Raw genomic sequence first — 57671 nt, forward strand, 5'->3', positions numbered from 1 at the left:
CGGGCTTTCCTCCGGGCTTCCCTTCGGTCTTGCGTTTCCGACTCTATCAGACCGTTTTCCGATCCGATTTCCTCGGTGCTTTCCAGGTTCCCGCTCTCGCGATTCCCTTTCCGGCGTTTCCGACTCTATCAGATCCTTTCGGCGTCTGATTCCCGGTCAGCGGGTGTTGTCTTCGCGGCTGTTGGGCCGTTCCGACGTCTCAAACCTTAGCGGATCCGCTCCCCGATGCCCAATCGGGCCTTAGCGGCTCGACCGGACAGCACGGAGACCCGAAATCGAATTGAATTCGGGCACGTCGAAATCAACCCGACCGGGAGATCGTACTGATGGTGTGAGTGCCGCTTTATGCGGCGGATGTGCTGTCGAAGAACCGTTACGGCTCGGCGGCAACCCGAAGAACTTTACGGATCGGGCAGGGCGGCGTCAAGTACCCCCTGTCAAGATTTTTTTCCGACCCCGTGACCTGCGTCAGTCCAGGTCGGTGAGCCGGCCGCCTGCGTCGGGCTGGGCATGCTCGACGCGGCGCAGCAGCCTGGTGAGGACCTCCCCGAGCACACCGCGCTCGGCGGAGGTGAGGTCCTGGAGCAGCTCCTCCTCGAAGACGGAGGCGAGGCGCATGGCCTCCAGCCACTTCTCACGTCCCTCGGGGGTCAGCTCGACGATCACCCGGACACGGTTGGACTCGTCCCGCTCCCGGGTGACCAGACCCTCGGCGACCATCCGGTCGATGCGGTGGGTCATCGCGGCCGGGGTGAGACCGAGCCGCTTGGCCAGCTCGCTGGGGCCCAGACGGTAGGGGGCGCCGGAGAGGACGAGGGCCTTGAGGACCTCCCACTCGGCGTTGCTGATGCCGAGGGCCGCCGTCTGACGGCCGTAGGCGACGTTCATCCGGCGGTTGAGCCGGGACAGCGCCGAGACGACCTTCTCGACCTGGGGGTCGAGGTCCTGGAACTCGCGCTGGTAGGCGGCGATCTGCTCGTCGAGTGTCGGCTCGCCGGCGCCGGTGGTCTCGGCCATGCCCGCAGTATCGCACGAACTAGCTTGGCGTTGAAGTCCTTCATGATGTAGTCTTTAGCTTCGAACTTTAGCTTCTAAGTCTTCAGGCCTCAGCAGTCCGGGGACTTCACGACCTGAGAGAGGTGAACGTGACCAGGGCGATGGGCGCAGCGATGCGCCGGATCCACGTGGGCAACGCACTCAGCGCGTTCGGGCTCGGCTTCACCGTCCCCTACCTGTACGTCTACGTGGCGCAGGTGCGGGGGCTGGGAGCCATGACGGCGGGTCTCGTGCTCGCTGTCTTCGCCGTGGCCGCGCTGATCGTGCTGCCGTTCGCCGGCCGGGCGATCGTGCGGCGAGGCCCCCTGCCGGTCCTTCTCACCGCCTTGGTCATGGCCGCGATAGGTGCGCTGAGCCTCGGTCTGGTGGGACAGGCGGCGACGGTGCTGGCCGCGGCCGCGCTGCTCGGGGCCGGACAGGCCGTGATGCAGCCTGCGCTGGCGACGATGATCGTGGACTGCTCGTCGGCGGAGACCAGGTCACGGGCGTTCGCGATGCAGTTCTTCCTGCAGAACCTGGGGCTTGGTGTCGGTGGCCTCATCGGCGGCCACCTGGTCGACACGACCCGCGTCTCCTCGTTCACGCTCCTGTTCGCGATCGAGGCCGCGATGTTCCTGCTGCTGGCCGTGGTGATGGCGACGGTACGGATGCCGCGCGCCCCGCGGATCGCGCACGCTCCGGCCTCGTCCGCCAGGAGCGGCCGGCAGCAGTTGCTCGGGAACCGGGCGATGGTGCAGCTGTGCGTACTGGGTTTCGTGCTGTTCTTCGCCTGCTACGGGCAGTTCGAGTCCGGGCTGAGCGCGTACGGCGTGGAGGCGGCGGGGATCTCGACGTCCGCGCTGGGGACCGCCCTGGCGGCGAACACACTGACGATCGTCGTCGCCCAGTTCGCCGTGCTCAGGTTCGTGGAGCGCCGGCGGCGGTCCCGGGTGATCGCGGGGGTCGGTCTGATCTGGGCCGTCGCCTGGGTCACGGCGGGCTACGCCGGACTGGGACACGGCAGCCAGGAGATGGCGACGGCCGCGTTCGTGTCGACCTACGCGCTGTTCGGGCTGGGCGAGGCGATGCTGTCGCCGACGGTGGCCCCGCTGGTGGCGGACCTGGCTCCGGCCGGCCAGGCAGGACAGTACAACTCGGCGTTCGCCCTGGTGAAGCAGCTCGCGCTGGCGGTGGGCCCGGCGGTGGGCGGCCCCCTGGCGGCGTCACTGCCCGCCCCGTACGTCGTGACGTTCCTGCTGTTCTCGCTGGGGATCAGCGTGCTGGCGATACGGCTCGGGCGGCGGCTGACCCCCGCCCAGGACCAGCCGTGGCTCGCCTCGAAGAGCGTGGTCGTGGCACGGGGTGGTGCTGCGGCGGAGTCCGTGTCCGCTTAGGGGCTGGACCGGGGGTCGCCTGCCGGCCCTGGCAGGGGGCCGGCGTGAGTGGAGCACCCCGCAGGGGCGCTGGGGGCATCCCCAGGCCGGAGGCTGGGGATGCGCGGCCAGCGCCCACTCACCCGCGGACGAAGCTCGGCCCTCTCACCCCTTCGGCAGGACGAACTCGCACCACACCGCCTTGCCGCCCCCGGGGGTTCTTCTCGACCCCCACCCCGAGGCGATCGTCGCCACGATCGCGATGCCCCGGCCCGACTCGTCACCCGGTTCCGCGCGTCTGCGGCGCGGCAGGTGGTCGTCGCCGTCGGTCACCTCGATGATCAGGCGGCGGTCGGTGCGCCGGAGCCGCAGCCGCATGGGCGGGGTGCCGTGCTGGAGGGAGTTGGCGACCAGCTCGCTCGTGGCGAGGACGCCCAGGTCGTGGAGTTCGACCGGGAAGCGCCAGCTGGTGAGCACACCGGAGGCGAACGCACGCGCGCGTGGCGCCGCCTCGACGCCGCCGAGGAGTTCCAGGGCCGCGTTGCGGAACAGTTCGCCGTCGGGTCCGGTACGGGCCGGGTGCTGGAGGACCAGGACGGCGACATCGTCGTCGTGGTCGGCCGTGACGCCGGCCGAGCGGACCAGGCGGTCGCAGATGACCTGCGGGCTTCCGGTGGCTCCTGCCAGCGCGCGTTCGAGCGCGGCGATGCCCTCGTCCAGGTCCTCGTCACGGCGTTCCACCAGGCCGTCCGTGTAGAGGACGGCCGTGGAGCCGGGGCCCAGCGGTACCGAACCCGACGTGTGGATCCAGCCGCCCGTGCCCAGCGGCGGGCCGGTCGGCTCGTCGGTGCGGAGCACGCTGCCGGTCTCGTCGCGGACCAGGATCGGCAGATGGCCGGCCGACGCGTAGACCAGCCGGCCCTCGTTCGGGTCGTGGATGGCGTAGGCGCAGGTGGCGATCTGGTTGGCGTCGATCTCGGTGGCGAGGCCGTCGAGGAGCTGGAGTACCTCGTGCGGGGGGAGGTCCAGACGGGCGTAGGCGCGGACCGCCGTACGGAGCTGGCCCATGACGGCCGCCGCCCGCACGCCCCGGCCCATCACGTCGCCGATGACGAGGGCGGTGCGGCCGCCACCGAGGGTGATGACGTCGTACCAGTCGCCGCCGACCGCGGCCTCGGTGCCGCCGGGCTGGTAGGTCGCGGCGATGCGCAGGTCGTCCGGCTGTTCGAGTTCCTGCGGGAGAAGGCTGCGCTGGAGCGTCACGGCCGTCTCGCGCTGGCGGCGCTCGCTGGCGCGCAGCCGCTCGGCCGCCTCCGCGTGGTCGGTGACGTCGGTGGCGAAGAGCAGGACGCCGCCGTCGTGGTCGCTGTTCTCGGCGACCGGGGTGCAGGTGAATGTGTAGGTGCGGCCGTCGAGTGCCTTGCGTGACTTCAGGGTGCGTGGCCTGCCGCTGCGCAGAACCTGGTCGAGGAGCGGGAGGAGACCGAGCTCGGCGAGTTCGGGCAGGGCCTCGCGGGCGGGGGCGCCAGGGACGCGTACACCGAACGCCGTCGTGTAGGCGTCGTTGACGTAGGCGATGCGGTGGTCGGGGCCATGGACGAGGGCGACCAGGGCCGGGACGCGGTCCAGTACGTCACGGGCGGGCAGTTCGTCGACGGCGGGCACACAGGGCGGATCGTCGGTCAGTTGTTCGACGCGGGCTGCGGGTACGGAGCCATCCCCCCGTCGGTCCGGGGGGACCGCGTGCTCGGTCCGCGCTGCGGCGCGGCGCTGCGTTCCGGGGAGCCGGGCGCTCCAGCGCGTGAAGTTCACGAATCCTTGCCTCGTGTCGTCGTCTCCGGCCTGCTGCGTGAGCGGCCGGGGTCCGGGGGAGATCCCCCGGTGCAGTTCTGGGGAGAAGCCTTGTGCTCGGTCGGGGGGGCAGTCTGGCAGGGTGGCCGTCGGCGGCGACATCCGTCAGACGCCGGGGCGGGCCGTGGAGTTCCTCGGTTCCGTCAGGACGACCCGTTCGAGTCGTCGGAGGGACTGTGAGGAGGCTTTCCACCGGCCGCGAGTTCGAACTCCGCTCGGGGGTGTTCGAGTGATCCGAGCGAGACGATCTCCCGTTTGAAGAGTCCGGAGAGGATCCATTCGGCGAGCACACGGGCCTTGCGGTTGAAGGTGGGCACCCTGCTCAGGTGATAGACGCGGTGCATGAACCAGGCAGGGTAGCCCTTCAGCTTGCGCTCGTAGACCTGGGCGACGCCCTTGTGCAGTCCGAGGGAGGCGACGGAGCCGACGTAGGCGTGGGCGTAGGTGTCGAGGGGTTCGCCGCGCAGGGCGTGCGCGATGTTGTCGCCGAGGACCCTGGCCTGGCGGACCGCGTGCTGAGCGTTGGGGGCGGTCTCGGTGCCGGGTTCGGCGGCGGTGACGTCGGGAACGGCGGCGGCGTCGCCCGCGGCCCACGCGTGGTCGACGCCGTCGATCGTCAGCTCGGCGGTGCATTTCAGCCGCCCGCGCGCGGTGAGCGGCAGGTCGGTGGCGGCGAGCACGGGGTGCGGTTCGGCGCCGGCCGTCCACACGAGCGTGCGGGTCGGGAAGCGCTGGCCGTCGCTGAGCACGGCGATACGGTCGGCGCAGGATTCCAGGCGGGTGCCCAGCAGCACCTGGATGTTGCGGCGGCGCAGCTCGGTGACGGTGTAGCGGCCCAGCTCGTGACCGACCTCGGGGAGGATCCGGTCGGTGGCCTCCACGAGGATCCATCTCAGGTCCTCGGGCTGGACGTTGTGGTAGTACCGGGTGGCGTAGCGGGCCATGTCCTCCAGTTCACCGAGGGCCTCCACGCCCGCGTAGCCGCCGCCGACGAAGACGAAGGTGAGGGCCGCGTCGCGGATCGCGGGGTCACGGGTGGAGGAGGCGATGTCCAGCTGCTCGATGACGTGGTTGCGCAGGCCGATGGCCTCCTCGACGGTCTTGAAGCCGATGCCGTGTTCGGCGAGACCGGGGACGGGCAGCGTGCGCGCGACCGAGCCGGGGGCGAGGACCAGTTCGTCGTATGTGAGGAAAGTGGCGCCTTTTCGCTCCTCGGCGGCGGCGAGGGTGGTGACTTCGGCGGTGCGCTTGGCGTGCTCGATGGACGTCACCTCGCCGATGACGACATGGCACCGGCCCAGAACGCTGCGCAGGGGTACGACTACATGACGAGGGGAAATCGAACCCGCGGCCGCTTCGGGAAGGAACGGCTGGTACGTCATGTAGGGGTCGGGGCTGACGACAGTGATGTCGACCTCGTCCCGCCTGAGCTCCGCCTTCAGCTTCCGCTGGAGCCGCAGGGCCGTGTACATCCCGACGTAGCCACCGCCGACAACGAGAATGCGCGCACGTTCCTTCACCATCCCATGACGCACCCGTGACTGTTGTTTGTCCACAGCCCCGGCAATTTGTGTGACCGGCGGTCTGCCGCGGGGCGCTTCCGGCGCGCGGTCGGGACCGGACGAAAGGGGCCAGGTCAGCGGCGGCGGGCGAGGGGGTGCGAAGGCAGCGAATCGGGAGGTATGCGACCCGTACTCCGATCGGGGGGCGCTCCGTGCGGAACGTGCCCCTTCTGAATTGACAGCCTCTCAACTATGTTCGTGTGTCGACGGGGTGTAGGGGATGTGGCCGAACGGTCCGCGACAGGCGGGTCCGCCCGGCCGCCGGCCGATGGATCGGCGACAGTTCCACTCGCTCCGGCCTTCACAGTGCGGGGAGCGTCTCCGGGGGGAGACGTCATTAACCGGGGGAACACAGATGCATATTCAGGACACGCATTGGGCATCGGCTTCCGCGCTCGCGACGGGCGGCGGAACGGTGAGCGCGGCGACGGGCAACGGACGCGGCGACGGGCCGCGCACGACCCCGCTGCGGGTGGACGCACAGCGCAATCTGGAACACGTGCTGCGTGCGGCACGGGAGGTCTTCGGCGAGCTGGGCTACGGCGCGCCGATGGAGGACGTGGCACGGCGGGCGCGGGTCGGGGTCGGCACGGTGTACCGGCGCTTCCCCAGCAAGGACGTGCTGGTCCGGCGGATAGCCGAGGAGGAGACCTCCCGGCTGACCGACCAGGCGCGCGCCGCGCTCGGGCAGGAGGACGAACCGTGGTCGGCGCTCTCGCGCTTCCTGCGGACGTCGGTGGCATCGGGGGCGGGGCGGTTGCTGCCACCGCAGGTGCTGCGCGTCGGGGTGCCGGACGAGGTCGGCGCCTCCGGGGCCGGGGCCGAGGAGGTCCGGGTGCCGCAGCAGCGGACTCAGCCGGGCGTCGGCGAGTTGCGGCTGGTGCCGGAGGAGCGGGAGCCGGTGGCCGACGAGGACGCGGGAGCGGCCGCGCTGCTCGAAGTCGTCGGGCGGCTGGTGGAGCGGGCCCGCGCGGCGGGTGAGTTGCGGCCCGACGTCTCGGTGTCGGACGTGCTGCTGGTGATCGCCACGGCGGCGCCCTCGCTGCCGGACCCGGCGCAGCAGGCGGCCGCTTCGTCGCGGCTGCTGGACATCCTGCTGGAGGGACTGCGGTCCCGCCCCTGACGGTTTCCTGGCCGTGCCCTGTCGCTCGACCGGGCGGCGCAGCAGCATGTGCCGTCGAGCCCGCGCCCCTTGCCAGGGCGCGGGCTCGCGGCCGTTGACGCCTCCCCCTGCGGGTGAGCGCCGGTGCACGGCGCTGACCGGTGCGCTCGGACGAGTGGCAGGTCCGTCGCGCAGGGGCCTGAACAAAAGCCAGTGTGGCAGTCTGAGCCGGTGATTCGGTCGGGGTCGGGCAGGGGCATCGGGGGCGTTGCGCGATGAGCGTTGACGGGCGGGACGAGTACGCCGATGAGTCCGCGGGTGAGGAACTGGCCTCGCCACAGGTGCCCGGTCAGGGCGGGCGGGCCGCCGTACCGCCCGCCGGCGAACCGCCGGAAGGGCACGTTCCGGCGCAGCGGAGCGGGAGCGTGCTGCCCCCTCTCCGGGAACTGCCGCCCGCCGACGCCGAGTTGATCGAGCGGATGCGGAGCGGCGACGACGCGGCGTACGAGGAGCTGTACCGGCGGCACGCGAAGGCGGTACGGCGCTATGCGCGGACCTGCTGCCGGGACGGGCACACCGCCGACGACCTGACCGCCGAGGTGTTCGCCCGGATGCTGCAGGCCGTGCGCGGCGGGTCCGGGCCCGAGTACGCCGTGCGCGCCTATCTGCTCACGTCCGTACGGCGGGTCGCCGCGCAGTGGACCAAGTCGGCCCGGCGGGAGCAACTGGTCGACGACTTCGCGCTGTTCGCGGCGCAGTCGGCACGCGGCTCCGAGGGCGACGACACCGCGTCCGGCGGCCCCTTCGGAGCGGGGACGGACCTCGGCGCCGATGTGCGCGCGATGCACGAGGCCGAGCAGTCGATGGCGATGCGGGCCTTCCGTTCACTGCCCGAGCGCTGGCAGGCCGTGCTGTGGCACACCGAGGTCGAGGACGAGTCGCCGAGCGAGGTGGCCACCCTGTTCGGGCTGGACGCCAACGGCACCCGCGTCCTGGCCAGCCGGGCCCGTGAGGGGCTGAAGCAGGCCTATCTCCAGGCCCATGTGAGCGCCTCCCTGATCGACGACGAGGAGTGCGCCCGCTACGCCGACCAGCTCGGCGGCTACGCCCGCCGCAAGTTGCGCATCCGCGCGGAGCGGGGGCTGCGCAAGCATCTGGAGGAGTGCGCCAAGTGCCGGCTGGCCGCCACCCAGATCGAGGAGGTCGCCGCCGGCATCCCGGCCGTCGTACCGGTCGCGGTCATCGGCTGGTTCGGGGTCGCCGGGTACGCCAAGGCACTCGGGATCATCGCCGGCGGGGCCGGAGCGGGGGCCGCGGGCGCGGCCGCAGCGGCGGGCGGTTCGTCCGGCGGGGCCGGCGGCGGCGGCGCCGCGGCCTCGGAGGGGCTGGGGGCACCGGTGAAGGCCGGTATCGCGGCCGGGGTGGTCACGGTGGCCGCCGCCGCGCTGGCCCTCGCCCTGGTGAACGACGGCCACCCGGCCAAGGAGGTGGCCCGTCCGGCCCCCTCCGCGCCGGTCGTCGCACCCGGCGCACCGACCCCGACCCCGGCCCCCACCCCGCCTCGGCAGGCACCGCACCCCGAGCCTGTCGTCCTCGCCCCCGAACCGGCCCCGAGGCACACCCCGAGCCCGACCCCGACTCCGTCCCCCACCCCGAGCCCAGCGCCGAAGCCCGCCCCCACTCCGACGCCGAGCCCGACCCCGCGGCCGGCCCCCACCCCGGCCCCCACTCCGCCGCCCACTCCGCCCCCCGCCCCGGTCGTCTACCAGTGGAACGAGCTGCGCTTCGACGTCACCGGCGACGGCACCCGCCCCGAGATGCGGCTCGGCGAGAGCAGCTGGGTGTGGCAGCGCTACGGGGTGACGGTCGCCGGCGAGCGGTACGCGAACGGCGTCACCGTGCACGGCCGTTCCTCCGTCACCATCGACCTCAACCGGGAGTGCACCGCGTACGACGCGATGGCCGGGGTGGACGACCTGACGCTCGGCCTCGGCAGGGTCGTCTTCTCCGTCTACGCGGACGGGGAGCGGCTGTGGCGGTCCGGGACGGTCGAGGGCGGCCAGGCGGCGGTCCCCGTGCATGTGAACCTCACCGGGCACCGGGCCGTGCGGCTGGTGGCCGAACCGGGCACCGGCTTCGACGCGCTGGCGCTCGCCGACTGGGCCGATTCGAGGTTCACCTGCCGGTAGCCGTCCCCGTGGGCGTCCCGCCCAGGGCGCGCAGGACGTCCTCCTCGGTGAGGGACGCGCCGCGGGCGCGCTCGGCCGCGTAGCGGCTGGGGGTCAGCGCCGCGCGGGCGGCCGCGTCGATCCGCTCGGCGCGGGTGTGCTCAGGCTCGGAACGGCCGGTGCCGGCCCGCCAGTGGTCGGTGGCGGCGAACAGCCGTACCGCGCCCGCCAGATCGCCGAGCCGGGCCAGCAGGTCGGCGCCGACGTCCGCCAGTGCCGCCGTGATCACCTCGGCGCACCGGGCCTCCATCGCCTCGCGCAGTCCCCCGGCCACGATCCGCAGCCCCTGCCGTGGGCCGTGCTCCATCGCCGTGATCAGGGCCTCGACCGCGCGGAACCCCGCCATGAACTGCGGAGGCGGGGTGCCGCCCAGCGTCGCCGCGCGGGCGGCCTCCCAGAACGCGCGGGCCTGGGCCAGGTCCCCTTCGTGCTGGGCCATGTGCGCCCGCAGCAGCGCCACGAACGCCTGTGACTCCGCCACCCCGTACCGCTCGGCGGCCTCGCTCGCCCGGTCCAGGGTGGCCCGGGCGGTCGCCCGGTCGCCGGAGCGGTAGGCGATCTCGGCGAGCCGCGCGATCAGGAACGGCGTCTCGGCGTGCGCGCCGACCTCGTGAGCCAGCCGCAACGCCTCCTCGTACTCGGTCTCCGCCTCCCGGTACCGGCCGCGTGCCATGGCCGCCTCGCCGGCCGCGCTGCACACCTGTGCCCCCATCCAGCGGTCCCCGACCCGCCGGCTGAGGATCCGCAGCTCCGCCAGGTCCTCGTCGACGCCCCGCAGGTTGCCGGGCGAGTCGACCAGGACATGAGCGCGGTACATCAGGGTGACGCCGATCTCCCAGTCGCCGCCGTACATCCGGCAGTTGGCGACGACGGCGGTCATGTCCGGGCCGATGTCCGCCGAGCTGCCCAGGAACCAGGCGGTCAGCGGCCAGATGAGGCCGGGCAGCCGGGCGGCCCGCGGACCGCCCGCCTCGAAGGCGGCCCGGACCAGCGCGATGTACTTCGGGGCCCGCTCGTCCGCCACCAGGCCACCGGGCGAGGGGGACTCGGACGCCAGGAGCAGGTCGAACAGCCGCAGGTCCATGCGCAGCTCGTACAGCGGGTGCCCGGTGTCGGCGCCCGGGGCGGCCAGCAGCGCGCCCACCGGGTCCGCCGCGTCGGCCAGCGCGCGCAGTTCCTCCGGTCCGGCACCGTCCGGCAGGGCGTCCCGCGCGACGCCCAGGCGCAGTACCGCACCGATCCAGGTCATGGCCTCCAGGCGGTAGTTGCGCAGCCACCAGAACCAGCTGACGGCGAGGACGATCCGGCCGGCCAGCGCCTCGTCGCCGGCGCGCACCGCGCGGTCGAGCGCGGCGCGGATGTTGTCGAGGTCGGTCTCCAGGCGGCGGATCCACGGAAGCTGCTCGGCGGACCGCAGTTCCGGCGCCGCCTCCTCCACCAGTGCCCGCGCCCAGGCGCCGTGCCGCCGCTCGGCCGCCGCGCGCAGCCCCGGGACCTCGGCGGCGCGCTCGTCGGCGTACTCGTGGATGGTCTCCAGCATGCGGTAGCGCATACCGCCGGTGCCGTCCGGACCCTCCGGGGTGGCGACGATCAGGGACTTGTCGACGAGCGTGCCGACGAGGTCGGCGACGGGGCCGGTGCACACCGCCTCGGCCGCCGTGAGGTCCCAGCCGCCGGCGAAGACGGACACCTCGCGCAGGACCGTGCGTTCCCCTTCGTCGAGCAGGTCCCAGGACCAGTCGACGACCGCGCGCAGGGTCTGCTGGCGGGGCAGGAGCGTGCGGCTGCCCGAGGTGAGCAGGCGGAAGCGGTCGTCGAGCCGGTCGGCGATCTGCCGGGGCGTCAGCAGCCGCAGCCGGGCCGCCGCGAGCTCGATGGCGAGCGGCAGTCCGTCCAGACGGCGGCAGATCTCGTCGACCGCGGTCCGGTCGCCCGGCGCCCCGTGGGCGTCGGGGCGGACGGCGGCGGCGCGCTCCTCGAACAGGCGGTGCGCCTGTTCGGGGGCGAGGGGCTCGACCGGGCGCACCGACTCACCGGGGACGCCGAGGGGTTCACGGCTGGTGGCGAGGATCGTGAGCCCCGGGCAGTGGGTGAGCAGGGTTTCCGCGAGGGCCGCCGCCGCTTCGACGACATGTTCGCAGTTGTCGAGGATCAGGAGTTGGCTGCGCCGCGCGCAGTACTCGACGAGCAGGGCCGTGGGGTCGGCCTGCGGGGTCGCCAGCTCGTTGGTCAGGAGCACGGTCTCGCGCAGACCGAGCGCGCTGACCACCGCTCCCGGCACCGCCTCCGGCCGGTCGAGCGGGGCGAGCTCGACGAGCCATGCCTGGGGGAGCCCGGCGGCGGCCTCCTCGGCGAGACGGGTCTTCCCGGAGCCGCCCGGTCCGGTGAGGGTGACGAGGCGGGCCCTGTGCAAATCGGAACGAACCGCGTCGAGTTCGGGTTCCCGGCCCACGAAGGAGGTAAGCCGTGGACGCAGGTTGCCGGTGCGGGGTGCGGGGCCGCCCGGCGGGATCTGCTCTTGTCTCAGCAACGACGCGTACAGGGACCGGAGTTCCTGGCCGGGGTCGGTGCCGAGACCGTCGGCGAGGATGCGGCGGGCGGTCTCGTACGCGGCGAGGGCGTCCGCCGGGCGGCCGGTGTCGCGCAGGGCGCGGATGAGCAGCGCGTGCAGCGCCTCGTCGTACGGATGCGCCGCGGTCAGCGCGGTCAGCTCCGGTACGGCGTCGGAGGCGCGGCCGAGGCGGAGGGCGGCGTCGGCTCGGGTCCGGGTGGCCTCCAGCCGCAGCGCCTCGGGGCGGGCGGCGGCCGTCGCACGGTCGGGGAGGTCGGCGAGGGCCGGGCCGCGCCACAGGGCGAGGGCCTCGGTGAGGAGACGGTGGGATGTCGCCGGGTCGGCGGCGGTCACGCCCTCGCGTACCCGGCGCTCGAAGACGTGCAGGTCGACGTCGTCCTCCGTCGCCTCCAGGCGGTAGCCGCCGGGGGCGGAGGTGATGCTGTCCTTGCCGAGGACACGGCGGAGCCGGCCGACCAGGGCCTGGAGGGCGGCCGGGGCGTCCTGCGGCGGGTCGTCGTCGGCCGCCCAGACTTCCTGGATCAGGCTCTCGGGGGTGCGGGTGCGGTGGGGGTGGAGAGCCAGGACGGTGAGCAGCGCGCGCAGACGCGGGCCGCCGACGGGTATGGGGGTGCCCTGGTCATCGGTCGCTTGGGTCACACCCAGAATTCGGTACCGCACCGGGTCATTGTCGCCGGGCCAGGTGGATCGGGCACGGGGGTTTCCACCCGGCGAGTTTCGCCGTCCGGGGTGCCGCGCCACGGGCCGGGGACGGGATGTCGCTCACCGCCGCTCGCACGGTGCCGCCCCGCCCACCCGTGCCGCCCCAGCGGCACGACTGCCCGCAGCCACGCAGCAGACGCCACAACAGCGCCCCGTCAGGGGCGCCGGCGGTACCGCCGGCCGAAGGGCCGGGCGAGGAACTGCGCGACAAAACCCCACCGGGCCTCGGCCGCACACACGAGGGACGCGCCCCGAAACCGGCGTCCGGGGCCACCCCGGCAGCTTCCCAGCCCAGGGCGACACAGCCACGCACCCGCGGCCGCCCCGCCAACCCCCTCAGGGACGCCGGGATCCCCCCGGCCGAAGACTGTGGGAGGAACTGCGCGACAAACCCCCCACCGGGCCTCAGCCGTGTACACGGGGGACGTGTCCCGCTGCGGGAGTCCGGGGGGCGGCGGCCCCGGAGGGTCATGGTCACGCCCCTGACGCCAGCGCGCCTCTCATCGGGCGGATCCCCGCAGGGACCGCACGCGCGCGTGCCGGTGTTCCCGTCCAGCACGTGCCCCGGCGGGACAGCAGGCGGCGCAGCCACAGCTCCAGGGAGACGAGGTCGGCCAGGCCGTCCAGCGGCAGGGGTTCGCCCGCCGCCGCCGCGCGGACCGCCTTGCGGACCACCCGGGCCTCCACCAGTCCCCCCGGCCCCCGCCCGGGCGGGGCTCCGCGGTCGACCCGAGCGTGGCCCCCCCCCCGCCCCCGGGGGGGGGGGCGGCCCGCCGACGAGGCGTGGGAGGGGGCGCCCCAGCCCGGCGGGAGGTCGGCGACGCCTGCGCCCTCCAGGACCGTGCGGAGGATGGTGGCGCGGGCCCCCGGCCGCACCCGCAGCGCCTCGGGGAGTTCGCGGCAGGCGCGGACCACCTGGTTGTCGAGGAAGGGGGCGTGCAGCCGCTGGGAGCGGATCTCCGCGGCCTGCTCCAGGACGCGGATGTCGGCCGCGTGGCGGGCCAGGACGGCACGCGCGCGATAGTCTCCGGGGCGCTGCCCGGGCCCGACACCGGAGCGGTTCGCGGCTCCCTGGAGCAGAACCGATACTTCAGCCAGCGCCTCACCCGTCAGCCAGCGGGCCGCCGGGCCGGGTCTCGCCCAGCTGAGCGCCGCGAGAGAGGCGCCCACCGCGCCTCCCGGTTCGTCGAAGCGCCGACGCATCAGGCGCTCGGCCAGGGACTCGACGCCCGCGCGGTACGGCGTTCGCGCCAGCCGGCGTGCCGCGCCGTACACGCGCGCGGAGACCATCACCGAGCCGTCTGCCTTGGCGAGCGCGGCGACCGGGCGCACGAGGTGCCGGCGCTTGCGGTCCATCAGCAGATCGGCGAGGCGCGCGGGGTGCGCGTCCAGCACCTGGCGGGCGCCGTAGCCGGTGAAGTGGTCGGCGCTGCCGGCTGCGAGGCGGGCACGGTGTCTGGCGGCGTGCACGAGGGACGGGCCCGGTTCGTCGGTCAGGGGGCCCTCCAGGTCGGCGTACGGGAGCATGTCCTCGCCGCCGGTCACCACCACGTGATGCAGCCGGGGGTTGGCCGCCAGGCTTCCGGCGCGCTCGAGTTCCGCCTCGCGGCCGCCGACGGCGAGGTCGTTGAAGGTGACCGCCAGGAGACGCTCGCCGGCGCCCGTGCCGTGGCCCAGGACCGTGCCGGGCATGCCGGGCAGCCCCGCGGCCAGCAGGGCGAGGGTGCCGGAGGCGGGGCCGCCGGACAGGTCGGCGCCGATGCCCGGCACCGGCATCCCGCGCGCCGCGCGCCGCTCGGCGGGGCCCATGCCGGGCACCGGACCGGGGTCGATGTCCGGGACGTGCCGGGGGGCCGACAGCCGCGCGCGTACGGCTTCTACGAGCGCGTCCCGTACGGCGTCCACCGCACGGTCGGGGTCGGCGGCGGGGGCCGCGACCGCGAGCGAGGCGACCTGCTCGTACCCGGCGACCTCGCGCGCCCCGGTGCGCAGGATCAGCGCATGCCCCGGCGGAATGCGCCGTACGCCCTCGTACGGAGTCGAGTCGTGCACCGCGGCGGGGACGTCGGGGGCGGCCAGGAGCGCGGCGAGGTGACCGTAGTCGAGGTTGGCCTCGATCAGGTCGGCGAGCGGCAGGGCGGCCGTGGCGTAGGCCGTACCGCCTGCCCAGGGGGTGTGGAAGACCGGGCGGGCGCCCGCGAGATCGCCGCAGACGGTGATCCGGCGGCCGACCTGGACGACGGCGGTGTAGCTGCCCGGCCAGGCGGTCAGATGCCGGAGTGCGCCCCCACGCGCCGTGAAGAGGCCGAGCCGGAGTTCCTCGTCGGTGGCGCCGCAGGTGCCGAGGACGGCGATGCGGTTCTGGGCGTCGGCCCGGATGACGCGCACCTCGTCGGGGCGCCAGTCGCCGACCGCCCAGAGCGGATCCGGGTCACCCCACAGCAGCTGGGAGCCGACGGGGTGGACGGTCTCGCCGTCGTGTCCCAGGGCGCCGGCGGAGCCGAGCGTGGCGGCACCGGAGGCGGTGCTGCTCCATCCCACCAACCACCGCATCGACGCCTCCACAGGCTGTGGACAACCATGCACGGTACGAACGGATCCCCATGCTGCCATGAAGGACGCGCTCCGGAGGGACGGTGGGGCCGCCTTTGATCCGCGGAAGATTTCCCGGAGTTGTCGCAGGAGCGGGCACGCGCGCGTGCCGCGCAAGTAGCGAACCGCCGTAGGGCGCACGGCAACTGCGACGCGAATGCGCCCCCTGTACGCTCCCCCAGGACGCCCTTAGCGCCCTCAATTCCCATGGTGGGAGCGTTGATCGCCCGCAAAAGGCGGAGTCGATTTTCGGCCAATTCGGCGAGGTCGACGCGGCGGTGCGCACGCTCCGTACATGCTTTGCGCACCGCACGCCGCCGTACTCGAACGCGCACAGTCCGGGAGGCGGGCATCGCCTCCCGGACCGGTCCGCCACCCGCGGGGATTGAGGTGGCGGTGTCCCCCAGCCCACTGGATCCAGTACAGCGGGCCGACCCACGCACCAATCATGGAATCGCTCCCCCGGTGGCCGGAGAAGAGCGCACGCACGGGCGCACGGCCACACGGCGGGGGCACGACGCGACATGGTGTGCACGGTGCGTATACGGACCGCACTCGCGTACGGACCACAATCCCGCCATCCGGAACAATGCCCCTTAACGCTTGGGATGCGGCGAACTACGCTGGGTTTACGAATGCCGCGTGGTTATGCCACCGCGGCAGCCGTCTGTGTCGAGGGGTGGCGCATGTCCAGGGAGCAACGCGGGCCGAACGAAAAGCTCGGCACCGTTCTCGCCCTCGCGGGAATCAGCAACGCAGGACTCGCGCGACGCGTCAACGATCTTGGCGCTCAGCGCGGGTTGACTCTTCGCTACGACAAGACGTCGGTGGCGCGCTGGGTGTCGAAGGGCATGGTGCCGCAGGGCGCCGCGCCGCATCTCATCGCGGCCGCGATCGGCCAGAAGCTCGGCCGCCCGGTGCCGCTCCACGAGATCGGCCTGGCGGACGCGGATCCCGCCCCCGAAGTGGGCCTCGCCTTCCCCAGGGACGTGGGACAGGCGGTGCGCTCGGCCACCGAGCTGTACCGGCTCGACCTCGCCGGCCGCCGCGCCGGTTCCGGCGGCATCTGGCAGTCGCTGGCCGGATCGTTCGCAGTAAGCGCGTACGCGACGCCCGCCTCGCGCTGGCTGATAACCCCCGCCGACAGTTCGGTCGCGCGCGAGGCGAACACCGCCGAGGCCTCCGGCGCACCGCTCAAAGTCGGCCACAGTGATGTGCAGAAGCTGCGGGAGGCGGCCGAGGACGCCAGACGCTGGGACTCCAAGTACGGCGGCGGCGACTGGCGTTCGTCGATGGTGCCGGAGTGCTTACGAGTGGAGGCGGCACCACTGCTGCTCGGCGCGTACTCCGACGGGGTCGGGCGGGCGCTGTTCGGGGCGAGCGCCGAGCTGACGCGGCTCGCCGGGTGGATGGCCTTCGACACGGGACAGCAGGAGGCCGCGCAGCGGTACTACATCCAGGCACTGCGGCTCGCCCGCGCGGCCGCCGACGTGCCGCTCGGCGGGTATGTCCTGGCATCGATGTCGTTGCAGGCGACGTACCGCGGGTTCGGCGACGAGGGCGTCGACCTCGCGCAGGCGGCCGTAGAACGCAACCGGGGCCTGGCCACCGCCCGGACCATGAGCTTCTTCCGGCTGGTCGAGGCACGGGCACACGCGCGTGCCGGCGACGCGCAGGCCGCCGGGGCCGCGCTGAAGGCAGCCGAGGGGTGGCTGGAACGCGCACGCGAGGGCGACAACGACCCCTCCTGGCTCGGTTTCTACGGATACGACCGGTTCGCCGCCGACGCCGCCGAGTGCTACCGCGACCTGAAGGCGCCGCGGCAGGTACGGCGCTTCACCGAGCAGGCGCTGTCGAAGCCGACGGAGGAGTTCGTCCGCTCGCACGGGCTGCGGCTGGTCGTCTCGGCCGTCGCCGAACTGGAGTCCGGAAACCTCGACGCGGCGTGCGAGCAGGGGGTGCGGGCGGTGGAGGTGGCCGGGCGGATCTCGTCGGCCCGGACGACCGAGTACGTGAAGGATCTGCTGCACCGGCTGGAACCCTACGGGGACGAGCCGAGGGTGGTGGAGCTGCGGGAGCGGGCCAGGCCGTTGCTGATGGCGCCCGCGTGAGGGACCGGGACCGCTGAGCGTCTGCCGGGCTGACGTCGTGCGGGTGTGCGGGGAGCTGGGCGGTTCCCCCCGGCCTTCGGCCCGGGGTGCCCCCGGCGCCCCTTCGGGGCGCGTGCCGGCGGCCGTGGGTCGAAGGCGCCCCGCGGCCCGAGCAGCAAGCCGCGCTCCCCCGCGTTTGAAGCGGCTGTCAGTGGCGCAGTGCACTATCGAGCGTGGGAGGTGGTGCAGGTGTCTGCCGGGACTGCTCATGACTGTGATGTGCTCGTCGTCGGGGGTGGGATCGTCGGGCTGTCCACGGCGTACGCGATCAGCCGTGCCGCGCCGGGCACCCGCGTCACCGTCCTGGAGAAGGAGGCCGGCCCGGCGAGGCATCAGACGGGCCGCAACAGCGGGGTCATCCACAGCGGGATCTACTACCGGCCCGGCTCGCTGAAGGCGCGGTACGCCGTCAAGGGTGCCGCCGAGATGGTCAAGTTCTGCGCGGAGTACGGCATCGCACACGCCGTCACCGGCAAGCTGATCGTCGCCACCGACCGGGCCGAGCTGCCCCGGCTGCACGCGCTCGTGCAGCGCGGCCGGGAGAACGGAACACCGGTGCGGGAGCTGGGGATGACCCAGATCGCGGAGTACGAGCCCGAGGTGCGGGGGCTGGCCGCCATACACGTCGGGACCACCGGCGTGTGCGACTTCGTCGGGGTCGCCCGGCAGTTCGGCGAGGCCTCGGGGGCGGAGATCCGCTACGGGGCCCGGGTCGAGCGCGTCGACCGGCGGCCGGAGCGCGGCGTGGCCGTGCTCACCGCGCGCGGGGACGTCGTACGCGGACGCGTGCTGGTGAACTGCGCCGGGCTGTACTGCGACGAGATCGCCCGGCTGACCGGGGACGATCCGGGGATGCGGATCGTGCCGTTCCGTGGGGAGTACTACGAGCTGGCCCGGCGGGAGCTGGTGCGGGGGCTGGTGTACCCGGTGCCGGACCCGGCGTTCCCGTTCCTCGGGGTGCACCTGACCCGTGGCATCGACGGAGGTGTGCACATCGGGCCCAACGCGGTGCCGGCCCTCGCCCGGGAGGGGTACGGGTGGGGCGTCGTACGGCCCCGGGAGGTCGCCGGGACGCTGGCCTGGCCGGGGTCGTGGGAGCTGGCCCGGCGGCACTGGCGGTACGGCGGCGGGGAGCTGCGGCGGTCGGTCTCCAAGCGGGCGTTCACGGCGGCCGTACGGCGGCTGCTGCCGGCCGTGACGGAGGCGGACCTGGTGCTGGCGGCGGCCGGGGTGCGGGCGCAGGCCGTGCTGCGGGACGGCTCGCTGGTCGACGACTTCCTGATCAGGGAGGGCGCCCGGACGGTCCACGTGCTGAACGCGCCCTCGCCCGCGGCGACGGCCTCGCTGCCGATCGGGCGGGAGGTGGCGCGCCGGGCACTGCAGATGCTGGGCTCGGTATGACACCGGGTGTGACGCCGGGGACGACCGGGCGCGGGCCGGCCACCCCGTCCCGTACGGGCCGTAAAATCGACTCCACTGTGTCTGACTCGCTCGATATCCCAGAGACCTCCCGGCCCGACGAGACCGTCCTCGGCGCGGGCTCCCCGCACGCTCCCGACGTGTCCGTGCGGCACACCCGGGCCAAGGGGGAACCCCGGTTCCCGGACGGGCCCAGCGCCGATCCGGCCGGGTCGCACTTCGAGCGGCGGATCCGCAGCTTCCAGCCACGGCGGAGCCGGGTCACCGCCGGGCAGGCCGACGCCCTGCAGCGGCTGTGGCCCACGTGGGGGCTGGACATCGACGGGCAGCACGTCATCGATCTCGGTGAGCTGTTCGGCAACGGCAATCCCGTGGTCCTGGAGATCGGCTTCGGGATGGGTGAGGCGACCGCGCAGATGGCCGCCGGGGACCCGGGCACCAACATCCTCGCCGTCGACGTGCACACACCGGGGCAGGGGAACCTGCTCAACCTCGCCGAACAGAACGGGCTGTCCCACATCCGGGTCGGCAACGGGGACGCGATCATCCTGCTGCGCGAGATGCTCCCGCCCGACTCGCTGGACGGACTTCGGGTGTACTTCCCGGACCCCTGGCCCAAGAAGCGGCACCACAAGCGGCGGCTGATCCAGGCCGAGTTCCTCGATCTCGCGGCGACCCGGCTCAAACCGGGGGCGGTCGTGCACTGCGCGACGGACTGGGAGCCGTATGCCGAGCAGATGCTCGAAGTGCTGGGCGCGCACCCGGCGTTCGAGAACACCCAGCCCGAGGGCGGTTTCGCGGCACGTCCCGGCTACCGGCCGCTGACCCGTTTCGAGGGGCAGGGGCTGGACAAGGGACATGTGGTGAACGATCTGCTCTTCCGTCGCGTACAGCATCCGGTGCAGCAGGGCGAACCGCACCGACCGGAGTCACCTCGTTAGGGTCGATGCCGTGGCCACCTCCCCGCCGCTGTACCCGCCGTATCCGTCGTACCCCCCGGACTCCGCGGGGGGCGGGCTGCGGCATCCGCGCTGGTGGCAGCGGCGCTGGGTGCGATACGGGGCGTTGAGCACCCTGCTGGCCCTGTCCGGCCTGGTGATCCTCGCGCTGGTGCGGGAACAGACGGGCACGGAGGGATTCCTGGTCGGGCTCGGCCTCGCGGTGCTGCCCGTGCCGCTGCTGACAGGCGCGTTCCGCTGGCTCGACCGGGTTCAGCCCGGGCCCTGGCGGAACCTGCTGTTCGCGTTCGCCTGGGGGGCCTGCGCGGCCGCGCTGATAGCGATCGTCGCCAACAGCTTCGCGACGCGCTGGATAGCGACCGCGACAGCGGATCCGAGCAGCGCGGACACGCTCGGGGCGACCGTGATAGCGCCGGTCGTCGAGGAGTCCGCGAAGGCCGCGGCCGTGCTGATGGTCTTCCTGTTCCGCAGACGCGACTTCACCGGGATCGTCGACGGCGTGGTGATAGCCGGGATCACCGCCACCGGGTTCGCCTTCACCGAGAACATCCTGTATCTCGGTACGGCCTTCGGGACCGACCGGCTGACCGGCGACACCGGCATCGCCTCCGTCACCGCCGCGACGTTCTTCGTGCGCATCGTCATGTCCCCCTTCGCGCACCCCCTGTTCACCGTCCTCACCGGCATCGGGTTCGGCATCGCCGCGTCCTCCGGGGAACGGCAGCGCGTGCGGCGGGTGCTCGTGCCGGTGGCCGGTCTGCTGCTCGCGATGAGCATGCACGCGTTCTGGAACGGGTCGCCGACGTTCGGGCGGTACGGGTTCTTCGCCGTGTACGGCATGTTCATGGTGCCGGCGTTCGGGCTGCTGACGTGGCTGGCGATCTGGACCCGGCAGCGGGAGCTGCGGACCGTGCGGGAGGAGCTGCCCGCGTACGTCTACGCCGGGTGGCTGGGCGTGTCCGAGCCGTTCGTGCTCGGCTCGATGCGGGCGCGGCAGATGGCCCGGGAGTACGCCGCGTACCACTTCGGCAAGCCGGCGGGGCGGGCGGTCGCCGCGTACGAGGCGTACGCGACGACGCTGGCCCTGCTGCGCCGCCGGGGACGGCAGGGGCGGGCGGGCGCCGACTTCGTGGTGCGGGAGCGGGAGCTGCTGTCGGAGCTGTGGAGCCGACGCGAGCTGGTCCGCCCCGCCCTGGACTACGCGGCCCGCACGGCCGCCCCGAACGGCTGGCCGGGATACGCGCTTCCGGCCTGTACGGCACCGGGCTGGTACGGCACGACGGTGCCGTACCCGGTCTCCGACCCGTAACGGAGTCGGCGCGTCAGGCGGAGGCCGCCGTGAGCCGCGTCAGTTCCTGCTCCGTCAGCTCCAGGTCCGCCACTCCGAGCAGCGCCGGGAGCTGTTCCACCGTGCGGGCCGAGGCGATCGGGGCCGTGACGGTGGGCTGGGCCGCGAGCCAGGCCAGGGCGACCGTGGGGACCGGGGCGGAGTGGGCCTCGGCGATCTCGTCGAGGGCGGTCAGGACCTGCCGGCCCCGCTCGGTCTCCAGGTACGGGGCGGCGCGGCCGGCGCGGGCGCTGTCGACCGTCGTACCGGGACGGTACTTGCCGGTCAGGAAGCCCGCGGCCAGGGAGAAGTAGGGGACCGCGGCCAGGCCGGTGCGGGAGGCCAGTTCCTGGAGGGGGCCCTCGTAGGTGTCGCGGGAGACCAGGTTGTAGTGGGGCTGGAGGGCGACGTACCGGGCGAGGCCCTCGCGGTCGGAGAGGTCCAGGGACTCCTGGAGCCGCTCGGCGGTGATGTTGGACGCGGCGATGTGCCGGACCTTGCCCGCCCGCACCAGTTCGTCCAGGGCGCCGACGATCTCCTCTACGGGGATCTCGGGCTTGTCGAAGTGCGTGTAGTACAGGTCGATGTAGTCGGTGCCGAGGCGGCGCAGGGAGGCGTCGGCGGCGGCCTTGATGTTGGCGCCCGACAGGCCGGGGTACTCGGGGTGCTGACTGACCTTCGTCGCGATGACGACGTCGGCGCGGTTGCCGCGCGCCTTGACCCACTTGCCGATGACGGTCTCGGACTCACCGCCGTGGTGGCCCTCGATCCAGGCCGAGTACGAGTCGGCGGTGTCCACGAAGTTGCCGCCCGCGGCCGTGTACGCGTCCAGGACGGCGAAGGAGGCTGCCTCGTCGGCGGTCCAGCCGAAGACGTTGCCGCCGAGGCAGAGCGGGAAGACCTCGAGGTCGGATGCGCCGAGCTTGCGGAGGGAGCGGGGAGCGGGAGAAACGGAAGAAGGGGTCATGCCTCAGTTCAACACCGGCTGCCCGCGGACCCATGGCGCCGCAACGCGAAGTTCTCGTAAAAGCGGAAGGCCCCCTCCGACTCCCGGACGCACCGGACCGGCGGCCCTGACGTCGGGGGGTCGTCATCAGGGCCGCCGGGGTTCAGTGGGCTCCGTCAGGGGGTGAGGCCCTTGCCGCGCAGCCACGTCATCGGGTCGATGCCGGTGGCCTGACCGCCGGGGTGGACCTCCAGGTGGAGGTGCGGGCCGGTGACGTTGCCGGTGGCGCCCACCCGGCCGATGACGTCTCCGGTGGCGACCTTCTGGCCGACCTTGACGCCGATCGAGGACTGGTGGCAGAACCACAGCTCGGTGCCGTCGTCGAGGGTGAGGATCGTGCGGTAGCCGTACGAGCCGGCCCAGCCGGCCTCCGTGACGGTGCCACTGTGCACGGCCTTGATCAGGGTGCCGGTGGGGGCGGCGAAGTCGAGACCGGTGTGGTAGCCGGAGGCCCACATGGAGCCGGCCTGCCCGAAGGTGCCGGTGATCGTGTAGGAGACGACCGGCAGCGTGTACTGCTTGGCCAGCGCGGCGAGCCGCTTCTGCTCGGCCTGCGCCTTCTCGGCGGCCTGCGCCTGCTCCTTGGCGTCGGCGGCCTTGGCGGCCGCCGCCTTCTCCGCCTTGGCCTCCGCGTCGGAGACCGCCTTGTCGGCGGCGGCCACGGCCTTGGCGGTGGCCTTGACGTCGATCTGGGTCTGCTGCTGCTCGGCCTGGGCGATGATCCGGCTGCGCAGCGCCTCACCGGCGTCGGAGGAGGAGTCCGCGTCGGTGGCGGTCGTCGTGGTGACGCTGCTGAGCGCGGTCTGGGTGGCCTGGTGGCCGCCGCCGTCGCCGAGCAGGGAGTCGACGGAGGACGGCAGGTCGGGCAGCGAGATGGAGACCGGCGGCTTGCCCGTGTTGGCACTGGCCATGCCGCCCGCGCCGACGGCAGCGATGACGCCGACGCCGAGGACCGTGGAGCTGCGGGCGAGACCGCCGCCGCGCTGCTTGGCGACCCGGTGCCGGCCACGAACCGGGGCGAGGGACTCCTCGGTGGGGTTCCACTCCTCCCAGGGACCCTCGTCGGTGCGGTGTCCGTCGTAGCCGTAGACGTCGGGCTGACGCTGGCTGGGCACGAACGGGGCTGTCGGAGCAGGCCGGTTGGACGCCACGCGGGCGCACTCCTTTCCTTCCGCTGCCTACCGGGTTAGCTGACGGGTTCGGAGCAGGAAGGTCTCCTACGCGCGTATACCGACCGATTGGTGCCCGGTGGTACTTGCGCGATTCACCCCATGGTGGTGGTTCCCCGGTTCCCTTGCGGGATTCGGCGCGTGCGCACGGAGCCGTCGCGGGTGACGGCTGGGACGACCGCGCTGCGTTATCGAACGTTAATAGACCCGGATGGCAGATTCCAAGCCGTTCTCCTTGATCATTACGCATTCGAAGCCTGGACTTACCTGCCATGACCAATCAAAAACGGTCGAGTTGACCATGCATTCCGCGCGACTCAGGAGTCACACGCGTTTTGATGGTGACTCAGATGGTGCGCGGAGGGCGGTCGGACGTGCACCGAGAGTGACGACCCCGGCGGGGACGGGTGCCCACGCCCCAGGGACCGCCGCACGGCGAGGCAGCGCCGTGCCGTCCGGCGGGCCGCCGCCGGTGCACCGGCGCACCTCGGCCGCGCGCCCGCCGCGGCCTCCTGCCGGTCGCCGGTCGCCGGTCGCCGGTCGCCGGTCGCCGAGGCGGACGATCCGGTTGATGCCGATGGCGAGGGCGGCGACGGTGAGCACGGTGACGATCCCGGTGGCGGCGCCGGTGTCCGGCAGGAGGCCGCGGCGGGCGCGCACGCCGCAGGTGGCGAGGAAACGTGGCGACGCCCGCGAGGAACGTGGTGCGCAGGGACGAGAGGGGTGCGGCGATCAGCGGGGCGGGCAGGAGACGAGCCGGGATCCGGGCGTCGGCGGCCCCGTCGTCCAGCGCGTCCGCGGGGCCCACGGTACGACTCCCCATGTCCCAGGTGTCCGACGGGCGTCCGTCCAGGTTTGCGGCTGCGAGCGAGCGGAGGCGATCGCCGTACGCCGGGCGGATGAGTACGGAGGGGTGTGAGGAGGAACACGTAAATGAGCACGGGCCGGTATACGACTCAGGGCCGGAATCCTGTTTCTAGGATTCCGGCCCTGGTCTTCAGTAGCGGGGACAGGATTTGAACCTGCGACCTCTGGGTTATGAGCCCAGCGAGCTACCGAGCTGCTCCACCCCGCGTCGTTGAAATCAGCATACGCCATCGGAGGAGGTGAAGTCACATTGGTTAATTGCGGTCAGCCCAGCAGGTGACCGTTCGGGGCCTTCGCCAGGTCCTCGTACTCACCCAGCACCAGCACCGCCACCCCCGACTCGCGCAGCACGCCCGTCCCGTCCGCGGCCTCGACGAAGGTGTCCGGCTCGCGCCACGCCGTCACCACCCGCCGCACCCCGGCGCGGAGGATCAGCTCGGCGCAGGGGTGCGGCCGGGAGGCGCGGCGGGTGCAGGGTTCGAGGCTGGTGTAGACGGTGGCCGCGGCCAGCCGGGGGTCGGCCGGGGAGATCTTGGCCAGGGCCGCCTCCTCCGCGTGCACGACGGGGTCACCGGCCTCCCGGGAGTGGCCGCGGGCCAGTTCCGTGCCGTCAGCCGCGACCACCACCGCGCCGACGCTGAACGCGGTCCGGGAGGGCGGGCAGTCGGCCGCCAGCTCGCAGGCGATCCGCAGCCAGTGCCGGTCCGCTGGGGCCGCCGATCCGCCCGCGCCGGGGGCGGTGGGCTCGTACCGCGTCAGGACCACATCGCCGATACGGCGGCTCTCCAGGAGCCGCAGCCGCCCCTGCTGGTATCCGCCGGGTCCGAACAACCGCGGTGCCTTCGGGTCGCCGACGAGGAGGGGGGCCAGGACCAGCTGGAGTTCGTCGGCCAGGCCCTGCTGGAGGAGCTGGGTATGGACGGTGCCGCCGCCCTCGACCATCAGGCGTCCGACCCCCCGCACCTCGTGCAGGTCCGTCAGCAGCGCGGGCCAGTCGAGCTCGGCGCCGAGGGGGACGACGTCCGCGGCGACACCGAGGCCGCGGATCCGGGCCGCGCCCGCATCCGTCGTGTACACGACCTTCCCGCCGCCGGTGTGCCAGAACCGCGCGTCCGGGTCGAGGTCGCCGCTCGCGGTGACCGTGACCTTGAGGGGGTACTCGGGCTTGCCCGCCGCGACCCGGGCCGCGCGCCGCCCGGGGTCGTTGACCAGCAGCCGCGGGTTGTCCGCACGGATGGTGCCGGCGCCGATCAGGATCGCGTCGACGGAGGCCCGCACCTCGTCGACGCGGTCGAAGTCGGCCGGGGACGAGAGCAGCAGACGGTCGGGGCCGGTGTCGTCGAGAAAGCCGTCGAGGGAGACGGCGGCGGACAGCAGGACGTAGGGGTACGGCATCGGACGTGCTCACTCCCGGGGGCGACGGGCAGGCTTGGTTAAAGTTTGAAACAAACCTACACTGGCGCCATGACGACTCGCTGGCTGACGCCGAAGGAGCAGAGCGCCTGGCGCGCCTACATCTCGGCGACGAACCTCCTGGACGACGCGCTCGACCGGCAGCTCCAGCAGGACGCCGGCATGCCGCATCTGTACTACGGCATCCTCGTCAGTCTCTCCGAGGCACCGGAGCGCAAGCTGCGCATGACCGACCTCGCCGAGAAGTCGAAGATCACCCGGAGCCGGCTGACGTACGCGGTGACCCGGCTGGAGAAGGACGGGCTGATCCGGCGCGAGGACTGCCAGTGGGACAAGCGGAGCAGCTTCGCCGCCCTGACCGACGAGGGCATGGCGGTGCTGGAACGCGCGGCACCCGGACACGTGGAGACGGTACGGGCGGCGGTGTTCGACCATCTCTCCGCCGAGCAGGTCGAGCAGCTGGAGGAGATCAGCACGGTGATCGCGCGGGCGCTGGAGGGCAAGGCGTCGACCCCGCGGCCGACCTCGGACGAGGTTCCCTGGCGGCGCCGGTCCTCGCCCTGTTCCGGTCCGGCGTAAGGCCGTTCCGGTCGCCCGCCAGAGGTCGGCCCGCCGTGCGGCGCCACGGTGGGACCTCGTGGTTATTCCCGCGGAATCCTATTGCTTCAAATTTAAAACATGGATAGTGTTCCAGCGGCGGATCTGCTTCAAATCTGAAACAGAGGCCGCTAGCGTCCTGCACCCGGACACAGGAGAGCCCGATGACCGACTTCCCCGCCGCCACCCAGCGCGCCCGCGTCCGAGTTCCGCTGCGCTTCACCGACGGCTACAGCGTCGACGCCGAACTGGTCACCTTCCATGGCCTCACCGACGGCCTGGAACACGTGGCCGTCTTCCTCGGCGACCCCGCCCCCGGCACGCTTCCGCTGGTGCGGCTGCACTCCGAGTGCCTGACCGGGGACGTCTTCGGCTCGGCCCGCTGCGACTGCGGACCCCAGCTGCGGGAAGCCGTCGAGCGCATCGCGGAGCGCGGTGGCGTCCTGCTCTACCTGCGCCAGGAGGGACGCGGCATCGGCCTCTACAACAAGCTCGACGCCTACGCCCTCCAGGACCAGGGGCTCGACACGTACGAGGCGAACGCCGCCCTCGGCCTCCCCGAGGACGCGCGCGACTACACCGCCGCCGCCCAGATGCTGGCCGCGCTCGGTGTCACGGACCTCGACCTGCTCTCCAACAACCCCGACAAGGCCGAGCAGTTGCGCGGCCTCGGCGTCACGGTCCGCGACCGCGTGCCGACCGGTGTCTTCCGCACCGCGCACAACGTCCGCTACCTGCGCGCGAAGGTCCTGCACACCCAGCACACCCTCCCGCTCGGTGAGTTGACGGACCTCAACGCGGGCTGAGCAACGGGGCGGCGGCCGACGCCGTCCCCGTGGCGCCGGATCGTCAGGCGAGCCAGTCGGCGTACCGGGTGGGGGCGAGGTGTGCGTCCTTGTCGGTGAGGACGTCGCCCTTGACGACGGCGAACATGCCGGCGGTGGGATCCGTGACGACGGTGCGGTTGTCACCCTTGTGGGACAGGGTGATCCGGCCCAGCTCGTCCAGGGTGAAGATGTCGGGACCGGCAATGTCGCGGATGCCGTTGAGCGGGGCGCCCGCGGCGACCTCCGCCACCTCCGAGGCCACGTCCGCGGCGGCTATGGGCTGGATGGGCGTGGCGGGCAGCCGGACGGTGTCGGCGTCGGAGGTCCAGGACATGACGTCGTCCATGAACTCCATGAACTGCGTCGCCCGGACGATCGAGTAGGGGACCGACCCGGTCGCGAGGATGTGCTCCTGGAGCGTCTTGGCCCGGTAGTAGTCCATCTCCGGCACCTGGTCCACGCCGACGATCGAGAGGATCACGAAGTGACCGACGCCGGCCCGGCCGGCCGCGGCCACCAGGTTGTCCATCGAGGTCTGGAAGAAGGCGGGGGAGGCTTCGTCGAAGGTCGGCGAGTTCGTCAGGTTGACGACGACGTCGGCCCCGGCCAGCGCCTCGTCCACTCCCTCGCCGGTGAGGACGTCGACGCCGGTGGACTTCGAGTGCGGTACGGCCTCGTGCCCGGCCGCGGCCAGCTTCCTGACGACCTGCGATCCGATCAGCCCGGTCCCGCCGATGACTGCGATCTTCATGGCATGCCTTTCGCAGGGGTTCGTTGCGATGCCTTTATCTAGAAATATGACATCGAAATGACCGGGTGGGCGAGGCAGGAGGAAGCACCCCTCCGCCCAGCGGCGTCCTCAGAGACCGTCGACGAACGTGACCGTCTCGCCGAGCGGTGCCCGGCCCGTGCGGGGGGAGTGCACCGAGACGTCCTCGTACCCGATCGACATGCCGCAGAAGAGGACGAGTCCGTCCGGCGGTGAGAGGACCTCCGCGACGGTCCGGCGGAACTTCGCCCAGGCCATCTGCGGGCAGCTGTGCAGCCCCTCGGCGCGCAGCAGCAGCATGACGGTCTGCAGATACATGCCGACGTCGGACCACTGGGGGCGGCCCAGGTCGCGATCGACGTAGCAGAACAGGGCGGCGGGAGCGCCGAAGCACTGCCAGTTCGCGGAGGCGGCGCGCTGGCGGGCCTCCAGGTCCTCGCGCGGGATGCCGAGCGCGCCGTAGCGCTGCTCGCCGAAGCCGGACCTGCGCTCACGGTAGGGGGACTTCAGTACGGCCGGGTACTGCTCGTACTCCGGCTCGTCCCAGGGGTCGCCCTCGGCCAGACGCCGACCCGCACGCTTCTTGATCTCGGCAAGCGGCGCCCCGGTGACCACGTACGCGTGCCACGGCTGGATGTTCGAGCCGGACGGCGCCCAGGCCGCCGCGGACAGCACCCGCTCCAGCGGCTCCCTCGGGACGGGTCGGTCGGCGAACCCGCGCACCGCCCGCCGGCTCGTGACCGCTTCGTAGACGTCCATGATCGCCCGTCTCCGTCCGCCTGCCGCGCCCATCGCCGCTTCACCCACGATAGTATCACTCGATACGGTATCGAGTGAAATGATCGCCCCGCAGTCCGGGTCCAGACAGGGGACTTCCGCAGGACATGGGAGGGGAACCCGGAGGACACGGTGGTCCACCCCGCTCTCGCGGCCGAAGCCGGGTACGCGGCCGACCGGCACACCCCCGAGCAGCCCGCCGCCAGGCCTCCTCGGCCTCCGAGCGGACCTCGACCTCATCGGCCCCGAACTCACCATGGCCGCCCACAACCCGGCCTGGCCGCATGGCCCTTCGGGCCTAGGCCTCGCCGTCCGCGGGATGGGCCAGCCTGGTCAGCAGGTCACTCAGCCGCTCGACCTCGCCGGGACCCAGTTCGCCGGCGAGGCGGTCGACCAGCGGCTCCGCCGCCGCGTGGGCGGCGTCGAAGAGTTCCAGCCCCTCAGGCGTGATCTCCACCTCCCGCACCCGCCGGTCCCCCGGCACGGCCTTGCGCACGGCCAGGCCCTTGCGCTCCAGGTCGTCCACGACCCGCATGATCCCGGCCTTGTCCGACCCGGTGGCCGCCGCCAGGTCCCGCTGCACCGTGGGCCCGCGGTTCACGAGCACGATCAGCACCGCGAAGTGCCGCAGCTCGATACCGAGCGGCCGCAGCGCCTCCCCCATCACCGCGGCGGCATGCCAGTGCGCCCGGCGCAGCAGCAGACCGAGGGCGAAGGGCGAGGCGTCCCCGGGACGGTCCGTCGCCCGCGCGGCACTGGTTCGGTCGGGAGGATCGGTGGCCACGGAGCCAGATTACTTCATTCGATACGGTATCGACCGAAACAGAACGTGGATCCGGGAGCCGAGGGAACCCAACCGGGCCCCCCGCTCCGGGGGTTGGCGGCACCTCCGGCCATGTCCGGTCCACCGGAGACCGCTTCCGCTTTCGCGTTCCGGCGTTCCGGCGTTCCGGCGTTCCGGAAACGACACAGCGCCCGACCCGACCGGAGTCGACTCAGGCGCTGCACAGCAGGTCGGGGGCCATGTCCCCCCGCCGCCACCGGTAGGCCGTGTGGGACTCGAACCCACAACCAATGGATTAAAAGTCCACTGCTCTGCCAATTGAGCTAACGGCCCAGGCGATGTTGCCTCCCCGAGCATAGCCGGACGGAGCCGTGTCGCCGATCGGGTATCGGGGTCACGGCCGCGTCGTACGGCAGAAGTGGCCCGGAGGGTCAGAGATCGACCAGTTTGGCGGTCTCCTCGTGGCGTGCTCTGTCCGGGTGGAGGAACCAGTGCCGGGCCGAGACCCGCCACCAGATCGCGGCGAAGCCGAGGACCGCCAGGACGGCCACCGGGGCGTAGTTGAAGGACTTCCAGGTGACCGGGGAGACCTGCGGAAGCATGAAGAGGACGGTGATGACGCCGACCCAGGTCACCGAGATCACACCGATCACCCCGGACCAGCGGCCCAGGTGCCACGGCCCGCGTTCGAACGCGGCACCCTTCCTCACCCGCAGCAGCGTCGGGATCACGTAGGCCACGTACAGCCCGATCACCGCGATCGACGTCACCGCGGCGTAGGCCGTGTAGTTGATGAGGTACGGCAGGCCCAGGGCGAGCGCGGACAGGGCCGCCAGCCAGACCGCCGCCACCGGGGTGCGGGTGCGCGGACTGACCGTGTGCCAGAGGCGGGAGAAGGGCAGCGCGCCGTCGCGGGAGAAGGCGTAGATCATGCGGCTGTTGGCCGTCACCGAGGCCATTCCGCAGAAGAGCTGGGCGCCGATCACGACGAGGAGCAGCAGCTTGCCCGTGGTCGCGCCGAGGGCGTCCAGCAGGATCTGCGCCGGGGGCGCGCCCGTCGGGGACGCCAGTTCCTTGTCGTACGACTGGATGGCGAAGGTGAAGCCGAGGAGGAGCACGAAGCCGGCGATCCACGAGGTCCAGATCGAGCGGACGATGCCGCGCGGACCCGCCGTCGACGCGTCGTGGGTCTCCTCGGTCATGTGCGCCGAGGCGTCGTACCCGGTGAAGGTGTACTGGGCCATCAGCAGGCCGAGCAGGACGACGTACGGGCCGCTGCTCCAGCCGGTCTCGTTGACGAACTTCGTGAAGACGAAGGACGCCGACTGGTGGTGGTCGGGGACGAACGTCAGCGCGCCGACGATGACCGCGACGCCGACGACGTGCCACCACACGCTCACGCTGTTGAGCAGCGCGACGATGCGGACGCCGAAGGTGTTGAGAAGACCGTGCAGGACGAGGATCCCGGCGAACAGGAGGATCGTGCGGCCGGGGGTGACGGTGAAGTCGAACTGCAGGTTCAGGTAGGCGCCCAGGAAGGACGCGGCGCCGAAGTCGATACCCGCGGTCACCGCGACCTGGCCGAGCACGTTGAACCAGCCGGTGAACCATGCCCAGGCGGCCGCGGAGCGCGGCGGGGCCAGCCGGTGGGCCCAGAAGTAGAGGCCCGCCGAGGTGGGATAGGCGGAGCAGATCTCGGCCATGGAGAGGCCGACGAAGAGGGTCATCAGGCCCACGGCCACCCAGCCCCAGGTGATCACGGCGGGGCCGCCGGTGATCATGCCGAAGAGGTAGAGGGTGAGACAGCCGGAGAGGACCGAGATGATCGTGAAGGAGACCGCGTAGTTCGAGAAGGCCGACATACGGCGGGCCAGGACCTGGGTGTAGCCGAGCTGGGCCAGCCGCTCCTCGTCGGAGGTCGCTGTGCCTATCGCGTCATCTGTCATGCCCCCAGCGATTCCCTCACCGGGGGCGTGACATGCATCACAGCTTGGCCGAAAACACTCTGGAACCCGCCGGAAACAGGCCGCCTAGAAGAGCGCCCTGAAGCGCTGCCACCCCGTCGCGATCTTCACCCGGGCGGCGAAGGACCCCTTGCCGGTCCCGGTCTGCCGGTACAGATTGCCCGCGGTGTCCCGCATCACAAGGTCGTTCTTGCCGTCCCCGGTGATGTCGCCGACGCCCACGACCGCGTTGTACGAGGCGTTCCAGTGCGCCGCGACCATCACCCGCTCCTTCACCTGGCTCGTCCCGGTGCCGTCGTAGCGCCAGAGCGCGCCCGCCTTGTCGAGCGCCAGCACGTCCCCGAAGCCGTCGCCGTTCAGGTCACCGGCGCCGACGATCTTCGTGTACGCCGACCAGGTGCGGATCTTGACCCGGGCCTTCAGCTTGCCGGCCCCGTCGTTCGCGAACAGGTAGACGTCCCCGGTGGCGGACTTCCGGGCCAGCAGGTCGGTGAGGCCGTCGCCGGTGAGGTCACCGGGAGCGGTGAGGACGTCGTACCCGTTCCAGCCGGTGCCGAGGGAGGCGTGCCTGTCGGACGGCTTGTACGAGCCGTCGCACTTGCCGTCGTACCGGCGCAGCTCCCCGTTCGGCATCCGCACCAGCATCTCCGCGCACCGGTCGCCGTTCATGTCCCCGAAAGGAACGGCCGCCGTGCCCGCCGCCCAGCCGGAGGCCGACCGATGTCCGGTGAACTTGCCGACGCCGGTGGTGGCGTACAGCATCAGGCTGCCGGTGGAGTTGAGGGCCGCCAGCTCGCCGTAGTAGAAGCCGTTCTGGTCGTGGAAGCCCTGCGTGCCGCCGGTGTAGCCGAACTTCCCGCTCGTCGTGTAGGTGCCTGAGCCCTCCACCGCGGTGGCGGTCAGCGTCCAGGTCTTCGGACCGTTGAGCGGGTAGCCGCCCCTGTCGTTCGTCCCGTCCCAGTCGACGGCCACGGAAGCCGCGCTGCCCTTGATGGTGCGGTCGGTGCGCCCGTGCGTGTCCTTCACGGTGAAGGTCCAGTTCGCGGGCTTGCTGAGCTGCCAGAGGCTGTCCCAGGTGGTGCTGCCCGATACGCCGACCCTCGGGTTCTCGTCCGAGTCGTCCGGGTTCGACTCGACCCCGGTCAGGGACTGTGTCGGCACCCCGCTCGGCGCTATTCGGATCACGTCGTCCGGGCCGACGTAGGCGATGTCACCACCGAACTTGTCCACGGACCAGGTCAGCCGTCGCTGGTCGGTGGTGTGCCCGGCGGGCAGGTCGGCGATGGCGCGGGCCACGGCCGCGGTCCCGGTGTGGAAGTCGGTCAGCATGAGCTTGCCCGCGGTCCGGTCGTGCTGGACGAGGTAGCCGTCACCGACGAGCGCCGGGCCGGAGGGCACCTTGACGTTCTTCTTCGCCGTGCGGTCGTACACGCCCGCCGCGCCGGTCGGGCCGCAGTTCCAGTAGACCCAGCGGCCGACGACCTGGAGCTCCTTGACCGTGCAGGGCGCACCGGTGGAGACGGTGGCGACCGTCTTCTTCGTCTCCAGGCCGTATCCGGTGACGACGCCGTTGCCGGTGCCCGGCGTCCACAGCGTCGAGCCCCACACGGAGGCGGCGGTGATGGACCGGGTCAGCCGGACGTCCTCGTAGCGGAACGGGTTCACCGCGTCGACGTACTGCTTACCGGTGGAGGATGCCTGGTAGACGTAGTAACGGCCGCTGGCGTCGACGAACCGGCCGCCGGTGACGGTCGGTTGGGACTTGCCGTCCAGGGTGTTGCTGCCCAGGTGGATCTGGGCCGTCTGCCTGCCGGTGCCGTCCTCCATGAAGGCGCCGACCCAGGTGTTGCCGAAGGAACGCGTCGGCACGCACCCCTGCGGCCCCGCGTCGCACGGCACCCGCTGCGGATGGATGCCGGTGCTGTCGGCCATTCCCCGGTACGTCTTCTCCAGCACCGTGGAACCGTCGGCCGAGATCCGCCGGCCGACCAGCCACTGGTAGCCGCTCGGGGTGTTCTCCACGGAGGTCAGGAAACCGCCCGCGTAGTCGATGCCCCAGACGCCGTCCGTGGCGATGGGCGTCGGGGTGGTGTCCGCCGTGGCCGTGCCCGCGGTGGTCAGCGAACCGGCACCGAGGGCGGCCAGTCCGACAAGAGTGAGTGCGATCCGGGCGTGCCGGTTCAAGGAGTCCCCCAAGAAGTTCAAAATTCAAGAGATCCTAACCGTCGCCGCACGGACACCCCTAGTGAATTGACCGTGAACAGAAGGTGGTTGCCGGGATCCGGGAACGCGGAAGGGCCCGCACGACCGGAGTCGTGCGGGCCCTTCCCCAGCTCACTGGATGTCAGCCGTTGCGCTTCCAGCGCGGCTTGTCGTCGCGGCGGCCGAAGGAGCCGGTGCCGCGGTGGTCGTCACGACGGCCGTAGGGGCGGTCGTGCCCGCCGCTGCGGAAGCCCGGGCGGTCGTCGCGGTGGTCGCGGTTGAAGGGACGGTCGCTGCCCCGGTGGCCGGAGGGACGGTCGTCGCGGCGGAAGCCGCCACGGTCACCGCCGTCACGACGGTCGTCCCGGCGGAAACCACCCGACGGACGGTCGTCACGACGCTCGAAGGAACGGCCGCCACGGTCACCGTCACGACGGTCGTCACGACGGAAACCACCCGACGGACGGTCGTCACGGCGGTCACGGCGCTCGTAGTTGCCCCGCTCGTCGCGCTGCTGACGCGGACGCTCGTACGAGGAGGACTCCTGACGGACCGGTGCCTCGACGGCCGGCTGCTCCGCCACCTCGGCCTCGGCCTCGGCCACGGCAGCGGCCTCGGCCACCGCCGTCTCCGGGTCCTCGCCGCGCTCGCGGGCGGCACGGGCGACCAGACGGTCGGCCTCCTCGCGCAGCTCGGCCGCACGGCGGGTGGCCCGCTCCAGCTCCTTGGTGAGCTGGGTGACCTCGCGCTCGGCCTGCTGCGCCGCGTTGCCCGCGGACTCGGCCTGGACCTCGGTCATCGAACGGGCACCGGTGATCTCGGCGACCTCCGGCTCGAAGGCCGTACCGGAGTTGATGATGTGACGGCCGGCGTCGACGCCCGCGTCCTCCATCAGCCGGAAGATCTGCCGGCGCTGGTGCGGGAGGGAGAGGGAGACGACGGTTCCGGTGCGGCCGGCGCGGGCGGTACGGCCCGCGCGGTGCAGGTAGTCCTTGTGGTCGCCGGCCGGGTCCACGTTCAGGACCAGGTCGATGCCGTCGACGTGGATACCGCGGGCGGCGACGTCGGTGGCGACGAGCGCGTTGACGTAACCGTCCTTGAAGTCGGCCAGCGTCCGGGTGCGGGCGCCCTGGGTCATGCCGCCGTGCAGCGCGTCGGCCTTCACACCGGCGTCGCGCAGCTGCTCGGCGATCCGGTCGGCGCCCAGCTGGGTGCGGACGAAGATGATCGTGCGGCCCTTGCGGGAGGCGATCGCGGCGGTGACCGGCGCCTTGTCCTTCGGCTTCACGATGAGGATGTGGTGGGACATCGTCGTGACGTTGCCCTGGGCGCTGTCGACCTCGTGCGTGACCGGGTCGGTCAGGTAGCGCTTGACCAGCGTGGAGATCTCGTTCTCCATCGTGGCCGAGAACAGCATGCGCTGGCCGCCGGCCGGGATCTGGTCGAGCAGCTCGGTGACCTCGGGCAGGAAGCCCAGGTCGGACATCTGGTCGGCCTCGTCGAGGACGGCGATCTGCACGTCCTCCAGGGAGCAGGCGCCGCGGTTGATGATGTCGCGGAGACGGCCGGGGGTGGCGACGAGGATGTCGACGCCGCGCTCCAGGGCGTAGATCTGGTTGCCCATGGACGTACCGCCACAGACGACCTTCATCTTCAGGCCGAGGACGTCGCCGTACGGCTGGAGGGCGTCCGCGACCTGCATGGCCAGCTCACGGGTCGGGGTGAGGATGACGGCGCGGGGGCGCTTCTTCTCGGTACGGCCGCCGGCCAGCGTGGCCAGGGTGGGCAGACCGAAGGAGAGGGTCTTGCCGGAGCCGGTACGGCCACGGCCGAGGATGTCCTTGCCGGCCAGGGCGTCCGGGATGGTCGCGGCCTGGATCGGGAAGGGGCTGGTCACACCGTTCTGCGCGAGCTTGCGCACGACACCCTCGGGGAGACCGAGGGTGGCGAAGGTGATCTGAGGGGTGTCGGTGGTGTCAGTGGTGTCGGTGGTGTCAGCGGTCTCCTCGGAGACCTGGGTCACCAGCTCGTTGTCCTCGTTGTTCTCGGACACGACGAACTGATCAGTACTGGACACGGACATGCGAATGCGAAACCTTCCGGAGTCTCTTCGGCACGCGCCCGTCAACTCCGTGATTCGCTCACGACCGCCTCAATGCGGTCCGCCACGGCAAGGGGAGAGTACGCGCCACACGGCGCGCTCTGCGGTGGCGCCGGGCAAATGGGATCAAACGATCTACCACCATACGCACCCAACACCCCTCAAGGCAAACCCACCCTCAAAGGCCCAGCTCACAGCTAGGCCGGGGCGCCCGCCATCGGGGCCGGTTCCCGCTGGACCAGCTGCGGCCCCGTGTCCTCGTGCGCCGACGAGGACGGCTCGGCGGACGGCGGGTCCGTGACCGGCGGTGGCGGTGTCGGCGAGTCCGGCGGCGGCGTGGGGGAGGCCGCAGGCGGTGTGGGTGACGCCGGTGCCCCCGTCGGCCCGGCCGGCGCTCCCGGCGGCGCGCTGTCGCCCGGCTTCACCACGGCCGTCGGCCCCGCGCTCGCACCCTTGGCCGGCTTGGCGGACGCCGACCCGGACTCCCCCGGCTTCGGCTTTCCTCCATGCCCCCGCTTCCCGTCGGCCGCCTCGCCGCCGTACCCGGCACCGCCCTCGCCGGACACCCCGGAGCCTCCGTCGCCCCCGTCACCGTCCCGGTGCCCGGCGGAGTGCGACGGCTTGGCCTTCCCCGCGTCGTCCCCGACGTTCACACAGCCCGCGGCGGCCGCGACGGCCATCACGGTCACGGCCAGACGGACGGGTACGTACAAGGGGCGCACGGCGGCCACCTCCGGGGGCGGAGAAAGGAGTCAACCTCCCCAACTCCCGTCGCCCGCAGGAGGACACGCAACCGGGGCGTCACCCGTACCCCAGTGCGTGCAGCCGCGCGTCGTCGATGCCGAAGTGATGGGCGACCTCGTGCACCACGGTCACCTCGGTCTCCGCGACGACCTCCTCGCTTGACGCGCACATCCGCAGGGTCGGTCCGCGGTAGACGGTGATCCGGTCCGGCAGCACGCCCGCGTACCACTCGCCGCGGTCGGTCAGCGGGGTCCCCTCGTACAGCCCGAGCAGCTCGGGGTCGGACGGGTCGTCGGGCTCGTCCTCGACGAACACCGCCACGTTGTCCATCAGCCGGGTCAGCTCCGGCGGGATCCGGTCGAGCGCCTCGGCGACCAGTTCCTCGAACTCCTCGCGCGTCATCTCCAGCACAGGCCCATTGTCCGGTACGGAACGCCCGTACGAGAGTCCCGAGCGCCCCGGCATCCAGCCCGGGAGCCACGGCACCCGGGCCAGGAGCCCTCGGCACCCGGGCCGGCAGCCCCCCGGCGTGCAGGCCACGGGCCCCGCCGCCAGGCCGGGTCCCCACGCGCTCGCATACGCGCCCGCAATCCTGGGCATACGGCACCAATGGCCCGCGTCCGAGCCCGAGCCCGCACCCGCCTCCCCGACCTGGAACTCGCCCCCGATGCCCACGCACCGCCCGTCTGGATCCGTGTCCTCGGCCTGACAGCCGTCGTGCTGGCCGGCGCCTGGCTCGGCCTGCTGGTGGTCGGGAACGTCCGGGCCCAGGTCGGCCCGATGGACACGACGATGACCCTGCGCCCGTCACTGCACGGCGGCACGAAGATCAACGTCTCCCCGCTGGGCGCCCTCTACCTGGACACCCACAGCGCGCCGCTCCGCCTGGACGTCAACGTCGACCAGCTCGACCCGGTCCGTTCCCAGGCGCTGGTCGACCACCCCGAACGCCTCTCCGGTCTTCAGGACGAGGTCGCCCAGGACGTCGAGCACGGCACCCTGGACCTGGCCGAACGCTCCTGCGTGGCCGTCGTCTGCGGCGCCACCGCCCTCGGCCTCGCCGTCTACCGCCGCCCGCGCCGTGCCCTGGCCGCCGGCGGCCTCGCCCTCACCCTGCTCACCGCCTCCGGCGTGTCCGCGTACGCCACCTGGAACCCCGAGTCGGTGCTGGAACCGAGGTTCTCCGGCCTGCTCTCCTCGGCCCCCGCCCTGGTCGGCAACGCACGCAGCATCGTCACCGAATTCGACGTCTACCAGAAGGAGTTGGCGCGGCTGGTGACCAATGTGACGAAGCTGTACGACGCCACCTCCACGCTCCCCGCGTACACACCGGACCCGACCACCCTGCGCGTCCTGCACGTCTCCGACATCCATCTCAACCCGGCGAGCTGGAAGATCATCGCTTCGCTGGTGCAGCAGTACGACGTGAATGTGATCGTGGACTCCGGCGACACCATGGATCACGGCACAGCGGCCGAGAACGGCTTCCTGGACCCGATCGCCGACCTGGGCGTTCCCTACGTCTGGGTCCGGGGCAACCATGACTCGGACCTCACGCAGCGCTACCTGTCCCGCATGAAGAACGTGCACGTCCTGGACGACGGCCACGCGGAGACGATCGCGGGGATGCGCTTCGCCGGGATCGGCGACCCCCAGTACACGCCCGACCGCTCGGCGGTGCCGGGCGGGGACACCGCCGAGGAACAGGCCGGGGACCACCTCGCCACCGCCCTGCGGGAACAGCGGGCGGCCGACACCCCGGTGGACGTGGCCATCGCCCATGAGCCGGCGGCCGCGCGTATGTCGGACGGTGAGGTGCCCCTGGTCCTGGCGGGCCATCTCCACCACGAGCAGACCGAGATCCTGGCGCACGGCACCCGACTGCGGGTGGAGGGCTCCACGGGCGGCAGCGGTCTGCGCGCGGTCGAGGGCAAGTATCCGGACCCCATCGAGGCCTCGGTCCTCTATTTCGACCGCGACACCCGTCGGCTCCAGGCCTGGGACGAGATCAAGCTGGGCGGTCTGGGTGAGACGACGGCCGAAGTCAGCCGGCACCTGGCCGCGGAGAACCAGCCCGGCGGCACTCCCTCCCCCACGAAGAGCACGAGGAGCACGAAGAACCCGTCGCCCTCAGGAGGCACGCCCGCCACCCCGGCGCCCTCGGGGTCGTAAACCGTTTTGGCGATACTCCTCGCCATCCCATATGCTTCTCACGTCCCCGACGCGCTGAGAAGCGCCCAGGCGGGCCGATAGCCCTCATCGTCTAGCGGCCTAGGACGCCGCCCTTTCAAGGCGGTAGCACGGGTTCGAATCCCGTTGGGGGCACGCAAGATCGTGTGCGACACTGTTGCACACAAAGCTTGGTCCTGTGGAGCAGTTTGGAGTGCTCGCCACCCTGTCAAGGTGGAGGCCGCGGGTTCAAATCCCGTCAGGACCGCTGGGGTTTCACGTGAAACCTCGTGGCTGGGTAGCTCAGTTGGTACGAGCGATCGCCTGAAAAGCGATAGGTCGCCGGTTCGACCCCGGCCCCAGCCACAGCAGACAGCCCCTCCGGGATTCCGGAGGGGCTGTTCTCTTTCGCCGCACGGACCGATTCCGGCGTTCCTTCGAGATCACGTTGAGTGCATGACGGCTGCATGCCAACGCGGTGGAACCTCACCAAGGGGCACACCGCGGCCGGCCGGGCGCTGGTCAGGGTCGGCTCCGACGGCGGGATCGACCTCCACAACGCCGGCACCGTGCCGGTGGACGCCTGCGCGGACCTGCTGGGCGATGACGACGTCTTCCCGGCAGGCTGGCCCGCTCTCCTTGGCGGCGGGGCCGGCGTGACGCTAGGTTCTGGCGCGTCGACACGTTGTCAGGGTGGGGAAAGATGAGCCGGGACCAGGAATCAGAGCTGGAGAAGGTCCGCGCCAGATACGGCCTGCTGGCCGTCGTCGTCAGCAACCTCGCGATCGCCGCGGTCGCGGTGTTCGGCGTCTGGCGGCTGAGCGGCGACACGTCGGTGATCATCGGCGTTCTCAGCGCGGCCTTCACGGCCGTGAGCAGCATGACCACCGCCTACCTGGGCATCAAGGCGGTGTCCAACACGGCGAAGTCCATGGCTGCGGCCTCGGCTCCCGCCACCTCCACCGCTCCGCCGCCTTCGGCCGCCGCCACCCCTCCAGCCCAGCGAACCCCGTAGGGCGCCCCCACAGCCCCGGCGAACCGCCGGAGGGAAAAGCGTTCGCCATGAATTTCGCCGAGGTGAGATCCTGGACCGCGTATGTCTACGCATCCCGCCCCCGCCCTCGGCGCTCTCGCCCCCCGCCTGACCGAGCTTTCGCTGCGCGACGCGCACCGGCTCGGGCGCAGGCTGGAAGGCGCACGCAAGATCCGTAAGCCGGAGGCCCGGTCCGCCGTCCTCGCGGAGATCGAGGCCGAAGTGGCCAGGGCCGAGGAACGGATGGCCGGCCGACGCGCCGTCGTGCCCGCCGTCTCGTACCCCGAGCAGCTGCCCGTCAGCCAGAAGAAGGACGAGATCGCCGAGGCGATACGCGATCACCAGGTCGTGATCGTCGCCGGTGAGACCGGGTCCGGCAAGACCACGCAGATCCCGAAGATCTGTCTGGAACTCGGGCGCGGTGTCCGGGGCATGATCGGGCACACCCAGCCCCGCCGGATCGCCGCCCGTACCGTCGCCGAGCGGGTCGCCGAGGAGCTGCGCACGCCGCTGGGGGAGGCCGTCGGCTGGAAGGTCCGCTTCACCGACCAGGTGAACCCGGACGCCACCTTCGTCAAGCTGATGACGGACGGCATCCTGCTCGCCGAGATCCAGACCGACCGCGAGCTGCGCGCCTACGACACGATCATCATCGACGAGGCCCACGAGCGGTCCCTCAACATCGACTTCCTGCTCGGCTACCTGGCACAGCTGCTGCCCAAGCGGCCGGACCTGAAGGTGGTCATCACCTCCGCGACCATCGACCCCGAACGGTTCTCCCGGCACTTCGGGGACGCCCCGATCGTCGAGGTCAGCGGTCGGACGTATCCGGTGGAGGTGCGCTACCGGCCCCTCCTCGAAGAGGACACCGAGGACGCCGACCGCGACCAGATCACCGCGATCTGCGACGCCGTCGAGGAGCTCCAGGGCGAGGGCAAGGGCGACATCCTGGTCTTCCTCTCCGGCGAGCGCGAGATCCGCGACACGGCGGACGCGCTGGAGAAGAAGAACTACCGGTTCACGGAAGTGCTCCCGCTGTACGCACGCCTCTCGCACGCCGAGCAGCATCGCGTCTTCCAGCAGCACACCGGTCGCAGGATCGTTCTGGCGACCAACGTCGCCGAGACCTCGCTGACCGTGCCCGGCATCAAGTACGTCATCGACCCGGGCTTCGCCCGGATCAGCCGCTACAGCCATCGCACCAAGGTGCAGCGGCTGCCCATCGAGCCGATCAGCCAGGCCAGCGCCAACCAGCGCAAGGGCCGCTGCGGCCGGACCAGCGACGGCATCTGCATCCGGCTGTACGACGAGGAGGACTTCCTCGCCCGCCCGGAGTTCACCGACGCCGAGATCCTGCGGACCAACCTCGCCTCCGTCATCCTGCAGATGACCGCGGCGGGCCTCGGCGACATCGAGAAGTTCCCCTTCATCGACCCGCCGGACCACCGCAACATCCGGGACGGTGTGCAGCTGCTCCAGGAGCTGGGCGCGCTGAACCCGGACGAGAAGGACGCCCGCAAGCGGCTCACCGACAGCGGCCGCAAGCTCGCCCAGCTGCCCGTCGACCCGCGTCTGGCGCGCATGGTCCTGGAGGCCGACAAGAACGGCTGCGTCCGCGAGGTCATGGTCATCGCCGCCGCGCTCTCCATCCAGGACCCGCGGGAGCGCCCGGCCGACAAGCAGACCCAGGCCGACCAGCAGCACGCCCGCTTCCGCGACGAGACCAGCGACTTCCTCGCCTTCCTCAACCTGTGGCGGTACATCAGGGAGCAGCAGAAGGAGCGCGGCTCCAGTTCCTTCAGGCGGATGTGCAAGCAGGAGTACCTGAACTTCCTGCGCATCCGGGAGTGGCAGGACATCTACTCGCAGCTGCGCACGGTCGCCAAGCAGATGGGCATCCACCTCAACGAGGAGGACGCCCCCGGCGACCGCGTGCACGTCTCCCTGCTCGCGGGTCTGCTGTCGCACATCGGCATGAAGGACGTCAAGGACGGCGCGAAGAACGAGTACCTGGGTGCCCGCAGCGCCAAGTTCGCGATCTTCCCCGGCTCGGCGCTGTTCAAGAAGACTCCCCGGTTCGTGATGTCGGCGGAGCTGGTGGAGACGTCCCGACTGTGGGCGCGGGTCAACGCGAAGATCGAGCCGGAGTGGGTGGAACCCCTCGCCGAGCACCTCCTGAAGCGGACGTACAGCGAACCGCACTGGGAGAAGGACCAGGCGGCCGTGATGGCCCTCGAGAAGGTCACGCTGTACGGCGTGCCGATCGTCGCCGACCGGAAGGTCAACTACGGCCGGATCGACCCGGAGACCAGCCGCGAGCTTTTCATTCGCAACGCGCTGGTCGAGGGCGACTGGCGGACCCACCACAAGTTCTTCGCCGACAACCGCAAGCTGCTGAGCGAGGTCGAGGAGCTGGAGCACCGGGCCCGGCGCCGGGACATCGTCGTGGACGACGACACGCTCTTCGACTTCTACGAGCAGCGGGTGCCCGAACACGTCGTGTCCGGCGCCCACTTCGACTCCTGGTGGAAGCACAAGCGGCACGAGCAGCCGGAGTTCCTCGACTTCGAGCGTGAAATGCTGATCCGGGAGTCGGCGGAGGCGGTCACCAAGGCCGACTACCCGGACTCCTGGCGGCAGGGGCAGCTCAAGTTCCGGGTGACGTACCAGTTCGAGCCGGGCGCGGACGCCGACGGGGTCACCGTCCACGTCCCGCTCCAGGTCCTCAACCAGGTCAGGGACGAGGGTTTCGACTGGCAGATCCCGGGCCTGCGGGAAGAGGTGGTCACGGAGCTGATCCGTACCCTCCCCAAGCCGATCCGCCGCAACTACGTGCCGGCACCGAACTTCGCGAAGCGCTTCCTCGACACCGCGGTCCCGTTGCAGGAGCCCCTGCCGGTGACCATGGCCCGTGAGCTCAAGCGCATGGTGGGTGTTCCCTTCGAGGCCGAGGACTTCGACTGGGCGAAGGTCCCGGACCATCTGAAGATCACCTTCCGGATCGTCGACGAACGGCGCCGGAAGCTGGCCGAGGACAAGGACCTGGAGGCGCTGAAGCTCCGGCTGAAGCCGAAGGCCCGCCAGGCCATCTCACAGGCCGCCGCGGCAACCGCGCAGCGCGAGGGCGGCGAGTCGCTGGAGCGCACGGGCCTGACGGACTGGACGATCGGCGCGCTCACGCGGGTCTTCGAGACACGCCGGGCCGGCCAGCCGGTGAAGGCGTACCCGGCGCTCGTCGACGACGGGGACACGGTCTCGGTCCGGCTCTTCGACACCGAGGAGGAGCAGGCCGAGGCGATGTGGAAGGGCACGCGCAGGCTGATCCTCCGCAACATCCCGGTGAACCCGGCGAAGTTCGCGTCCGAGAAGCTGACGAACGCCCAGAAGCTGGCGCTGTCCGCGAACCCGCACGGCACGATCCAGGCCCTGTTCGACGACTGCGCGATGGCGGCGGCGGACAAGCTGATCGGCGACTTCGGGGGGCCGGTGTGGGACGAGGAGTCGTACCGGAAGCTGTACGACAAGGTGCGCGCGGAGATCGTCGACACGACGGTCCGTACGGTCGGGCAGGTGCAGCAGGTGCTGGCCGCCTGGCAGGCCTGTGAGCGCCGTCTGAAGGGCGTTCGGAGCCCCGCCCTGCTGGCGAACCTGACGGATGTCCGCAAGCAGCTGGACGCCCTGGTGAAGCCGGGCTTCGTGACCTGGGCCGGTATACGGCGGCTCGGCGATCTCATGCGCTATCTGGTGGCCGCCGACCGGCGCCTGCAGCAGATGCCGGCCAACGTCCAGCGGGACACCACCCGGATGGAGAAGGTCCACGAGATGCAGGACGAGTACGCCTGGCTCCTGGAGCAGCTCCCCAAGGGGCGGCCGGTGCCGCAGCAGGTGCTGGACATCCGCTGGATGCTGGAGGAGCTGCGGGTCAGCTACTTCGCGCACGCGCTGGGCACGGCGTACCCGGTCTCCGACAAGCGGATCGTGAAGGCCATCGACTCGGCCGTCCCGTAACCGGCCGGGCACGCTGCGTGAGTTCGACCAGGACCCTCACCCTCCTGTACAGTCCTTCTCGCAGCACAGCGCAGACAAAGTGCCGCAAAACCTGGTCCTGTGGAGCAGTTTGGAGTGCTCGCCACCCTGTCAAGGTGGAGGCCGCGGGTTCAAATCCCGTCAGGACCGCAACAAGCCGAGGCCCGCATCCCCGCAAGGGGAGCGGGCCTCACGCATGCGGCGTGCGCGCCGGCCGCCGCCGGCCACACCGTGCGGCGGGCCAGCCAGGCCGACGCCGGCAACGACCCCTCCCCCACCACCCGGCCAGGACGAAGGCCGCGCCCGCGGCGCAGCCGCAATCCGACACAGCAAATCCCGTCAGGACCGCAACAAGCCGAGGCCCGCATCCCCGCAAGGGGAGCGGGCCTCACGCGCGTCCCCCGACGACTCCGCCGCCCCTCAGGGCCAAGGCACCGACCTGACACCGCACAACCCGTCAGGACCGCACAGCCCGGCGGCACCGGCGCGCCCCCTGCCGCCCTGGCCGGGTACAGGGGGTGCGCTCTTGACGGGGTCACATTCGGTCGGTACCCAGAAGACAGGGCTCGCTTCCCCTCGGCTCCCCCTCTGGAGGTGGCGCATGGCGGCTTCGGTGCGGCATGAGACGCGAGCCCTGTTGCGGGCCCACCTGGCGGCCGCCTCGTCGTACCGGCACCTGACCCGTCACTGCCCGGTCTGTCATCGGCTCCTGCGGCTGGCCATGGATTCCGCCCCGCACGCCGGCGACGCCCCCGAGGACGCCGCGGAGGACGAGGACCCCGTCGGCGCGTGAGAGGGGTGCCGGCCCCAACAGCCGTTCCCCTGTGGGACGGTGGAGCGGTCGGCTCCATTAGCGCACCCGGGTCGGTACAAACAAGCCGTGCGGTATGTGACGGGAGTCACCGTATAAGTTCCTGAAACGGCGGTACTTACACCCCGCCTACAACAAGTCAATTTAATATGTGCAATTGCACCACCCTGAGGCGCCTCCCGCGGTATGCCCGTGAGCTCCCGCCGGACCTCCTTCCCCCCTCCCCCAGGGTGCGTTCACAGGAGATCCGACAGGCCTCCCCAGACTCCGACAAGGCTGCTCACAGAGCCCCCGGTCACGGTCGGCCAGACCTCATGGACACACAAAAAAGATCGCGCTGGACCCGGCGGAGTCCAGCGCGATCTACGACGCACCCTGTGTCGCTGCCTGAGAAGTTCTGTCGGCCTGGGCGTGGGTCCCGTTGGGGCAGGTCCCGCGTCGCTCGGAGCTAGGGTCGGGGCAACTCGGCCAGTTGGGGGACCGGTCGGTTTGCCCGCTATTCAGTTGGTCAGGCCTCGCTGCGCTGCTGCGGAATGCCCGCGAGCAGTGCGCGGACCTCAGCCTCGCGGTAGCGCCGATGTCCGCCAAGCGTGCGGATCGACGTGAGCTTGCCGGCCTTCGCCCACCGCGTGACCGTCTTGGGGTCGACGCGGAACATCGTGGCGACCTCAGCCGGGGTCAGCAGCGGCTCGGCATCAGGGGTGCGAGCGGTCATGAGCGGCCTCCTCGGGAGAACCGAACCTTCTCGGTTCTTTCCTCTAAATTCTGCACCTTGACCCGCGTTGCCCGAAATGGCGGACGCGAGTCGAGTCGGTTATAGGACGAACGGCTTGTCCTCGGCACTACAACTACACCATCCGTCCAGCCGCGTCGGCCAAACCGATGGAATTGCCCTCCCAGGTAGTCATCAGCCGCGGAAGCCGATGGACCATGCCATAGCGGACAGTCACGCCCCTGTGACGATCAGTCACATGGCGATCAGGAGTCGTCAGACCCCCCAAAGCGAGTGCAATGCTGAGATTCCGCCCACAGTGCACCACAAGCGGACGGAAGGAGCCCTCCCCGGACTCCTTGTCCTATTTTGGCACGAGGAGTGGCAAGAGGCGCAAGAGCCGTGTAAGTGCGGTCCGTCACCCTTGACGCAAAAGCCCGGATCGGGACCAACGTCCCGTGCGTTCACTGAAGTGCCGTCAACGTACGTTGTTTCATGGCATCTGGGCCGTGACCTACATCACTCGGTGCGCACACGTCACCGAGGTGTCATCCGGCTGTCACACCATCAGGTGATCCAACAATCAGTACGGAGTGAACGGCATCGGCGCTCACGCGCGAGCTCAGTTCGCGGACCGCCGGTCCCGTACCGCCCGCCAGCGCTCCACCAGCCGCCCGTACGCCTCACCGGCCGCGGTCCCGTCGCCCTGCCGCAGCGCCTCGATGCCGGCCGCCACGTCGGCCGCCGAATGGTCGTCCTCCAGGTCACCGGCCGGCAGGGCGTGCACCAGGCCGCCGTAGTCCAGCTCGACCAGCGAACGCGGATGGAACTCCTCCAGCCAGCGGCCCACGTCCACCAGGCCGTCGATGAGCGGCCCTTCGTCGATGGCGTCCTTCAGCGTGCGCAGCGACCGGGCCACCCGGCGCCGGGCCTGCACCATCGGCGTGCGGTAGCGCAGCATCGGCGGGATCTCGCCGGTGCCCTTCTCGTACCGGCGCTCCTCGTCGGAGACCAGCACGAACCAGTTCAGCGGGACCTGCCAGGTCGCCGTACGGATCCAGGGCCGGGAATCGGGGTTGCGGGCCAGCCACCGCTCGTAGTCCATCGCGGCCTGCCGGCGGACGACCGGCGGCAGCATCGCGTCCAGGACCAGGTTCGGCAGGTCCTCGGGCAGCTCCTGAAGGGCCTGCCAGCCGCGCAGCCGCGTCCGCCACGGGCACACGCACACGACGCCGTCGGCCTCCAGCACGAAGGCCTCCGCGCTCTCCTGCACCGGCACCGGGATCGGCGGGGTGGGCAGCAAGTCGGCCAGCGCACGCCGGAGTTCGTCCTGATAGGACGGCCGCTCAGGACGGCGGGCGTAACGCGCCCAGTGGCCGCGCTCGGGCTCGGGAAAGGCGGCCAGCGGCTCGTACACACGCAGGTACGTCGCGTAGGGGACGACCACCGATGACACCTTGGGCACGCCTGCTCCCTCCCCACCGCACCGGGCTCGAAACCAGCGGAACCCACTTCGGAGCAGCCGCGAAACCACAGCAAATCGTCCCACGCTCATACGTGCACACGCGGCGCGAGAGAGTGATCCTGAACACGGCGCGGATGGTGGGCGGGCAGGAGCTCTACGCTCATGCCACGGCCCCCGCCACCCGTACGGAGGCCCCCGTCTCCACTCGCCGCGAACACAACCGGGAGTCACCACAGTGACCGACGTTTCCACCGGCGTCCTGCACACCCTGTTCCACTCGGACCAGGGCGGTCACGAGCAAGTCGTGCTCTGCCAGGACCGCAAGAGCGGCCTCAAGGCCGTCATCGCCATCCACTCCACCGCGCTGGGCCCCGCCCTCGGCGGCACCCGCTTCTACCCGTACGCCAACGAGGAGGCGGCCGTCGCCGACGCCCTCAACCTCGCGCGCGGGATGTCGTACAAGAACGCCATGGCCGGACTCGACCACGGCGGCGGCAAGGCCGTGATCATCGGGGACCCCGAGCGCGACAAGACCGAGGAGCTGCTGCTCGCCTACGGGCGGTTCGTGGCGTCGCTCGGCGGCCGCTACGTCACCGCCTGCGACGTCGGCACGTACGTCGCCGACATGGACGTCGTGGCCCGCGAGAGCCGGTGGACCACCGGCCGCTCCCCGGAGAACGGCGGCGCCGGCGACTCCTCCGTGCTCACCGCGTACGGCGTCTACCAGGGCATGCGGGCCAGCGCCCAGCACCTGTGGGGCGATCCGTCGCTGCGCGGTCGCACCGTGGGCATCGCGGGCGTCGGCAAGGTCGGCCACCACCTGGTGGAGCACCTGCTGGAGGAGGGCGCCCGGGTGGTGATCACCGACGTGCGCCGGGAGGCCGTCGGCCGGATCTCCGACCGGCACGCCCAGGTCCAGGTCGCCGCCGACACCGAGGCCCTGATCCGGGTCGAGGGCCTCGACATCTACGCACCCTGCGCGCTCGGCGGCGCGCTCGACGACGAGTCGGTGCCGGCGCTGACCGCCAAGGTGGTGTGCGGCGCGGCCAACAACCAGCTCGCCCACCCCGGTGTCGAGAAGGACCTCGCCGACCGCGGGATCCTCTACGCCCCGGACTACGTGGTGAACGCCGGCGGGGTCATCCAGGTCGCCGACGAGCTGCACGGGTTCGACTTCGACCGGTGCAAGGCCAAGGCCGCGAAGATCTTCGACACCACGCTGGCCATATTCGCTCGTGCGAAGGAGGACGGGATTCCGCCGGCCGCGGCGGCCGACCGGATCGCCGAACAGCGGATGCACGAAGCCGCAACGGCGGGCGGCCGCTGACCGAACGCGGGATTTCCGCACGGATTTCCGGTACCCGCCGGCGGGCAGTTGGAGAGAACTCTCACGTTCGTCGGCGGGTCGCCCGCCAGGAAGTGGTTAAAATCGTCGTTGACCAGCGGGGACGGGGCACCTCGCGGGTCGTGCAGCCAGGCGCGTAGTGCGGGCGACGTACCGTATGGGCGCGGGCTCAGGTACCGTGGAAGCCCTACGGACCGGTCTCTCCGAGGAGAGTCCGTTCCGGATCATGAACGCGTGTCAGACTCTGGGGCCGTCGAGCCCCGTCACCGAGGGGGTCGAGCCATGGGGCGCGGCCGGGCCAAGGCCAAGCAGACGAAGGTCGCCCGCCAGCTGAAGTACAACAGCGGTGGGACTGACCTGTCACGTCTGGCCAGCGAGCTGGGCGCATCGACTTCGAGCCAGCCGCCGAATGGCGAGCCGTTCGAGGACGACGACGAGGATGACGACCCGTACGCCCAGTACGCGGATCTTTACAACGACGATGACGACGAGGACGAGGACGACCAGTCCAGTCCCCAGTCTCAACATCGTCGCGGTGCGTAATGCCCGCGGCTGCTTAGCCGTTCACATACCCGGTCCGGGGCTCTGACGCCGGACCGGGTTTTGTGCTGGCCTCATGGCCGGTCGGCCCACGCGCTACGCGTAGTCGCCGACCAGCTCCGCGCCCGTGGTGTGTTCGCCGCGCTCGGTGATCTCGCCGGCCACCCATGCGTCGACCCCGCGGTCGGCCAGTGTGGCCAGCGCCACGTCCACCGATTCCTGCGGGACCATCGCGATCATGCCGACACCCATGTTCAGCGTCTTCTCCAGTTCGAGCCGCTCGACGTTGCCGGTCCGGCCGACCAGGTCGAAGATCGCACCCGGCGTCCAGGTGGCCCGGTCGACGCGCGCGTGCAGGTGGTCCGGGATCACCCGGGCCAGGTTCGCCGCGAGTCCACCGCCGGTCACATGGCTGAAGGCGTGCACCTCGGCGGTGCGGATCAGGGCCAGGCAGTCCAGCGAGTAGATCTTGGTCGGCTCCAGCAGCTCCTCGCCGAGGGTGCGGCCGAGCTCCTCGACATGGGCGTCGAGAGCGAGCCCCGCCTGGTTCAGCAGCACGTGCCGGACCAGGGAGTACCCGTTGGAGTGAAGCCCGGAGGACGCCATGGCGATCACCGCGTCACCCGTACGGATACGATCCGCGCCCAGCAGCCGGTCGGCCTCCACCACACCCGTACCGGCGCCGGCCACGTCGAAGTCGTCCGCGCCCAGCAGGCCCGGGTGTTCGGCGGTCTCGCCGCCCACCAGGGCGCAGCCGGCCAGCACACAGCCCTCGGCGATGCCCTTGACGATCGCGGCGACCCGCTCGGGGTGGACCTTGCCGACGCAGATGTAGTCGGTCATGAAGAGCGGCTCGGCACCGCACACCACGATGTCGTCCATGACCATGGCGACCAGGTCGTGGCCGATGGTGTCGTACACGCCCAGCTGCCGGGCGATGTCGACCTTGGTGCCGACACCGTCCGTGGCGGAGGCGAGCAGCGGGCGCTCGTAGTGCTTGAGGGCGGAGGCGTCGAAGAGGCCGGCGAAGCCGCCGAGGCCGCCGAGGACCTCGGGGCGTCTGGTCTTCTTCACCCACTCCTTCATCAACTCGACGGCGCGGTCGCCCGCTTCGATGTCGACGCCGGCAGCCGCGTAGGAGGCACCGGAGGACTGGCTCTCAGACATTGCCTGGGATCTTTCGGGTTGATGACGAGGCTTACGGGCGACGGATCGCGTCGGCCGCGGCCGTGGCTGCCGGACCGGCGGCCAGCTCGGTCTCCAGGAGCTGCTTGCCCAGCAGCTCGGGGTCCGGGAGCTCCATCGGGTACTCGCCGTCGAAGCAGGCACGGCACAGGTTCGGCTTGGCGATGGTGGTCGCCTCGATCATGCCGTCGATGGAGATGTAGGCCAGGGAGTCGGCGCCGAGCGAGGTGCCGATCTCGTCGATGGTCATGCCGTTGGCGATCAGCTCGGCGCGGGTGGCGAAGTCGATGCCGAAGAAGCAGGGCCACTTCACGGGCGGCGAGGAGATCCGGATGTGGACCTCGGCGGCGCCGGCCTCGCGCAGCATGCGCACCAGGGCCCGCTGGGTGTTGCCGCGCACGATGGAGTCGTCGACGACGACCAGCCGCTTGCCCTTGATGACTTCCTTCAGCGGGTTCAGCTTCAGGCGGATGCCGAGCTGCCGGATGGTCTGCGAGGGCTGGATGAAGGTCCGGCCGACGTAGGCGTTCTTGACCAGACCGTTGCCGAACGGGATGCCCGAGGCCTCCGCGTATCCGACGGCGGCCGGGGTGCCGGACTCCGGGGTCGCTATCACCAGGTCGGCGTCGACCGGGGCTTCCTTGGCGAGCCTCCGGCCCATCTCCACCCGGGACAGGTAGACGTTCCGGCCGGCGATGTCGGTGTCGGGGCGGGCCAGGTACACATATTCGAAGACACAGCCCTTGGGCTTCGCATCCGCGAATCGGGAGGTGCGCAGACCGTTCTCGTCGACGGCGACGAACTCGCCCGGCTCGATCTCGCGCACGAAGCTGGCGCCGCAGATGTCGAGGGCGGCGGACTCGGAGGCGATGACCCAGCCGCGCTCCAGGCGGCCGAGGACCAGCGGGCGGATGCCCTGCGGGTCGCGGGCCGCGTAGAGGGTGTGCTCGTCCATGAAGACCAGCGAGAAGGCGCCCCGGACCTTCGGCAGGACCGCGTGCGCGGCCTCCTCGATGGTCAGCGGCTTGCCGTCGGCGTCGACCTGGGCCGCGAGGAGCGCGGTGAGCAGGTCGGTGTCGTTGGTCGCGGCGACCCGGGTGGACCGGCCGTGGGTGTCCTTGGGGAGGTCGGCGACCATCTCGGCGAGCCGCGCCGTGTTGACGAGGTTGCCGTTGTGGCCGAGCGCGATCGAACCGTGCGCGGTGGCACGGAAGGTCGGCTGGGCGTTCTCCCACACGGACGCACCGGTGGTCGAGTAGCGGGCGTGACCGACCGCGATATGACCCTGGAGCGATCCCAGGGAGGTCTCGTCGAAGACCTGGGAGACCAGTCCCATGTCCTTGAAGACGAGGATCTGGGAGCCGTTGCTGACCGCGATACCCGCGGACTCCTGGCCCCGATGCTGGAGGGCGTACAGCCCGAAGTACGTGAGCTTGGCGACCTCTTCACCGGGAGCCCAGACACCGAAGACGCCGCAAGCGTCCTGGGGGCCCTTCTCGCCGGGGAGCAGATCGTGATTGAGGAGACCGTCACCACGTGGCACGGCACCGAGTGTAGGCGAGATCGACCACTGGTCCGAATTGGGGATACCCGGCCTTAGTGGATCTACGACCGCGGACGCGTTGGTGGCTTTCTTCATCTTCGCAGGTCAGCGCGTTGAGAGGATTCTCCAGCCGGGGTGCCTTCGGGCGGGCCCAAGCCCGCGCAACCCCCTCACACCGTTTCTCTGAGTGAGGTGTCGCACATCATTCGGGGCACCGGAGGTCATTTCCTGGACAGCTCGACCCGGTCGCCGCCGGCGGTGGTGAGGGTCAGGTCCCGGCCGTCGGTCCGGGTGGTCAGCGGGCCCGCGGTGAGGGTGCGGGCGAGCGCGCGCTCGAAGGTCATGCGGGTGTTGTCGCAGGCCATGCGGGTGGTGCGGGCGTTGCTCAGCCGGATCCGGTCGTCCGTCGCCGTCGCCGTGGCGCTGAACTGGTTGCAGCCGAAGCCGCCGGCGGCCCTGCCGTCGTCGATCCGCAGGTGGGCGTGGGCGTGGGACGGGGCGCGCCGGGTGGTTCCGTCCACGGTCACGCTGTCGACGGTCCACTCGATCCCGGTCACCGGTGGCCGGGCCCCCACGGAGACTCCGGCCTTCTCTCCGCCGCAGGCCACCGCGAGCGGGACGAGCACGGCGGCGGCCGTCATGGTCAGGGTCCTGTGCTGCGTGCGCTGCTTGTACCCGTACATGCCGGTTCGACGGAACACTCCGGTCTATCGGTTCCCTCAGCCCATCAGGGGCAGCAGGCCTCCGATGTCCGCACGCTCCCCGCTGGCGCTGACCTTGGCGTCCGCGAGCGCCTCCCGCCAGCCCACCCGGCCGGTGGCCAGCCGGATCCAGGTGAGCGGATCGGTCTCGACGACGTTCGGCGGGGTGCCCCGGGTGTGCCGGCGTCCTTCGACGCACTGCACCACGGCGTACGGCGGCACCCGCACCTCGGTGGAGCCGCCTGGCGCCTTGACCGCCAGCGCGTCGGCGAGCAGCCGGGTGCAGGCGGCCAGGGCCTGCCGGTCGCAGGGGATGGCTGATCCCGGGATCGCCGCGTTGAGGTCGTCCGTGTGGACGACCAGTTCCACGGTCCGGGTGACCAGGTAGTCGTCCAGGGACATCGCGCCGGCGCTGGTGGCCAGCAGCCGGGTGCCGGGGTGGGCGGCGAGGAGGGCGCGCAGGCCCTCGTCGGCGTCGGCGAGGTAGGCGTCGAGGTCGCGGTGGCCGTCGGCGAGCCGCCGGGTGAAGTCGGAGATCGCCGAGGAGTCGGCGGCGGTCCGGAAGGGCCAGTCGAGGAGGACCGCGTCCGCGGTGGCCGGCTCGGGCTCGTCCAGAGCCCGCTGGACGGCGGTGACGGCCACGCCGACGTGGACGACGAGGTCCCGTACGGTCCACTCGCCGAGGCGGGTGGGGAGCGCGAGCTGCTCGGGGGTGAGGGTGCGGACGGCGGCCCGCACGTGCGCGAGCTGGGCGAAGACCGCGGTGCGGGTCCTGGCCGGGTCGTACGTCCTGGGGCGTTTCCTGGCAGGCGGCATGGCGGTGAGCGTATGCCCTGGGTCCGACGGCCGGGTCTCTGTCAGTCTGGGTTGACAGAGCCTGCCCGTCAACCCAGACTGACAGACATGGAAGCGCAAGAGCTCTCGGAGCGCCTGAGGTCGCACGACCCCGCGGTGGGACTGCGGGCGGTGGGTGCCCTGCACCGACTGGCCGAGCAGGTCGAGGCCGCGGCGGTCGTACGCGCCCGTGAACAGGGCTGGTCCTGGGAGCAGATCGGAGACGCCCTCGGCGTCTCCCGGCAGTCCGTCCACGCCAAGTACGGGAAGTGAGACGATCATGTTCGAACAGTTCGCGGCAGAGGCCCGGGCGACGGTCGCGGCGGCGCTCGAGGAGACCACGCTGCGCGGCGACCGCCGCATAGGTACCGAGCACCTCCTGCTGGGAGTGCTGCACGACCCCGGCGCGGTCCGGGCCCTCGGCACCGGTCTGGAGACCGCCCGCGCCGCCCTCGACGCCCTGGACCGGACCGCGCTGGCCGTGGTCGGCGTCGACGTCCGGGGGATCGAGCGCGCGCCGGTCCCCGCGTCCCGCAAGCGGACCCCCCTCACGTCGGGCGCCCGCGCCGTCCTCCCCCGCGCCCTGGCCGAGACCAGGAAGGCCCGCAGCCGCCGCATCACCCCGGAACACCTGCTGCTGGCCCTGCTCGACTGCGAGCGGCCCGATCCCGCGGCGGACCTCCTGACCGAACTCGGCGTCGACCGCCCCGCGGTCCGCGCCCGCCTGGAGCACCCGGGCCGCTGAGCCGAGCCGGCGGTCAGGGGACGAGGTCGGAAGCCGGGGTGATCACCCAGTGGTTGCTGTGGATGACCCGGTCGGCGAAATCGACGTCGGTCTCGCCGAGGAGGCGGAAGCCGAGGGACCGGCAGATGCCGTTCGAGGGGCCGTTCGCCGTCGCCGGGAAGGCGTGGATGTCGCCCCAGCGGTCCTCGTCCCGGGCCTGTTCGAGGAGAGCGCGGGCGGCGAGCTTGCCGAGCCCGCGGCCCTGGAACTCGGGCAGCACCATCCACCCGATCTCCGAGAACGGCTTCCCGCCCTCGTCGTGCGTCCAGACGCAGACATGGCCCGCGACGACCTCGGGGACGCCCGGATCAGGGACGATCATCTTGATCCACCCGATGTCGGAGGCCGCCGTCTCGGCATCCCGGCGCACCTTGTCCCGCATCCCGCCCTCGGGCAACGGCCCGCCGAGGTCCCTCATCATCACGGGGTCGCAGCGCATCCGGACATAGGCGTCCACGTCGTCCTCGGTGACATTTCGCAAGCGCATGCCATCAGCATGGGGTGTCCGCCCTCCGGTCCGAAAGGCTCCGAGCGTCACCTGGGGCGTCCGGACGCGATCACTCACGAGTGTGACCGGCACGGATTCCCGTCCCGCGCGGCCCCGGCGTCCGGCGACACCCGCCTTCGCCCGGATCCGACGAGGCCGCGAAGGCCCCGCCCGGAACAAGCGTCCGGGCGGGGCCTTCGCCGTCGTGGCACCGACTACGCGAGCAGCGCCTCGATCGTGCCCTCGTGCGCCTCGCGCAGTTCGGACAGGGTGAGGCTGAACTCGCCCTGGATCTCCACCGAGTCCCCGTCCACGACACCGATGCGCGTCACCGGCAGGCCACGCGCGCCGCACATGTCGTTGAAGCGGACCTCCTCGGAGCGCGGCACGGCCACGACCGCGCGGCCCGCCGACTCGGAGAGCAGGAACGTGAACGCGTCGAGTCCGTCCGGTACGACCAGACGCGCGCCCTTCCCGCCGAGCAGCGCCGACTCCACGACCGCCTGGATCAGGCCGCCGTCGGACAGGTCGTGCGCCGAGTCGATCATGCCGTCGCGGGAGGCGGAGATGAGGATCTCGGCCAGCAGGCGCTCGCGCTCCAGGTCGACCTTCGGGGGCAGGCCGCCGAGGTGGTCGTGGACGACCTGGGACCAGGCCGAGCCGCCGAACTCCTCGCGGGTGTCACCGAGGAGGTAGAGCAGCTGGCCCTCCTCCTGGAAGGCGACCGGCGTGCGCCGGGCGACGTCGTCGATGACACCGAGGACGGCCACCACCGGGGTCGGGTGGATGGCCGCCTCGCCCGTCTGGTTGTAGAGCGAGACGTTGCCGCCGGTCACCGGGGTGCCCAGCTGCCGGCAGGCGTCGGCCAGACCGCGCACCGCCTCGGCGAACTGCCACATCACCGCCGGGTCCTCGGGCGAGCCGAAGTTCAGGCAGTCGGAGACGGCGAGGGGCTTGGCGCCGGTCGTGGCCACGTTCCGGTAGGCCTCGGACAGGGCCAGCTGCGCGCCCGTGTACGGGTCCAGCTTGGCGTAGCGGCCGTTGCCGTCCGTCGCGATGGCGACCCCGAGGCCGGTCTCCTCGTCCACGCGGATCATGCCGGAGTCCTCCGGCTGGGCGAGGACGGTGTTGCCCTGCACGAAGTGGTCGTACTGCGAGGTGATCCACTTCTTGGAGGCCTGGTTGGGGGAGCCGACCAGCTTCAGGACCTGCTGCCTGAGCTCCTCGGCGGTCGCCGGGCGGGGCAGCCTGTTCGCGTCGTCCGCCTGGAGGGCGTCCTGCCAGGACGGGCGGGCGTACGGGCGCTCGTAGACCGGACCGTCGTGCGCGACCGTGCGCGGGTCGACGTCGACGATCTTCTCGCCGTGCCAGAAGATCTCCAGGCGGTCGCCGTCGGTCACCTCACCGATGACCGTCGCGATGACGTCCCACTTCTCGCAGATCTCCAGGAAGCGGTCGACCTTCGCCGGCTCGACCACCGCGCACATGCGCTCCTGCGACTCGCTCATGAGGATTTCCTCGGGCGAGAGGGTCGAGTCGCGCAGGGGTACGTCGTCGAGCGTCACCGTCATACCGCCGGAGCCGTTCGAGGCCAGCTCGGAGGTGGCGCAGGACAGGCCCGCCGCACCGAGGTCCTGGATGCCGACGACCAGCTTCTCGGCGAACGCCTCCAGCGTGCACTCGATGAGGAGCTTCTCCTGGAACGGGTCGCCGACCTGGACGGCGGGGCGCTTGGAGGGCTTCGCGTCGTCGAAGGTCTCGCTCGCCAGGATCGACGCGCCGCCGATGCCGTCGCCGCCGGTCCGGGCGCCGTACAGGATGACCTGGTTGCCCGCGCCGGAGGCCTTGGCGAGGTGGATGTCCTCGTGCCGCATCACACCGATGGCACCGGCGTTGACCAGCGGGTTGCCCTGGTAGCAGGCGTCGAAGACGACCTCGCCGCCGATGTTGGGCAGGCCCAGGCAGTTGCCGTAGCCGCCGATGCCGGCGACGACGCCGGGCAGCACGCGCTTGGTGTCGGGGTGGTCGGCGGCGCCGAAGCGCAGCGGGTCGACCACGGCCACCGGGCGCGCGCCCATCGCGATGATGTCGCGGACGATGCCGCCGACACCGGTCGCGGCGCCCTGGTAGGGCTCGACGTACGACGGGTGGTTGTGCGACTCGACCTTGAAGGTCACCGCGTAGCCCTGGCCGACGTCCACGACGCCCGCGTTCTCGCCGATGCCGACGAGCAGCGCGTCGCTCTGCGGGGCCTTCTCGCCGAACTGGCGGAGGTGGACCTTGGAGGACTTGTACGAGCAGTGCTCGGACCACATGACCGAGTACATGGCGAGTTCGGCGCCGGTCGGGCGGCGGCCGAGGATCTCCACCACCCGCTCGTACTCGTCCTTCTTCAGGCCGAGTTCGGCCCAGGGCAGCTCGACGTCGGGGGTCGCGGCCGCGTGTTCGACCGTGTCCAGAGGCGTCCGGCTCATGCGCCCACCAGCTTCTTGAGGATCGAGGTGAAGAAGGGCAGACCGTCGGTGCGGCCGCTGCCGATGAGCGGCTCGACGGCGTGCTCCGGGTGCGGCATCAGGCCCACGACGTTCCCGGCCTCGTTGGTGATGCCGGCGATGTCACGGAGCGAGCCGTTCGGATTGACGTCGAGGTACCGGAACGCGACCCGGCCCTCGGCCTCCAGCTTGTCCAGCGTGTACTCGTCGGCGACGTACCGGCCGTCCATGTTCTTCAGCGGAATATGGATCTCCTGGCCCTCGCGGTAGTCGCTGGTCCACGCGGTCCCCGCGTTCTCCACCCGCAGCCTCTGGTCGCGGCAGATGAAGTGGAGGTGGTTGTTGCCGAGCATCGCGCCGGGGAGCAGATGGGCCTCGGTGAGGACCTGGAAGCCGTTGCAGATACCGAGGACCGGAAGGCCGGCCTTCGCCTGCTCGATGACGGTCTCCATCACCGGCGAGAAACGGGAGATGGCGCCGGCGCGCAGATAGTCGCCGTACGAGAAACCGCCCGGGAGGACCACCGCGTCGACCTGGTGGAGGTCCTTGTCCTTGTGCCAGAGGGCCACCGGTTCGGCACCCGCGAGCCGGATCGCACGCTGGGTGTCCCGGTCGTCCAGACTTCCCGGGAAAGTGACGACGCCAATACGAGCGGTCACTTGGCCGCCTCCGCGACTTCATCCACCCGAACGGTGAAGTCCTCGATCACGGTGTTGGCGAGGAAGGATTCCGCAAGATCGTGGATGCGGGCGAGCGCGGCCTCGTCGACCGGCCCGTCAACTTCCAGTTCGAATCGCTTTCCCTGACGTACATCGGAGATGCCTTCGAAACCCAGGCGCGGCAGCGCACGCTGGACCGCCTGGCCCTGGGGGTCGAGGATCTCCGGCTTGAGCATGACGTCGACTACGACGCGTGCCACTGGCACTCCCGGTGTTGTGGTGCTGGCTGCTGAGCAGTTACCCGCCGAGGCTCCGACAGGCGTCTTCAGACTACCCGCACGAAATTTCTACGCGGGTAGAGTTGTAGGAAACTACGTGAGCCGCATCACGATCGGGTGACGGCGGGGGATCCGCGCGAAAAGTTCTGGGAAAGTTCCCCGGGTTCGCCCACGACATCTATTGCGCTGGAGACACGCGGCGGATTTAGTCGGGCTTCACTTTGTATTGCCAGGCACTGTACAAATGAATTGGCAATAGCCGATACTCGGCACGTCATCTCCACCATCGCGTCATCGCCGGTGAGCTGTATAGACGTGCCACACGAAGGGACCGATATTCGTGGCGCAGAAGGTCGTGGTCACTCTCTTTGACGACATCGACGGCTCGGAAGCGGCGGAAACGATCGCCTTCGGACTCGACGGCAAGTCGTACGAGATCGATCTGAATCAAGCCAACGCCAAGGAACTGCGTAAGGCCCTGGAGCCGTACGTGACGGCCGGCCGCAAGCGGTCGA

The 57671-nt window shown here is 71.3% G+C and carries 45 protein-coding genes, 6 tRNA genes and 1 riboswitch (1 of these 52 running past the window's edge); of the genes, 22 read left to right on the forward strand and 29 right to left on the reverse strand.

The annotated features are described in order from the left end of the window. Positions 1-468: 468 nt before the first annotated feature. A complete protein-coding gene (locus ACFXI4_RS15515) occupies positions 469-1017 on the reverse strand; it encodes a MarR family transcriptional regulator (RefSeq protein WP_362727621.1) in 549 nt (182 codons plus the stop codon). A 140-nt stretch (positions 1018-1157) separates the two neighbouring features. Between ACFXI4_RS15515 and ACFXI4_RS15520 the strand changes: the two genes are divergently transcribed. Then, positions 1158-2429 (forward strand): MFS transporter, encoded by a 1272-nt coding sequence (locus ACFXI4_RS15520; RefSeq protein WP_384991103.1) that lies wholly within the window; start codon positions 1158-1160, stop codon positions 2427-2429. Positions 2430-2573: 144 nt separating this feature from the next. Here the strand turns inward: ACFXI4_RS15520 and ACFXI4_RS15525 are convergent, their stop codons facing one another. Next, entirely contained in the window at positions 2574-4220 is a 1647-nt protein-coding gene (locus ACFXI4_RS15525) for a SpoIIE family protein phosphatase (protein WP_362727619.1), read from the reverse strand. Between the two features lie 182 nt (positions 4221-4402). Further along, the gene (locus tag ACFXI4_RS15530) at positions 4403-5782 is read right to left on the reverse strand and encodes an NAD(P)/FAD-dependent oxidoreductase (protein WP_384990733.1); all 1380 of its coding nucleotides are present in this window, start codon (positions 5780-5782) and stop codon (positions 4403-4405) included. A gap of 394 nt (positions 5783-6176) precedes the next feature. Between ACFXI4_RS15530 and ACFXI4_RS15535 the strand changes: the two genes are divergently transcribed. Together ACFXI4_RS15535 and ACFXI4_RS15540 are read left to right on the forward strand one after the other, a co-directional pair. After that, positions 6177-6944 carry a helix-turn-helix domain-containing protein gene (locus ACFXI4_RS15535; protein ID WP_362729416.1) on the forward strand — a complete coding sequence of 256 codons (768 nt, stop codon included), beginning with the start codon at positions 6177-6179 and terminating at the stop codon, positions 6942-6944. A 254-nt stretch (positions 6945-7198) separates the two neighbouring features. Then, positions 7199-9112, forward strand: coding sequence for a sigma-70 family RNA polymerase sigma factor (locus tag ACFXI4_RS15540; RefSeq protein ID WP_384990735.1), 1914 nt, complete (start codon positions 7199-7201; stop codon positions 9110-9112). On the opposite strand, the gene ACFXI4_RS15545 is transcribed toward ACFXI4_RS15540, so the two are convergent. Further along, complete coding sequence (locus ACFXI4_RS15545; protein ID WP_384990738.1) at positions 9099-12383, reverse strand: BTAD domain-containing putative transcriptional regulator; 3285 nt, start codon at positions 12381-12383, stop codon at positions 9099-9101. The two genes, ACFXI4_RS15540 and ACFXI4_RS15545, sit on opposite strands and share 14 nt — an antisense overlap. Before the next feature lie 516 nt (positions 12384-12899). Further along, positions 12900-14978 carry an asparagine synthase-related protein gene (locus tag ACFXI4_RS15550; protein WP_384990740.1) on the reverse strand — a complete coding sequence of 693 codons (2079 nt, stop codon included), beginning with the start codon at positions 14976-14978 and terminating at the stop codon, positions 12900-12902. 725 nt (positions 14979-15703) lie between these two features. Between ACFXI4_RS15550 and ACFXI4_RS15555 the strand changes: the two genes are divergently transcribed. The 4 genes from ACFXI4_RS15555 (at position 15704) to ACFXI4_RS15570 (ending at position 20854) form a co-directional block, all read left to right on the forward strand. Beyond that, a complete protein-coding gene (locus ACFXI4_RS15555) occupies positions 15704-17128 on the forward strand; it encodes an MFS transporter (protein WP_362578463.1) in 1425 nt (474 codons plus the stop codon). A gap of 219 nt (positions 17129-17347) precedes the next feature. Next, a complete protein-coding gene (gene lhgO, locus ACFXI4_RS15560; protein ID WP_384990743.1) occupies positions 17348-18568 on the forward strand; it encodes an L-2-hydroxyglutarate oxidase in 1221 nt (406 codons plus the stop codon). 77 nt (positions 18569-18645) lie between these two features. Further along, positions 18646-19527 carry a tRNA (guanosine(46)-N7)-methyltransferase TrmB gene (gene trmB / locus ACFXI4_RS15565; protein WP_384990746.1) on the forward strand — a complete coding sequence of 294 codons (882 nt, stop codon included), beginning with the start codon at positions 18646-18648 and terminating at the stop codon, positions 19525-19527. A gap of 10 nt (positions 19528-19537) precedes the next feature. Further along, a complete protein-coding gene (locus ACFXI4_RS15570) occupies positions 19538-20854 on the forward strand; it encodes a PrsW family intramembrane metalloprotease (protein ID WP_384990748.1) in 1317 nt (438 codons plus the stop codon). Positions 20855-20867: 13 nt separating this feature from the next. Here the strand turns inward: ACFXI4_RS15570 and ACFXI4_RS15575 are convergent, their stop codons facing one another. From ACFXI4_RS15575 to ACFXI4_RS15595, 5 genes are all read right to left on the reverse strand, one after another. Continuing rightward, the gene (locus tag ACFXI4_RS15575) at positions 20868-21839 is read right to left on the reverse strand and encodes an aldo/keto reductase (RefSeq protein ID WP_384990751.1); all 972 of its coding nucleotides are present in this window, start codon (positions 21837-21839) and stop codon (positions 20868-20870) included. 155 nt (positions 21840-21994) lie between these two features. Beyond that, positions 21995-23029 carry a M23 family metallopeptidase gene (locus tag ACFXI4_RS15580; protein WP_384990752.1) on the reverse strand — a complete coding sequence of 345 codons (1035 nt, stop codon included), beginning with the start codon at positions 23027-23029 and terminating at the stop codon, positions 21995-21997. A 7-nt stretch (positions 23030-23036) separates the two neighbouring features. Further along, a riboswitch (cyclic di-AMP (ydaO/yuaA leader) is annotated at positions 23037-23197 on the reverse strand. A gap of 174 nt (positions 23198-23371) precedes the next feature. After that, complete coding sequence (locus tag ACFXI4_RS15585; RefSeq protein WP_384990755.1) at positions 23372-23707, reverse strand: hypothetical protein; 336 nt, start codon at positions 23705-23707, stop codon at positions 23372-23374. 341 nt (positions 23708-24048) lie between these two features. Then, a tRNA-Met gene (locus ACFXI4_RS15590) sits at positions 24049-24122 on the reverse strand. Between the two features lie 56 nt (positions 24123-24178). Next, a complete protein-coding gene (locus ACFXI4_RS15595; protein ID WP_384990757.1) occupies positions 24179-25309 on the reverse strand; it encodes a dihydrofolate reductase family protein in 1131 nt (376 codons plus the stop codon). Positions 25310-25378: 69 nt separating this feature from the next. Here ACFXI4_RS15595 and ACFXI4_RS15600 point away from each other — a divergent pair, with 69 nt between their 5' ends. Next, positions 25379-25906 (forward strand): MarR family transcriptional regulator, encoded by a 528-nt coding sequence (locus ACFXI4_RS15600; protein WP_362724446.1) that lies wholly within the window; start codon positions 25379-25381, stop codon positions 25904-25906. A gap of 182 nt (positions 25907-26088) precedes the next feature. Further along, entirely contained in the window at positions 26089-26730 is a 642-nt protein-coding gene (gene ribA, locus ACFXI4_RS15605) for a GTP cyclohydrolase II (RefSeq protein ID WP_384990760.1), read from the forward strand. A gap of 43 nt (positions 26731-26773) precedes the next feature. On the opposite strand, the gene ACFXI4_RS15610 is transcribed toward ribA, so the two are convergent. From ACFXI4_RS15610 to ACFXI4_RS15650, 9 genes are all read right to left on the reverse strand, one after another. After that, the gene (locus ACFXI4_RS15610) at positions 26774-27502 is read right to left on the reverse strand and encodes an SDR family oxidoreductase (RefSeq protein WP_384990762.1); all 729 of its coding nucleotides are present in this window, start codon (positions 27500-27502) and stop codon (positions 26774-26776) included. A gap of 108 nt (positions 27503-27610) precedes the next feature. Beyond that, entirely contained in the window at positions 27611-28279 is a 669-nt protein-coding gene (locus ACFXI4_RS15615; protein WP_384990765.1) for a nitroreductase, read from the reverse strand. 316 nt (positions 28280-28595) lie between these two features. Continuing rightward, positions 28596-29081: a MarR family winged helix-turn-helix transcriptional regulator gene (locus ACFXI4_RS15620; protein WP_384990768.1), complete on the reverse strand. Its 486-nt coding sequence runs from the start codon at positions 29079-29081 to the stop codon at positions 28596-28598. Positions 29082-29341: 260 nt separating this feature from the next. After that, positions 29342-29414, reverse strand: a tRNA-Lys gene (locus tag ACFXI4_RS15625). Between the two features lie 98 nt (positions 29415-29512). Further along, positions 29513-31027 (reverse strand): amino acid permease, encoded by a 1515-nt coding sequence (locus tag ACFXI4_RS15630; protein WP_384990770.1) that lies wholly within the window; start codon positions 31025-31027, stop codon positions 29513-29515. Positions 31028-31111: 84 nt separating this feature from the next. Beyond that, on the reverse strand, positions 31112-33241 hold the full coding sequence (locus ACFXI4_RS15635; RefSeq protein ID WP_384990772.1) for an FG-GAP repeat domain-containing protein: 2130 nt from the start codon (positions 33239-33241) through the stop codon (positions 31112-31114). 148 nt (positions 33242-33389) lie between these two features. Continuing rightward, positions 33390-35330, reverse strand: a complete 1941-nt coding sequence (locus ACFXI4_RS15640; protein ID WP_384990775.1) for a DEAD/DEAH box helicase — start codon at positions 35328-35330, stop codon at positions 33390-33392. A gap of 215 nt (positions 35331-35545) precedes the next feature. Further along, positions 35546-36070, reverse strand: coding sequence for a hypothetical protein (locus ACFXI4_RS15645; RefSeq protein ID WP_384990778.1), 525 nt, complete (start codon positions 36068-36070; stop codon positions 35546-35548). A gap of 79 nt (positions 36071-36149) precedes the next feature. Next, entirely contained in the window at positions 36150-36503 is a 354-nt protein-coding gene (locus ACFXI4_RS15650; protein WP_384990780.1) for a metallopeptidase family protein, read from the reverse strand. Positions 36504-36701: 198 nt separating this feature from the next. Between ACFXI4_RS15650 and ACFXI4_RS15655 the strand changes: the two genes are divergently transcribed. From ACFXI4_RS15655 to ACFXI4_RS15690, 8 genes are all read left to right on the forward strand, one after another. Further along, positions 36702-38264, forward strand: a complete 1563-nt coding sequence (locus ACFXI4_RS15655) for a metallophosphoesterase (RefSeq protein WP_384990782.1) — start codon at positions 36702-36704, stop codon at positions 38262-38264. A gap of 80 nt (positions 38265-38344) precedes the next feature. Next, positions 38345-38417 (forward strand) — tRNA-Glu (locus ACFXI4_RS15660). A gap of 37 nt (positions 38418-38454) precedes the next feature. After that, positions 38455-38529: transfer RNA gene (locus ACFXI4_RS15665), tRNA-Asp, on the forward strand. A 24-nt stretch (positions 38530-38553) separates the two neighbouring features. Further along, positions 38554-38627 (forward strand) — tRNA-Phe (locus ACFXI4_RS15670). Positions 38628-38964: 337 nt separating this feature from the next. Then, positions 38965-39276 carry a hypothetical protein gene (locus tag ACFXI4_RS15675; RefSeq protein ID WP_362723094.1) on the forward strand — a complete coding sequence of 104 codons (312 nt, stop codon included), beginning with the start codon at positions 38965-38967 and terminating at the stop codon, positions 39274-39276. An 81-nt stretch (positions 39277-39357) separates the two neighbouring features. After that, a complete protein-coding gene (gene hrpA / locus ACFXI4_RS15680) occupies positions 39358-43302 on the forward strand; it encodes an ATP-dependent RNA helicase HrpA (RefSeq protein ID WP_384990786.1) in 3945 nt (1314 codons plus the stop codon). Positions 43303-43395: 93 nt separating this feature from the next. Further along, a tRNA-Asp gene (locus tag ACFXI4_RS15685) sits at positions 43396-43470 on the forward strand. A gap of 451 nt (positions 43471-43921) precedes the next feature. Further along, the gene (locus ACFXI4_RS15690) at positions 43922-44113 is read left to right on the forward strand and encodes a DUF6274 family protein (RefSeq protein ID WP_362729472.1); all 192 of its coding nucleotides are present in this window, start codon (positions 43922-43924) and stop codon (positions 44111-44113) included. Positions 44114-44639: 526 nt separating this feature from the next. Here the strand turns inward: ACFXI4_RS15690 and bldC are convergent. After that, positions 44640-44846, reverse strand: coding sequence for a developmental transcriptional regulator BldC (gene bldC, locus ACFXI4_RS15695; RefSeq protein WP_003949541.1), 207 nt, complete (start codon positions 44844-44846; stop codon positions 44640-44642). Between the two features lie 619 nt (positions 44847-45465). Further along, positions 45466-46308 (reverse strand): hypothetical protein, encoded by an 843-nt coding sequence (locus tag ACFXI4_RS15700; RefSeq protein ID WP_384990789.1) that lies wholly within the window; start codon positions 46306-46308, stop codon positions 45466-45468. 235 nt (positions 46309-46543) lie between these two features. Here ACFXI4_RS15700 and ACFXI4_RS15705 point away from each other — a divergent pair, with 235 nt between their 5' ends. Continuing rightward, positions 46544-47635, forward strand: a complete 1092-nt coding sequence (locus ACFXI4_RS15705) for a Leu/Phe/Val dehydrogenase (protein WP_384990791.1) — start codon at positions 46544-46546, stop codon at positions 47633-47635. Positions 47636-47935: 300 nt separating this feature from the next. Next, positions 47936-48196: a DUF3073 domain-containing protein gene (locus tag ACFXI4_RS15710; RefSeq protein ID WP_132888208.1), complete on the forward strand. Its 261-nt coding sequence runs from the start codon at positions 47936-47938 to the stop codon at positions 48194-48196. A 93-nt stretch (positions 48197-48289) separates the two neighbouring features. Here the strand turns inward: ACFXI4_RS15710 and purM are convergent, their stop codons facing one another. The 4 genes from purM to ACFXI4_RS15730 form a co-directional block, all read right to left on the reverse strand. Further along, on the reverse strand, positions 48290-49360 hold the full coding sequence (purM, locus tag ACFXI4_RS15715) for a phosphoribosylformylglycinamidine cyclo-ligase (protein ID WP_362727288.1): 1071 nt from the start codon (positions 49358-49360) through the stop codon (positions 48290-48292). Positions 49361-49391: 31 nt separating this feature from the next. Beyond that, a complete protein-coding gene (purF, locus tag ACFXI4_RS15720; RefSeq protein WP_384990795.1) occupies positions 49392-50921 on the reverse strand; it encodes an amidophosphoribosyltransferase in 1530 nt (509 codons plus the stop codon). Positions 50922-51142: 221 nt separating this feature from the next. Further along, complete coding sequence (locus tag ACFXI4_RS15725) at positions 51143-51622, reverse strand: META domain-containing protein (protein WP_384990798.1); 480 nt, start codon at positions 51620-51622, stop codon at positions 51143-51145. Positions 51623-51640: 18 nt separating this feature from the next. Continuing rightward, positions 51641-52438: a sterol carrier family protein gene (locus ACFXI4_RS15730; RefSeq protein ID WP_384990800.1), complete on the reverse strand. Its 798-nt coding sequence runs from the start codon at positions 52436-52438 to the stop codon at positions 51641-51643. A gap of 87 nt (positions 52439-52525) precedes the next feature. Between ACFXI4_RS15730 and ACFXI4_RS15735 the strand changes: the two genes are divergently transcribed. Both ACFXI4_RS15735 and ACFXI4_RS15740 read left to right on the forward strand, forming a co-directional pair. Continuing rightward, positions 52526-52729: a helix-turn-helix domain-containing protein gene (locus tag ACFXI4_RS15735; protein ID WP_181803533.1), complete on the forward strand. Its 204-nt coding sequence runs from the start codon at positions 52526-52528 to the stop codon at positions 52727-52729. 7 nt (positions 52730-52736) lie between these two features. Further along, a complete protein-coding gene (locus tag ACFXI4_RS15740) occupies positions 52737-53201 on the forward strand; it encodes a Clp protease N-terminal domain-containing protein (RefSeq protein WP_384990803.1) in 465 nt (154 codons plus the stop codon). A gap of 13 nt (positions 53202-53214) precedes the next feature. On the opposite strand, the gene ACFXI4_RS15745 is transcribed toward ACFXI4_RS15740, so the two are convergent. From ACFXI4_RS15745 to purS, 4 genes are all read right to left on the reverse strand, one after another. Continuing rightward, a complete protein-coding gene (locus ACFXI4_RS15745) occupies positions 53215-53727 on the reverse strand; it encodes a GNAT family N-acetyltransferase (protein WP_362716662.1) in 513 nt (170 codons plus the stop codon). Between the two features lie 215 nt (positions 53728-53942). Next, a complete protein-coding gene (gene purL / locus ACFXI4_RS15750; RefSeq protein WP_384990807.1) occupies positions 53943-56201 on the reverse strand; it encodes a phosphoribosylformylglycinamidine synthase subunit PurL in 2259 nt (752 codons plus the stop codon). Then, positions 56198-56878, reverse strand: coding sequence for a phosphoribosylformylglycinamidine synthase subunit PurQ (purQ, locus tag ACFXI4_RS15755; protein WP_384990809.1), 681 nt, complete (start codon positions 56876-56878; stop codon positions 56198-56200). Before purQ ends, purL begins: the two co-directional genes overlap by 4 nt. Beyond that, positions 56875-57138 carry a phosphoribosylformylglycinamidine synthase subunit PurS gene (gene purS / locus ACFXI4_RS15760; protein ID WP_093501106.1) on the reverse strand — a complete coding sequence of 88 codons (264 nt, stop codon included), beginning with the start codon at positions 57136-57138 and terminating at the stop codon, positions 56875-56877. Before purS ends, purQ begins: the two co-directional genes overlap by 4 nt. A gap of 358 nt (positions 57139-57496) precedes the next feature. Between purS and ACFXI4_RS15765 the strand changes: the two genes are divergently transcribed. Then, positions 57497-57671 carry the 5' portion of an Lsr2 family protein gene (locus ACFXI4_RS15765; RefSeq protein ID WP_351695523.1) on the forward strand. 143 nt of this gene lie beyond the right edge of the window, so the window shows 175 of its 318 coding nt (coding positions 1-175); it begins with the start codon at positions 57497-57499; the stop codon falls past the right edge of the window.

This window comes from Streptomyces sp. NPDC059224, from assembly GCF_042754285.1.
In the GTDB taxonomy this organism is placed as follows: domain Bacteria; phylum Actinomycetota; class Actinomycetes; order Streptomycetales; family Streptomycetaceae; genus Streptomyces.

What these genes read in the sequence shown, in the direction of transcription:
- ACFXI4_RS15535 (WP_362729416.1), top strand. Translation starts at nt 6,177, where the DNA reads ATGCATATTCAGGACACGCATTGGGCATCGGCTTCCGCGCTCGCGACG.
- ACFXI4_RS15655 (WP_384990782.1), top strand. Translation starts at nt 36,702, where the DNA reads ATGGCCCGCGTCCGAGCCCGAGCCCGCACCCGCCTCCCCGACCTGGAA.
- hrpA (WP_384990786.1), top strand. Translation starts at nt 39,358, where the DNA reads ATGTCTACGCATCCCGCCCCCGCCCTCGGCGCTCTCGCCCCCCGCCTG.
- ACFXI4_RS15730 (WP_384990800.1), bottom strand. Translation starts at nt 52,438, where the DNA reads ATGCCGCCTGCCAGGAAACGCCCCAGGACGTACGACCCGGCCAGGACC.
- ACFXI4_RS15630 (WP_384990770.1), bottom strand. Translation starts at nt 31,027, where the DNA reads ATGACAGATGACGCGATAGGCACAGCGACCTCCGACGAGGAGCGGCTG.
- ACFXI4_RS15550 (WP_384990740.1), bottom strand. Translation starts at nt 14,978, where the DNA reads ATGCGGTGGTTGGTGGGATGGAGCAGCACCGCCTCCGGTGCCGCCACG.
- ACFXI4_RS15530 (WP_384990733.1), bottom strand. Translation starts at nt 5,782, where the DNA reads ATGGTGAAGGAACGTGCGCGCATTCTCGTTGTCGGCGGTGGCTACGTC.
- purM (WP_362727288.1), bottom strand. Translation starts at nt 49,360, where the DNA reads ATGTCTGAGAGCCAGTCCTCCGGTGCCTCCTACGCGGCTGCCGGCGTC.
- ACFXI4_RS15710 (WP_132888208.1), top strand. Translation starts at nt 47,936, where the DNA reads ATGGGGCGCGGCCGGGCCAAGGCCAAGCAGACGAAGGTCGCCCGCCAG.
- ACFXI4_RS15640 (WP_384990775.1), bottom strand. Translation starts at nt 35,330, where the DNA reads ATGTCCGTGTCCAGTACTGATCAGTTCGTCGTGTCCGAGAACAACGAG.
- ACFXI4_RS15540 (WP_384990735.1), top strand. Translation starts at nt 7,199, where the DNA reads ATGAGCGTTGACGGGCGGGACGAGTACGCCGATGAGTCCGCGGGTGAG.
- ACFXI4_RS15595 (WP_384990757.1), bottom strand. Translation starts at nt 25,309, where the DNA reads ATGCCGTACCCCTACGTCCTGCTGTCCGCCGCCGTCTCCCTCGACGGC.
- bldC (WP_003949541.1), bottom strand. Translation starts at nt 44,846, where the DNA reads ATGACCGCTCGCACCCCTGATGCCGAGCCGCTGCTGACCCCGGCTGAG.
- ACFXI4_RS15575 (WP_384990751.1), bottom strand. Translation starts at nt 21,839, where the DNA reads ATGACCCCTTCTTCCGTTTCTCCCGCTCCCCGCTCCCTCCGCAAGCTC.
- ACFXI4_RS15675 (WP_362723094.1), top strand. Translation starts at nt 38,965, where the DNA reads ATGAGCCGGGACCAGGAATCAGAGCTGGAGAAGGTCCGCGCCAGATAC.
- purL (WP_384990807.1), bottom strand. Translation starts at nt 56,201, where the DNA reads ATGAGCCGGACGCCTCTGGACACGGTCGAACACGCGGCCGCGACCCCC.
- ACFXI4_RS15745 (WP_362716662.1), bottom strand. Translation starts at nt 53,727, where the DNA reads ATGCGCTTGCGAAATGTCACCGAGGACGACGTGGACGCCTATGTCCGG.
- ACFXI4_RS15735 (WP_181803533.1), top strand. Translation starts at nt 52,526, where the DNA reads ATGGAAGCGCAAGAGCTCTCGGAGCGCCTGAGGTCGCACGACCCCGCG.
- ACFXI4_RS15520 (WP_384991103.1), top strand. Translation starts at nt 1,158, where the DNA reads ATGGGCGCAGCGATGCGCCGGATCCACGTGGGCAACGCACTCAGCGCG.
- ACFXI4_RS15740 (WP_384990803.1), top strand. Translation starts at nt 52,737, where the DNA reads ATGTTCGAACAGTTCGCGGCAGAGGCCCGGGCGACGGTCGCGGCGGCG.
- ACFXI4_RS15610 (WP_384990762.1), bottom strand. Translation starts at nt 27,502, where the DNA reads ATGAAGATCGCAGTCATCGGCGGGACCGGGCTGATCGGATCGCAGGTC.
- ACFXI4_RS15515 (WP_362727621.1), bottom strand. Translation starts at nt 1,017, where the DNA reads ATGGCCGAGACCACCGGCGCCGGCGAGCCGACACTCGACGAGCAGATC.
- ACFXI4_RS15600 (WP_362724446.1), top strand. Translation starts at nt 25,379, where the DNA reads ATGACGACTCGCTGGCTGACGCCGAAGGAGCAGAGCGCCTGGCGCGCC.
- ACFXI4_RS15615 (WP_384990765.1), bottom strand. Translation starts at nt 28,279, where the DNA reads ATGGACGTCTACGAAGCGGTCACGAGCCGGCGGGCGGTGCGCGGGTTC.
- ACFXI4_RS15555 (WP_362578463.1), top strand. Translation starts at nt 15,704, where the DNA reads ATGTCCAGGGAGCAACGCGGGCCGAACGAAAAGCTCGGCACCGTTCTC.
- ACFXI4_RS15690 (WP_362729472.1), top strand. Translation starts at nt 43,922, where the DNA reads ATGGCGGCTTCGGTGCGGCATGAGACGCGAGCCCTGTTGCGGGCCCAC.
- ribA (WP_384990760.1), top strand. Translation starts at nt 26,089, where the DNA reads ATGACCGACTTCCCCGCCGCCACCCAGCGCGCCCGCGTCCGAGTTCCG.